This window comes from Pseudomonas sp. 21 (assembly GCF_000955805.1).
Taxonomy (GTDB): domain Bacteria; phylum Pseudomonadota; class Gammaproteobacteria; order Pseudomonadales; family Pseudomonadaceae; genus Pseudomonas.
Genome location: NZ_JYOA01000001.1, coordinates 596,691 through 653,776, shown reverse-complemented (window position 1 = coordinate 653,776; position 57,086 = coordinate 596,691). Strand labels below are relative to the sequence as shown.

The following is a 57,086-nucleotide window of genomic DNA, read 5'->3' as shown; positions in this document are numbered from 1 at the left end:
GATGCATGACGACAAGAACAATAAGCAGCGACCTGCTGCGCGAAGCCCACCTGGCCCGTGAACGCCTGCAACAGGAAGGCGAAGTCCCCAGTGGCGTGCTCCGCGAGGAAATCGACGCCTCCTGGCGGCGCAGCGTCGGCCATGGCCTGGACTGTGCCAGCGGCACCGAGCACGGCCTCGACACGCGGGTCAAACCCGACGTGCTGCTGGCCGGCAACCGCCTGCTGCTCGACGCCGCCATCCCTGAACTCGACTACCTGCAACAGCGCCAGGGCCATGACGGCGTGATCATCCTGGCCAACGCCGACGCCACCATCCTCTCCGTCGAAGGCGCCCGCGAGCGCATGCAGAGCAAGGGCCTGGCCGACATCGTCCAGGGCGCCTGCTGGAGCGAGGCCTCCCGCGGCACCAACGCCCTGGGCACCGCGCTGGTGGAAAAGCGCGCCACGCAGATCGACTGCGGCGAACACTTCCTCGACCGCCTGAGCCGCTTCTCCTGCACCTCGGTGCCCATCGAAGGGCCGCAGGGCACGTTGCTCGGCGTGCTCGACATGACCCGCGAAGGGCCGCTCTCCGGCCCGCGTGAAAGTCTCTCGCTGCTCAGCCTCGCGGTGTTCCAGATCGAGGCGCGGCTGTTCGCCGTCAGCCATCCGGGGCAGGTGGTGATCGCCTTCCATTACCGTCGCCAGTACCTGGATTCCGCCTGGCAGGGCCTGCTCGCGCTGGGGCTGGACGGCAAGGTGCTGGCCGTCAGCGGCCAGGCTTGCCAACTGCTCGGTGCCCACCGCGAAAGCCTGGTGGGCCGGCGCAGCGAAGATTTCCTCGGCCTGCGCGGCGACCAGTTGCTCGGCCGCCTCTACCAGGGCGGCGTCGGCAGCCTGCAGACGCCCAAGGGCGAGCTGTTCTACAAGACCCTGCAGGCGCCGCTGCGCAGCCACGCGGTGCCGGTCAGCGCCCGCGCGCCACGCCCGGCCGCCGGCCCCGAACTCGAGGCACTCGCCGGCAGTCACCCGCGTTACGCCCGCGCCCTGCGCATGGCGCGCCAGGGGCTGGTGAACGAATTGCCGGTACTGCTGCTGGGCGAAACCGGCAGCGGCAAGGAAGTGGTTGCCCGTGCCCTGCACCAGGCCAGTGCGCGCAGCGACAAGCCCTTCGTCGCGGTGAACTGCGCGGCGATTCCCGAAGGTCTGATCGAGTCCGAACTCTTTGGCTACCGCGAAGGCGCCTTCACCGGATCGCGACGTGGCGGCATGGTCGGCCGGCTGCAACAGGCCCACGGCGGCACGCTGTTCCTCGACGAAATCGGCGATATGCCGCTGGCGCTGCAGGCGCGCCTGCTGCGCGTGCTGCAGGAGCGCAAGGTAGCGCCGCTGGGCGCCGGTGAAGAGCAGGACATCGATGTCGCGCTGATCTGCGCCACCCACCGTGACCTCAAGCGCCTGGTGGAAGAAAAGCACTTCCGCGAGGACCTCTACTACCGCGTCAACGGCATCAGCGTGAAGCTGCCGGCGCTGCGCGAGCGCGACGACCTCGCCGAACTGGCAACCGGCGTGCTGGCTCGTCTCGGTGCGCCGAAGGTGAAACTCTCCGCCGAACTGCTCGGCCTGCTGCGCGAGTATCACTGGCCGGGCAACATCCGCCAGCTGGAGATGGTCCTGCGCACCGCGCTGGCCATGCGCGAGGAGGGCGAGGAGGAACTGAGCCTCGATCACCTGCCCGACAGTACCCTCGACGAGCTCGCCGCCGGCGAACGCCCGCAGAGCGGCAGCATCCGCGAGAACGAACTGGAGCTGATCCGCCAGGCGCTGGAGCGCCACCAGGGCAACGTCTCCGCCGCCGCCGATGCGCTGGGCATCAGTCGCGCTACGCTGTACCGCAAGCTCAAGCAACTCAAGGTGGGTTGATGTTCTTCACCCGCCTGATCGACAGCGAAGACCCGCAGCAACTCAAGGCCTCGCTGCGCTGGCTGTACGGCTTCGTCAGGCCGCACAAGGTGGCGATTGCCGGGCTTCTCGGATTGTCGTTCTGCGCCTCCCTGCTGGTGCTCGCGCAGCCCTGGCTGACCAAGACGCTGATCGACGACGGCCTGCTGGCGAAGAACTTCCCGGTGCTGGTAACGGTGGCCGTGGCGATGATCGTCGTCGGTCTGGTGGGTACGGCGCTGTCGGGACTCAACCGCTTCCTGCACACGCGCCTGTCCGGGCGTATCCTGTTCTCCCTGCGCGATGCGCTGTATCGCCATCTGCAGACCCTGTCGCCGAGCTTCTTCGGCCGCCGCCGCATCGGCGACCTGATGTCCCGGCTGGATGGCGACGTCGCGGAAATCCAGCGCTTCGCCGTGGACTCGCTGTTCTCCGCCGTCTCCAGCGTGATCGGGCTGATCGGCGCATTGGCACTCCTGCTGACGCTGTCCTGGCAACTGTCGCTGCTGGTGGCGCTGCTGATTCCCCTGGACGTGCTCTGGCTGCGCTGGATGCGGCGCAAGGTCGAGCGTGAGGCGCGCGGGCTGCGCGAGCGTTCGGCAGACCTGTCGTCGTTCTTCGTCGAGACCTTGCCGGCGATGAAATTCATCCAGTCCGCCGGCCAGCAGAACCGCGAAGCCGGGAGGCTGGAAGGCCTGGGGCAGGGCTATCTGGGCCAGCTGCTGCGCCTGCAACTCACCGAGTTCTTCACCCAGGCCGTGCCGGGCACGCTGATGTCGCTGTCCCGCGCCTGCGCTTTCCTGGTCGGCGGTTACTGGGTGGTGCAGGGCACCTGGCAACTGGGTTCGCTGATCGCCTTTTCCACCTACCTCGGCATGGCCATCGGGCCGGTGCAGAGCCTGCTCGGCCTGTACGTCGCCTTGCAGCGCATGACCGTCAGCCTCAGTCGGGTGATGGAACTGCGCGGCGAGGAAGCGACCATCGTTTCACCCGCCGCACCACGGCCGATGCCGTTGGTGGGCGAGCTGCGCCTGGAGAACCTGCACTACGCCTGGCCGGGCCGTGCGCAGGCCGTTTTGCAGGACGTGCAGGCGGTGATTCCTGCCGGCCTCAAGGTCGCGCTGAGCGGCCCGTCCGGGGTTGGCAAGAGCACCCTGATCGACCTGCTGCAGCGCTTCTACGACCCCGACCAGGGGCGCATCCTGCTCGACGGCATCGACGTGCGCGAACTCGACCTGCAAGCCCTGCGCCGGCGCGTGGCGGTGGTCAGCCAGGACATCGTGCTGTTCCGCGGCAGCCTGGCCGACAACCTGGCCTACAGCGCGCCAGAATCGAGCCGCGAGGCCATCGAGAAAGCCGCTCGCGCCGCGCAGCTGGACAGCCTGATCGCCAGCCTGCCCGAAGGCCTCGACAGCCCGCTGGGCGAGCGTGGCCAGCAGCTTTCCGGCGGGCAGAAACAACGCATCGCCATCGCCCGCGCGCTGTTGCAGGACCCGCTGATCCTTGTCCTGGACGAAGCCACCTCGCAGGTGGATGAAAGTACCGAGCGCGAGGTGATCGCGGCCATCGACCAGCTGTTCGCCGGGCGCACGCGACTGCTGATCAGCCACCGCACCTCGACCCTGGCCGCCGCCGACCTGCACCTGGAGTTGCAGGATGGGCAGATACGTGTGCGCGAGGCCCAGCCGGTGCAGCACCATGAGGCCTGAGCTGCGGGTCGGGGTGGTCGATAGCGGTTTTGCCGACTCCCAGTCCGCGTGCGTCAGTGCTGCGCGGCGGTTCTTCCTCACCGACACCGGCCATGCTGAGGGCGAATCCCAGGTGGATGCCCTTGGCCACGGAAGCGCTGTCTGCGCAGCCATTCTTTCCCATGCGCCGAGTGTCCGCCTGGCTGTCGCCCAGGTCTTCGATGAGCGCGGCGTGACCAGCCCGTTGCAGATCGCCGCTGCGCTGCGCTGGCTCGGCGAGCAGGGCGTGCGGGTGATCAACCTGAGCCTGGGCGTGCGCCAGGATCGGCCGATCCTGCGCGAGGCCGTGGCGGAACTGGTCGAAGCTGGCGTGATCGTCTGCGCGTCCAGCCCGGCGCGGGGTGAACCGGTTTTTCCGGCGGGCTATCCCGGCGTAATTCGAGTGACGGGCGATGCGCGCTGTGGTGAAAAAGAGTGGTCCTGGCTGGATAGTCCGCAGGCGGATTTCGGTGCGGCAGTGAAGGTTGCCGGGCGCTCTGGCGCGAGCCTGGGGTGTGCAGCCTTCAGTGGCCATCTGGCTGCGTTACTGGTGGCGCGGCCGGAGCTTTCCTATGTCCAGCTCATCGAGCTGATGCGGGAGCGGGCGGCGTTTCGCGGGATCGAGCGGAAGGTGGGGCCGTGAGTGACAAGGCCGTCCTGATCCTCGGCGCCGGCCCCGCAGGAGCGGCTGTTGCCCTCGGCCTGCGCCGTCTTGGTCATCCCGTCACAGTGATCAGTGAATGGCGCCGCTTCGCCGCCGTCGAAGGTGTTTCCCAGCGCGTACTCGAAGGCCTGCGCAATGCCGGCTTGCGGCAGGCGCTGGAGTGCGTCGCGCCTCCGTCGCAGCGTCGCGTGCACTGGAACGGCGTGGAGAGCGCGCAGAACATCGAATGCGTCCTCGATCGTCCGCGCTTCGATGCCGGGCTGCGCGAGGACATGGCGCAAGCGGGAGTCGAGCTGATCGAGTCGCAAGCGCTGGCGGTGGAGGAAGACGGCACCGGCTGGCGCGTGAAGCTGGATGACGGCCGGGAAGTGCAGGGCGCCTTCCTCGTCGAAGCCCGCGGGCGCCAGGCGCCATTGAATCAAAAGGGCCAGAAGGCCCGGCGCGGCCCGGAAACCCTCAGCCTGCTCAATCGCTGGCTGGGCGAGCCCGGTCCTCTGGCGACCGCAGTGGAGAGCCTGCCCGACGGCTGGGCGTGGATGGCGCGGCTGGAGGATGGGCGCTGCTACTGGCAGCTCACCCTGGACGTCGCCAGCAGCCGACTGCCGCCCCGCGAGCAGCTGCTCGACTACTGCCGCGAGCGCCGCCGTGCGTCGAGGCTGGTCCGGCAATTCTTCGGTGCTGCCGAGGAGCGCGAGCTGGACCTGCACGCCCGCAGCAGCACGGCGATCCTCTGCCTGGAGGCTTGCGGCGATAATTGGATTCGCGTGGGCGATGCGGCGATGGCGGTGGACCCGTTGTCGGGCAATGGCATCTTCCAGTCGCTGTCCTCGGCGTTGCAGGCGCCACTGGTGATCAACACGCTGCTGCGCGCGCCGGCGCGGGCGGAACTGGCCAGGCGCTTCCATCAGCAGCGGGTCGAGCAGCTGTTCCTGCGCTTCGCCCGCGTTGGCCGCGACTTCTATGCCAGCGAAAATCAATGGGCCGACCAGCCGTTCTGGCAGTCGCGCCGCGCGTGGCCGGACGAGCAGCCGAGCCATCCGCCGGCAGACTTCGCCAGCCTGCGCATCGAGCGTGCTCCGGTGCTGAAGGGCGAGTTCGTCGATGAGGCGGAAGTGGTGGTCAGCGCCGACCAGCCACTCGGCATCTGGCACCTCGATGGCCTGGAGCTGGCGCCCTGGCTGCGCCGGCTGCGCGCAGAACCCGAGGCCCAGGTACTGGCAGACCTGCCGCCGGAACGGCGCCGGGTCTTCCAGGGCTGGCTGCTCGCCCAGGGCTATCGCCCGCGGCTTTAACCACTTCACGGATTTTCGAGGCCGCGCCGGGCGATGATGCACGGCTGCCCGATGGAGAATCCCATGGCCTTCCTGCGATCCGCCTTTGCCCTGTCGCTGATCCTGCTGACGCTCTTCGATACTTCGCTCGCCGCTTCGACGTCGGCGACCGATAGCGCCAGCGCGGAGCGCTTCCTGCGTCAACTGTACGCCAGCTATACGCCGGACGGCCCGGGCGTGCCGAACAAGACGCTGAAGGAAGAGGACGTCTACGACGCCTCGCTGATCGCCCTGATGAAGGCTGACCAGGACGCCGCCGATGGCGGGCTGGGCTATCTCGGTGGCGACCCGTTGTGCGATTGCCAGGACTGGGGCGACATCAAGGTGAAGTCGCTGGCGTTCACCCCGGTGGACGACGAACGCATCAAGGCGCGGGTGGTGCTCAAGGACGCACTGACGGGAGAGGATCGCGATCTTGGCCTGTTGCTGCATCGCACGGCCGGGGGCTGGCTGGTCGAAGACTGCTTCAATGAGCAGGGCAGCCTGGCCGAGAACCTGCGGCACAGCACCCGGGAACTGCTGCAGTTGAAGAAGGACGCTGCCAAGCCTTGATCCCCGTGATTCGCGGGGGGACCGATGGTGGCGGGAACGTAGGAGCGGACTCTGTCCGCGATAGGTCCGCATCGCGCTGGCGGCCATCGCGGACAGAGTCCGCTCCTACGAGAGCAAGGCTTACTTGCGGTCGATCCACACGGTCTGCGGGTTGGTGAACTCGCGCAGGCCGAAGTGCGACAGCTCGCGACCGAAGCCGCTCTTCTTCACGCCGCCGATCGGTACGCGCGGGTCGGAAGCGGAGAAGCCGTTGATGAACACGCCACCGCTGACCAGGCGACGGGCCATGTGCTGGGCCTTGGCCTTGTCGGCCGTCCAGATTGCGCCGGAGAGGCCGAACTCGCTGTCGTTGGCCAGTTCCAGGGCGTGCTCGGCGTCGCGGGCGACGATCAGCGAGGCGACGGGGCCGAAGATTTCCTTCTCGAACGCGGTGTTGCCCGGCTGCACGTTGGCCAGCACGGTCGGCGCGTAGTAGTTGCCTTCGCCTTCGAGCTTGTGGCCGCCCAGCAGCAGGGTGGCGCCGTCGGCGATGGCCTGTTGCACCTGGCCGTCCAGCTCGTCGCGCAGGTCGAAGCGGGCCATCGGGCCGACGAAGGTGTCGTCCGCCAGTGGGTCGCCGATCTTCAGCGCCTTGACCGCAGCCAGCAGTTTTTCGGTGAAGGCCGGGGCGATGGATTCTTCGAGGATCATGCGCTTGGCGGCGATGCACACCTGGCCGCAGTTGCCGAAGCGGCTGGCGACGGCGGCTTTCACGGCGGCGTCGAGGTCGGCGTCGGCGAGCACGATGAAGGCGTCGGAACCGCCCAGCTCCAGCACGCACTTCTTCAGCGCGGCACCGGCCTGGGAGGCGATGGCGGCACCTGCGCCGACACTGCCGGTCACGGCGATGGAGGCGATGCGGTCATCGGCGATGGCCTTGGAGACCAGCGGCGGCTCGACGTTCAGCACTTCGAACACGCCTTCCGGCAGGCCGGCCTGCAGCCAGGCGTCGCGCAGCTGGTAGGCGCAGCCCATGACGTTCGGCGCGTGCTTGAGCACGTAGGTGTTGCCGCCCAGGATGATGCTCACCGCGCCGCGCATGACCTGCCAGGTGGGGAAGTTCCACGGCATCACGGCCAGCACCGGGCCCAGCGGCAGGTAGGAGATGTACGCGCCTTCGATGCTGGTCTTCTCGTCTTCGAGCATGGCCGGGCCGTTGTCGGCGTACCACTCGCAGAGGTTGGCGCACTTGTTGATTTCGCCACGGGCCTGGGTGACCGGCATGCCCATTTCCTGGGCTTCCATGCGGGCCATCGGCTCGACGTTGGCGCGCAGCACTTCGGCCATCTTGCGCAGCACGGCGACACGTTCGGCGATGCTGGTGTCGCGCCATTGGCGGAACGCGGCATCGGTGCGGGCCAGCGAGGTTTCCAGCTGGGCGGCGTCTTCGAAGGTGTAGCGGGCCAGTTCCTGGCCGGTGGCGGGGCTGCGGGAGATGGCAGCGGGGATGGCGGCGATCTGGTTCATGGTGAGTCCTGCTTGTTCTGTGGGGGCGCAAGGCCGGTCGTTCGTCCGGGCGTGGTGGCTCCGGGATGGCGCAGAAATTAAGATGCGCATCCATTCATGTAAAATGAATAATCAAGAAAGACTCTTTCTCTCGGAGAGAATCATGGACCTCACCCAGCTGGAAATCGTCCGCGCCGTCGCCACCGAAGGCAGCATCACCGCCGCCGCGGCCCGTCTGCATCGCGTGCCTTCGAACCTGACCACGCGGATCAAACAGCTGGAAGCGGAGCTGGGCACCGAGTTGTTCATCCGCGAGAAGCTGCGCCTCCGTCTGTCGCCTACCGGCCGCAGCTTCCTCGAATACGCTGAACGCATCCTCGATCTGGTGGAGGAGGCCCGGCAGGTCGCGGTGGGCGCCGAGCCCCATGGCGGTTTCTCCCTGGGCTCGATGGAGAGCACGGCGGCGGTGCGCATCCCGGAGATGCTGGCGCGTTATCACCAGCAGTGTCCGAAGGTGCAGCTGGACCTTTCCACCGGCCCTTCGGGCGAGATGATCGACGGCGTGCTCTCCGGGCGTTTCATCGCCGCCTTCGCCGACGGCCCGGCCAACCATCCGCAGCTGGACGGCAAGCCGGTGTACCGCGAGGAGCTGGTGCTGATGAGCGCCAGGCACCATGCGCCGGTGCATGACGCGCGGGACGTGGCGGGGGAGACGGTGTTCGCCTTCCGCGATACCTGCTCCTACCGCAAGCGCCTGGAGAGCTGGTTCGCCGAGCACCGCGTGGTGCCGGGCAAGATCATGGAGATGGAGTCCTACCACGGCATGCTCGCCTGCATCGCGGCGGGCGGCGGCGTGGCGATCATCCCGCGGGCGATGTTCGACAGCCTGGCCGGCGGGCGCAACGTGGCGATCCACCGCCTGGCGCCGCAGCATGCCGACGCGACGACCTGGCTGTTCTGGCGGCGCGGCACCGATACGCCGGCGCTGCGGGCATTTATCGGACTACTGGACGGGCCCATGCCCGAGGCCGAAGTGGCCTGACCGCGGGCCTTTGCGCAGGCTGTTTCGCCGGCGTTACGTAAGGCCTTCGAGACAGCGGTTAAAAATTCATCAGGGCCTCTTGCAGCGGCTTGGCGCTGCGCTAACGTGAATTTCTCTGTTCGTCGTGCGAAGGCGGAAACACCCTTCGCGGCAGGGCGTTTTCCCCGCTGGCCTTCTGCCCGGAGCGCATGATGGAGACACGCAGCAAGAGACGACGCGCCAATACGCTACAGATCACCCTGATGGGGGCGGGGCTGATGCTCCTCGCCATGGTCCTCGCGGTCGCCCTGGTCGGCCTGTGGCCGCAGTCCTACCCGCAGTTCCCTCGCGCCGGCGCAGTCGGCGACCCCGGCGTGCAATGCCTGATCGGCTGGTGCCCGGGGCCGGATGCGCGGCTGCTGGTGATGGTGATGGTTGCCGGCGCGCTGGGCAGTTTCGTGCATGTCGCGAAGTCCTTCGGCGACTTCGTCGGCAACGACCGCTTCATGGCCAGCTGGATCTGGTGGTACCTGCTCAAGCCCTGCATCGGCATGGCGCTGGCGCTGATGCTCTACCTGATCGTGCGCGCGGTATTCCTCGCCATGAGCGCCGCCAGCGACCCGGCCAGCGTCAATCTCTACGGGTTGATGGCCATGGCCGCCCTGGTGGGGATGGCGTCCAAGCAAGGCACCGACAAGTTCACCGTTGTCCTCGATGCGCTGTTCCGCACGCGCCATCCTGCCGGTGACGCACGGCGCAAGGACCCGCTGGAAAACCCCCTGGCCGTCATCACCGAAGCGCAGCCGCCGGTGCTCGACGCCCAGTCGCTCTACGTCACCCTGCGCGGCAAGGGCTTCAGCCGTGGCGCGCGGGTACAGGTGAATGGCAGGGAGCGCGAGACATCGCTGGCCGACAGCTCGCGCCTGGCTTTCCAGCTGATGCCCGAGGATGTGGCCGTTGGCGGCAGCCTGGCCGTGGTGGTGGTCAACCCGCCGCCGGGTGGCGGGCCTTCCGCGACACTGATGCTGGAGGTGAGCGCACCGCCGCAGGCCGAAGCGGAAGCAGGGCCGCCGCAGGCCGATCCGCTGGCGATGGTGGTGGCTTCGGCCGAAGAGGACTCGGCGGTGGCACTGCACTGAGCCACGGGCGGCTTGGCCCTGGTAGGAGCGAGCTTGCTCGCGAACCGCTTCACGCCGGTGCTGCCGGCAGAGCCGTTCGCGAGCAAGCTCGCTCCTGCCCCAAGCCGGAGATACGGAAATAAAAAAGGCCCCGGAAGGGGCCTTTTTCATGGGGGCTGACTGAGCGTCAGGCGCTGCTGTTCACCGTCTCGCGCTTGAGCGGTCTGGTCGCTGGCGCGTGGTGCTCGTCATGGTCGTGATCGTCGACGATCACCGGTACCTCGTTGCCCTCGGCGTCAAACAGTTTGCCGTTCTGGAAGTAGTCACCCTCGTTCAGCGCGGCGATGTCGCGGTAGCGCAGGGTGCGTTCCTCGGCGGCGACGAACACCGACTGCTGGTCCGAGTTGCCGGTCTTGAAGTGGTTGAACAGCAGGTTGAGGCCGATGGCCATGATCGCCGCCGAGCTGATGCCCGAGTGGAAGATGGTGGCGAACCAGCTGGGGAAGTGCTCGTAGAAGCTGGGCGCGGCGATCGGGATCATGCCGAAGCCGATGGAGGTGGCGACGATGATCAGGTTCATGTTGTTGCGGTAGTCGACCTTGGACAGGGTGCGGATGCCGCTCGCCGCCACGGTGCCGAACAGCACCACGCCAGCGCCGCCGAGCACGGAGGAGGGCACCGCGGCGATCACCCGCCCCATCACCGGCAGCAGGCCGAGGGTCACCAGGATCAGGCCGCCGGTGGCTACCACGTAGCGGCTCTTGACGCCGGTCACGGCCACCAGGCCGACGTTCTGGGCGAACGCGCTCTGGGTGAAGGAGCCGAAGATCGGCGCCAGGATGCTGGAGGCCATGTCGGCGCGCAGGCCGTTGCCCAGGCGCTTGGAATCGACCTTGGTGCCGATGATCTCACCGACGGCGAGGATGTCCGCCGAGGTCTCCACCAGGGTCACCATGATCACGATCAGCATCGAGATGATGGCGGCGATGTGGAAGGTCGGCAGGCCGAAATGGAAGATCGACGGGAAGGCCACCATCGGGCCTTCGGCCACGCGGGAGAAGTCGGTCATGCCCAGGGCGGCGGCGATCAGGGTGCCGATCACCATGGCCAGCAGGATCGACAGGCGCGAGATGGAGGCGCTGCCCAGCTTGCTCAGCAGCAGGACGATCACCAGGGTGAGCGCGGCAAGGCCGATGTTGGCCATGCTGCCGAAGTCCGGTGCCTTGGGGTTGCCGCCCATGGCCCAGCGCGCCGCCACCGGCATCAGCGTCAGGCCGATGGTGGTGATGACGATGCCGGTGACCATCGGCGGGAAGAACTTGGTGATGCGCGAGAAGATCGGCGTGATCAGGAAACCGATGAACGAGGCCGCCATCACCGCACCGAGCACGGCGGGCATGCCGCCACCCTCATAGCCGCCACCGAGGATGGCGATCATGGTGGCGACGCCGGCGAAGGATACGCCTTGCACCAGCGGCATCTGTGAGCCGAAGAAGGGGATGCCGAGGGTCTGCAGCAGGGTGGCGAGGCCACCGGCGAACAGCGAGGCGGCGATCAGCAGGCCGATTTCGCTTGGGCTGAGCCCGGCCGCTTGGCCGAGGATGAGGGGCACGGCGACGATACCGCCGTACATGGTCAGAACGTGTTGCAGGCCGTACGCCAGGTTGGCGCCGATTCCGAGGTTCTCGTCTTCCGGGCGTGCTCCGGCGGACGCTACAGCTGAACGATCATTCATGGCTGAGGACTCGCTTGTTTTTGTTGTGCGGCCACTGTAGACAAAGTCCGTAGGAAATATCCACTGGTTTGTATACATTTTCGCGGCCGATGGTCCGGAATCTGACCGGGCGGTTAGGTGTTTTTTTTAACTGGATAGCTCTGCAATCGGCGTTCTGCATGAAATCCTGACTCGGATGGCTCTGCCCAAAATGTGTGCACGTTTGAATCCAAAAGCACCAGTTGGCTGCATGCAAAGCGCCGAAAGGTTCTTTGCGGCCACCTGGACACAGGACGTCGCAATTTGTGGGCCAGGGGTGCCTCGGGTGCGTTGCGTTCCCCCGTGGGGGCCGCTCCTGCTATAACCGTCCGTCACGATTTGCGCAGGACTGCATCAGAAGATGGCCCTCCCGCCACTGCACAGTTTCAGGGTGTTCGAAAGCGTGGCCCGCCTGGGCAGCCTGGCGGCGGCTGCCGTCGAACTGCACGTCACCACCGGCGCGGTCAGCCAGCAGGTCAAGGCGCTGCAGGCCGGCCTGGGCGTGGAGCTGTTCGAGAAGCGCGGCCGCCAGTTGGTGCTGACCGCCAGTGGGCGGGCGTTGCAGAAGAGCGTGGCCAGCGCGATGGACGAGATCGGCGGGGCGGTCCTGGCGTTGCAGGCAGAAGGGCGCCCGGACGAGGAGCGGGTGGCTATCTGCCTGTCGATCCCTCCGGCCGAAGGCGTGGAGTGGCTGACCCGGCCGCTGCTGCGCTTCATGGAGGAGTCGCGCTCGGTGCGGGTCAGCGTGATCACTGCGCCGGGCATGCCGCAGGTGGACTGGCGCCGCGCCGACGTGGCGGTGATCTACGGCACGCCGCCGTGGCCGGGTGTCTGGTGGCGCCTGCTGCATGGCATCCGCATGACGCCGGTGTGCAGCCCGCAGTACCTGCGCGGGCCGCTGGCCATCGTCGAGGCCGCCGATCTGGCGCGGCACCGGCTGCTCCACGAGGACGATGGCAGCCAGTGGCAGCAATGGCTGGCCGAGGCTGGCCACAGTCGGGGAGGCGCCGAGGACATTCATTTCGAGGATTTCGGCATGGTCCTGCAGGCGGCGCGCGATGGCTTCGGCGTGGCGCTCAGCGACGAGACGGTGTCACAGCGCGACCTCGACGAAGGGCGGCTGGTGCGCCCGCTGCCGATCTCGGTGGCGGCGGTGCACAACTACTACGTGATCTGCCCCGAGGCGAAGCGCGAACGCCCGGAGGTCCGGGCATTCATCGAGTGGTTGCTGTCGGTGGGGGAGTAGCGCCCAACCCACGAGCTCGATGGATCGGTGAGCCTGTAGGCGCGAGCTCGCTCGCGAACAGCGGCCTGCCGTCCTGCACTTTTGTATCAGGCTGACCCCGCTTCGCGAGCAAGGACTGGGCGTCCCCCTCGGTCCCACAAAAGGCGAGTTGGGCGCAGGCCTCAGTAGCCGTAACCGCGCCCATCCGTGAACTGGATATCGGTCAGGATGCTGATGTCCTTCTCCACCTTGTACAGCTCCGAGCTCCTGATCAGTTCCGGGTCGCTGAAGGCTTCGCCCTTGGCGTGGCCGGCCTGGATCTGCTGCATCTTGTCGCGCACCGCGACGACGTCGGCGTAGGTCATGGCCGGCACCTTGCTCGGGTCCTCGTCGGCGTGGGCGCCGTAGAGGGTGGTCTGCGGGTTGATCACCTTCAGGGTGGCGTCCAGCGAGGCGACGTAATCCCTCAGGTTCCCCGCCAGCAGCCAGGATGGATAGAGATGGTCGCCGGAGAGCAGGATGTTGTGCGCCTCATCAAACAGCGCGACTTCGTCCGGCGTGTGGCCGGGCATGCTCAGCAGGCGCAGCTTGAGGCCGCCCAGGTCGATCACTTCATCGGGCTTCACCAGCCGCGACACCTTGAAGGGCGCCAGCGTCATGTGGTCGATGTTGCCCAGGTAGACCGGCTCGGGCACCTGGTAGAGGCCGTCGGCGCGACGGAATCTGGCGGTGAAGGGGGTATCCACCAGGTAGATGCTCTGGAAGTTGTGCAGCCCGCCCAGATGGTCGAAGTGCAGGTGCGAGGGCAGTACCGAGAGCGGCTTGTCGGTGATCCGGCGGGCGACCTGGGTGATGTCTTCCTTCTGGTTTGCGCCCGAGTCGAACATCAGGGCGTGGTCCGAACCTACCAGCAGGTACGAATAGTTCTTCTGGTAGTAGTTCGGCTCGCCGATGGCGTAGAGGAAGTCGGTGAGCTTGTGGACGACGAAGGCCGGTTGCTCGGCCTTCGGCGCTTCCGCCGCCTGGGCGGCAAAGGGAGCGGCGAGGAAGGTGGAGGAAGCCAGGGCCAGGGCTTTGATCAGCGTGCGCATGGGGCGCGAACCTCTTTCTCGTTGTTGTCGGTGGATGTCGGCAGCGTTTGTCTGCCCGGTCATCTCAGCGCCGGCGGGCGGTTGGTTCAATGCACGATTTCTAAAGCCTGTCCGTTGAGTTTGCCTAAAGCGTCGCTCCGTTGCGGCCACATGGCTGGTGAAACAGGGCCCTGGAAAGCGGCGGTGCGGCTCGTCGGGGCGGCGGAGGCAGGGTTGCCATCTCCGAGTGATCAACTATGACTTTCAGGGAGCCCCCTACCAGGATTCCCTTGAACGATGGCATGGCCCCGCTTGCAGTTCGCTTTAGGTGCGCTGGTTCCGCTGAGCCTGATGCTGCCCGGGTCGCCGACCCGCGCCGATTGCACGCTCAGTCCGGGGCCGGGCAATGACAGCCATGTCTGCAGCTCCGGGAGTGCTCCATCGCTGACCGATACCGCAGGCAACAACAGCCTGACCTTCCCGGCCGCCGGCACGGGGGCAATCACCGGCAACGTCACCTTCGGCGCTGGTAACGACCGGGTGCTGATGGAGTCGGGCAGCATCGGTGGCAGCCTGGCCCAGGGCGCAGGCGCCGACAGCCTGGTGATGAGCGCCGGGTCCATCCAGGGAGCGGTCAGCCAGGGCGATGGCATCGATGATTTCCGCATGAGTGGCGGCATCATCGGTTCCCTCGCCCAGGGCGACCAGCGCGACACCTTCAGCATGACCGGCGGCACCATTATCGGCGCCTTCGAAGACGGCGATTCGGCATGGATGAGTGGGGGCACCATCGGCCGCGTGGACATGAAGCTGGACAACAACCTCTTCGACCTGTCCGGTGGTTCGATCATCGGCAATCTGGTCACCGGCTTCGGCCAGGACACCATCATCGTCTCCGGCGGCAGCATTGGCGGTAACGTCAGCCTCAGCGGCGGCAATGACAGCGTGACCCTCACCGGCGGCGGGATACGCGGGCAGATCCTGATGAGCGTGGGTAACGACGTTCTGAACTGGACGGGCGGTGGCACGGTGCGCAGCGCCATCCTGATGGGCGATGGTGACGACGTCGCCACGCTCACCAACCTCAGCGAGATCCAGTTGGGCAGCACTCCCTCTCTCGATGGTGGTGCGGGAACTGACCGGCTGACCTTCGCCAACACCTCGACCAATCGAGGCGGGCGCTACGTGGGCTGGGAGAGCATCGATCTGATCCAGGGCTCGCGCCTGGACCTCAACGACACCCTGGTCCTGGGGGACAGCGCGTCCGGCACGGGGACGCTGTCCCTGGATTCCAGCAGCCTGCTGACCTCCAGCGGTGGGCGAGTGGTGCCGAGCAATGCCGCGCTCAATGCCAGGCTGGTCAACGCCGGGGTGATCGACCTGACCACCTCCGGCGCCAGCGCCTCCGATCGCCTCACCGTCAACGGCGACTACCAGGGCAATGGCGGCATCCTGCGCCTGCAGAGCGTACTGGCTGGCGACCAGGCGGCGTCCGATCGCCTGGTGGTGAACCAGGGCAGCATTGCAGGTCTCACCTCCCTGGAGATCAGCAACCTCAATGGCGCTGGCGCGCTGACCGAGCTCAACGGCATCCAGGTGGTCGAGGCGGGAGCGGGCGCGGTCAGCACCAACGACGCGTTCAGCCTGGCCCAAGGTTTGTCGGCCGGTCCGTACCAGTACTACCTGTTCAAGGGCGGCTATACCGCCGGATCGGAAAACAGCTGGTACCTGCGCTCCAGCGTGTCGGCTCCGGAGGCAGTGGCTCCGGAGGAGCCTGGCACGCCAGAGCAGCCCGGCACGCCGGAACAGCCTGGCACTCCGGAGCAGCCCGGTACGCCAGAACAGCCCGGCGCACCGCAGGACCCCGAGGCTCCCTTCGTGCCCGCCGCCACCGCCCCTGTGGCAGCACCCGGAACGCCTTCGCTGCCCACGCCGAGTGCGGGCGAGACCATCGTCATCTACCGCCCGGAAGTGCCGCTGTATTCTGCCGTGCCGCCGGTGGCTTCGCTGCTCGTGCTCAGCGCCATCGGCACCTTCCACGAGCGCCAGGGCGAGCAGAGCCTGCTCGGCGAAACCGGCGCGCTGCCGGCCGGCTGGGTGCGAGGCCTGGGGCAGGACCTGCGGCAGAGCTGGTCGGGGAACGCCTCGCCCAGCTTCGACGGCAACCTCAACGGTTTTCAGATCGGCCACGACCTGTTCGGCCTGACGACGAGCAACGGCTACACCCAGCGGGCGGGCCTGTTCGCCGGCCACTCCAGCATCGACGGCGACGTGAAGGGGTTCAGCCTCGGCTTCGAGGATCGTCACAGTGGCGACATCGACCTGGATGGCGACAGCCTCGGCGCCTACTGGACCCTGAGTCATCCTGCCGGCAGCTATCTCGATCTGGTCGCCATGGGCACACGCCTGGATGGCCGTAGTCGTTCCGATCGCGGTTACAAGATCGACCTCGATGGGCATGCCTGGGCGGTCTCCGCCGAGGCCGGTCATCCGTTCCCGCTCAGCGCGCGCTGGGTAATCGAACCGCAAGCGCAGCTGATTGCACAGAAGGTCTCGCTGGACAGCGACGACGACGGGATTTCCCATGTGTCCTTTGACAATCAGGAGTTCTACACCGGCCGTCTCGGTGTGCGCCTGAAGGGGCGCTACCTGGTCAACGGAACACCGCTGGAACCCTGGCTGCGCAGCAACCTCTGGCACACTTTCGGCGGGCGCGATGCGGTGGTCTACGACCACGCCGATGCCATCCGCACCGACCATCAGAGCAGTTCGATGGACATCGGTGGCGGCATCGCTGCGCGCCTTTCCCGGGACGTCGCGCTCTACGCGTCAGCCACCTACAGCGGCAATCTCGACAGCGAAAACCAGGAGTCCCTGACGGGCAGCATCGGCGTACGCGTCAGCTGGTAAAGCGGCATTAGAAAACTTGATTCAGCGTGTCATCCATTAGCGCAGCTTATCCTTCATTCGGGGATTTCATGGCAGCGCCGGCGTCCTCCCGTTAGAAATACCCAGGCCGGGCGTGCTGCCTGGCGCCTTCGTGCCCACCGATTCCGGAGACATTCCCATGAAGTCCAGATGGACCGCTTTGCTTTGCCTGCTGAAAACCCTGTCCGTCGCCTGGGGCGACTACAACAAGCGCAACTTCGTCCGCCGCTGAGGCGGGCAATTCGATCATCCGCCTCCGCTGCACACCAAGGATTTCACCATGCCTCCCGTCACGCCTCGCATTGACCCCGCCATCGCTTCCATCGCCCCTGGCTTTCGCGCCCTGAGCATCACGGTCGAGGCCGCGCCGATCCGCCATCCTGCGGTGGCCGAGCAGGCCCGGCAGCGAGCCTGCGCGGCGCTCCTGGCGGGCGAGCCGGCCTGGGCCGAGGCGCACCTGGCGGCGTGGGCCGAAGTGTTTCGCCGCTTTGGCGCCAAACCCCAGCGCACGCCCTGTTCGGCGGAGGCGCTGCGCAAGCGTGTGCTGCGTGACGGCAGCCTGCCGGTCATCGATCCGGTGGTGGACCTGTACAACGCCATCAGCGTGCAGTTCGCGATTCCGGTGGGTGGCGAGAACCTCGCCGCCTACGCCGGAACCCCGCGCCTGGTGATCGCCGCAGGCAACGAACGCTTCGACACCATGAAGGACGGCGCGCCGGCCCACGAGTCGCCCGACGCCGGCGAAGTCGTCTGGCGTGACGACCTCGGCGTCACCTGCCGCCGCTGGAACTGGCGGCAGGGCGTGCGCACCCGCCTGGATGCCGAGGCGCAGCAGATGTGGTTCATCCTCGAAAGCCTGCCGCAGATGCCGCTGGAAGCCCTGCGCGAGGCGGGCGATCAACTGATCGACGGGCTGCAGGAAATGATGCCGGGCGCCAAGGCCGAGGCGCTGCTGGTGGAGTGTCGGGGGTAAGCCTCTATTGCATGAGGCTCTTCAGGTAGGCGCAGAACATATCCGCCATCGCGTCGCTGAATGCATCGATCTGCTCGGCGCTGCGCGGGCTTTCCGAGAACTGCTTGCCCACCGAGCCGAGCGTCGTGGTGATCAACTCGCGGGCCAGCGTGCGTTGTGCTTCGGGAGCGAGCGGGAGGGCTTCGGCGATGAACGCCTGGAAAATGCCCTCGCCGGCGGCCTTGGCTTCGCGGGCCTCCGGCGCATCGCGGTAGAGCGGAGCAGCATCGCTCAGGGCGATACGCATACGCGCCTCCTCGCACTCGGAGCGGATGAAGGCATGGACAAGGTTGCGCAGGCGCTGCAATGGCGCCTGCGTTTCATCCGCCAGCAGGCCGCGCAACATCTCCGTGGTTTGCCGCCACTCGTCGCTCTGCAGGCGGAACAGGATCGCCGCCTTGTTCGGGAAGTACTGGTACAGCGAGCCGACGCTGACGCCGGCGCGCTCGGCCACCCGCGCGGTGGTGAAACGTGAGGCGCCTTCCTTCTCCAGAACCTGAACAGCGGCATCCAGAATGGCCGTCACCAGGTCGTTGGAACGGGCCTGTTTCGGCTCCTTGCGCGTGGAAATACGCGGGCTGCGGCGTTCGCTCATGTGTGGCTCCGGCAATGCGAATAGTAAAACCTGACGAAAAGATCGCATTCTAGTCGGGCGCTTTTTCGCACTCAAATTCCACACGGGAAACCCACCATGACGACCCTCACTTCTGCCCCCGTGGCGCCCCTGCTGCAACGCCTCTTCGAGGAAGCTGATGCGGCCTCTCCCCAGTCCAGCCCGGCCTTCGCCAATCTCGACCAGGCCGCGCTGACGCGCCTGATGCAGAGCAAGACGCAGTACCGCGAACTCTATGGCCAGCTCAGGGACCAGCCGCTGCCCGTCTCGCGGGAAACCGGTGCGCTGCTGTACATGCTGGCGCGCAGCATCGGCGCCAGGCACATCGTCGAGTTCGGCACCTCGTTCGGCATTTCCACCTTGCATCTGGCAGCAGCGCTGCGCGACAACGGCGGCGGCCGGCTGATCACCAGCGAGTTCGAACCTTCGAAAGTGGCACGCGCCCAGGCCAACCTGATTGCCGGTGGCGTGGCCGACCTGGTGGAAATCCGCCAGAGCGATGCGCTGCAGACGCTGGCCCGCGACCTGCCTGAACGCATCGACCTGGTGCTGCTCGACGGCGCCAAGTCGCTCTACCCGGAAATCCTCGCCCTGGTGGAAAGCCGCCTGCGTCCCGGCGCGCTGGTCATCGCGGACAACGCCGACTACTGCCCCGAGTACCTGGCCGAGGTGCGCCTGCCGGGCGGGCGCTACCTGTCGATTCCCTTCGCGGACGATGTGGAGTTGTCCATGCGCCTGGGCTGAGGCTGCGCCGTCTAGAGCGGCGGCCGGGCCACCGGCGCATGCCGCGCCATCAGCTCGACGACCCAGTCGATGAACACCCGCAGCTTGGCGCTGACGTGGCGGTTGGGCGGGAAGGCGACGAACAGCGGCATGGTTTCCATCGTCCAGCCGGCGAACAGCTCCACCAGTTCGCCGCGCGCCACGGCCTCGCCGGCCATGTAGCGCGGCAGCCAGAGCACACCCATGCCGGCGATACCGGCGGCGAGGTAGGCGTTGCCGTCGTCCACGGTCAGCACCGGCCGACCCTGGACCTGCACGGTTTCGCCCTCCTTGTGCAGCGCGTACGACAACGGCTTGCCGGTGCGCGCCCAGAGGTAACCGACGATGCGCTGCTGGCTGTTCTCCAGGTCGCGCGGGTGCTCCGGCACTCCGGCGCGCTGCAGGTAGGAAGGCGCGGCGAAGACTCCCAGCGGCAGGTCGCCGACGCGCCGGGCCATCAGCGATTGATCGGTGAGTTCGCCACCGCGCACCACGCAATCCACCTTCTCATCGATGAGGTCGACCATGCGGTCGCTGACGCCCAGGTCGATCTGGATGTCCGGGTAGCGCGCGTGGAAGCCCGGCAGCGCGGGGATCAGCAGGATGCGCGCCAGCGGGCTGGGCACGTCCACCCTGAGCCGGCCGCGGGGCAGGGCGGCGGCGCTGGAGAGGCTGGTCTCGGCGTCGTCCATGTCCGCCAGCAGGCGCACCACGCGCTCGTAGTAGGCGGCGCCGTCGGCGGTGAGGTTGAGCTTGCGCGTGGTGCGGTTGAGCAGCCGAACGCGCAGCCGCGCCTCCAGTTGCTGGATCAGCTGGGTCACGCTGGTGCGGCTCATGTGCAGGGTGTCGGCGGCCTTGGTGAAGCTGCCGGTTTCCACCACGCGGGCGAAGGCTTGCATCGCATCGAAACGGTCCATGGCGGCTCCGGCTGGCTCAGGAAGGAGGGCGCTGAAAAGGGCTGATTGTTTGGATTCTACAAACAATGCTGACCAGCGTTGCCCGATTATCGCTGCCCCCGCGCGCCGTAACCTGCCTCCATCCTTGAACCGGGGCCATCGCGCCCCTCGCTGGAGCAAGCAGATGAGTACACGTGACGTGGTTTTCCCTTCCGGCCGCCAGGCTCTTTATGAGCGCAACCGCTACTCCCCGGCGATCCGCAGCAACGGCCTGCTGTTCGTCTCGGGCCAGGTGGGCAGCCGCGAGGACGGTTCGCCCGAGGCCGGCCTGGATGCCCAGGTGCGGCGCGCCTTCGCTAACCTCAACGCGATCCTCGACGCCGCCGGTTGCAGCTTCGATGACGTGATGGACGTGACGATCTTCCTGGTCGACCCCCAGGCGAATTTCGAGCGCGCCTGGCAGGTCGCCGCCGACTATTGGGGCGCCGCTCCCTATCCGACGGTGACGGCGGTGGGCGTGACCTGGCTCTACGGCTTCGATTTCGAGATCAAGGTGATCGCGCGCCTGCCACAGGACTGAAGCCGGCCGCAGGGCAGGGCGGCGAGACGGGAGGGCCGGGTTTCTTTACCATGCCGTCCTGTTTTGCCCTGCCAGGATTTCGCCCATGACCGCTCCGACCTTCCGCACTGCCACTCCCGCCGACACCGACCGCTGTTTCGAGATCGAAATATCCGCCTACGAAGGCGACGAGGCGGCCACCCGCGAGAAGATCGCCACGCGCATCGCGCAGTATCCCGAAGGCTTCCTGATCATGGAGCTGGGCGGCGAGATCATCGGCTTCATCAACAGCGGTTGCGCGTTCGAGGTGGTGATGTCCGACGAGGACTTCAAGGAGCTCATCGGCCACGATCCGGCGGCGCCCAACGTGGTGATCATGTCGGTGGTGATCGACCCGGCGCAGCAGGGCAAAGGCTATGCGTCGCTGCTGATGCGGACTTTCGTCGAACGCATGGCGGGCCTGGGCAAGCGCACCATCCACCTGATGTGCAAGGACCGCCACGTGCCGCTCTACGAGCGCTTCGGCTACCGCTACGTGAAGCCGTCGGCGTCCGACCACGGCGGCATGGCGTGGCACGAGATGGTGATGGAGCTGCCAGCCGCCTGAGCCTTCAGCGCTCCGGTCGATCGTTCACCCGGTCGCGGGTGGCGCGTTCGGCCAGCAGGTCGAAGGATTCCGGCAGCAATGCGGTTTCGCCCTGTTCGTCGAGCAACTGGCGGAACACCAGGTGGTCCGGGAAGCTGCGGCTGATCAGGGTGAGCAACTCGGTGCCGCGGTCGGTCAACTCGACGTTGTTGCCGGTGCCGCCATGCTCGCGTGGACGTTCGCGGATGTAGCCGTTCCTGAGCAGATCACCCTCCAGGTCACCGGCAACCCTTTTGAGATGGTCCACGCTGCCGTTCACCGGCTCGCCCTGCAGCCGGTGCTGTTCGGCCACTTCCTCGCCGCATTCGCGGGCCTTGTAGGGTTGGTCGGCGCATTCCTGGGCGCGCAGCAGCAGGCGTTCGATCAGGTCCCAGTCGTAGCTCATGGCGTGTCCTCCGGGGTTAGACAGACAAGGGCTTCCTGATTTGCGACCCGGCCGGGCGGTGAGGGTTCGAACTTCCTGCGCAGCGGCGTGCAACCATCGATGACGTCGAGCTTCACTATCGATGCAATCGAGTGGTGCGCGGGCCGGGCGCGGCTGAGTATCTGTCCCAAGAGCTTGTTGAACCGAGCAAGGGACAGAATCGATGAACACCCAGCGCCCCACACCCAATCGCCTGGCTGCCCGCATCGCCCTCGGCCCGCTGCTGCTGGCCGTGGCCAGCCTCACCGGCTGCGCGGCGACCTCCGAAACCCGGCTGAGCTGGGACAGCCTCGGCGGCACCACCGCCCAGGACAGCAGCGCCTACCTGAGCTGTGTCGACGGCCGGCTCACCCCCGGCACCGCCACCTTCGTCAGCGACAGCGGCACCACCCGCCGGCTGCTCACCGGCAGCGCCGACCCGCTGCAGGCCAGCGGTATCGTGCAGGTGACCCCGATCGCCGGCGGCAACCACTTCAGCGCCTACCAGCGCAGCGCCTGGCAGGACAAGGGCGAGCTGCTGGACGCCGCCTACCAGTGCTCGCAGCACGGTTGATGATCTGTAGAGGTTGATACGTCTTCGAGCGGATCGCTCCCCCCAGCGACCCGCCCAGCGCCGGCAGGCGGCGAAAGGCCTGCGTCAGTGTCTGCCATCGGGCTTTCGCTGATTCACTCTCCAGGGGCGCTCCCCCCAGCGCCCACGTATCGCCCGTCGAGCCCCCCACTCGATGGGCGTTTTTTTTAATTTACGACTGTTGTGTATTCTGATCGGTCATGCCAGTGTGTGCGCCCTGGCGGCTGTATTCGCCTTTCCGTGCCCAGGATGCGCATCCGGTTTGTCCGCCGGGCGCTGAACGACGCCGCCGGCCGACGGTAAACTCACTCCCGTCGCGTAACAGAAGTACAAGAGAATCGAGATGAACACGCATTTTCCGACTTGCGCCGTCTGGGTCCGTCGCGACGCAGACCTGCCCCTTCCCACCACCCTTCAGCCGACGGTGAAAGCATGATCGAGGTAACCGAAGTTTCCATTGCGCAGCTGCGTGAAGCCCTGGAGTCGGGCCGCACCACCGCGGTCGAACTGGTCAAGGCCTACCTCGCGCGCATCGACGCCTACGATGGCCCGACCCAGCTGAACGCCGTGGTCGTGCGCAACACCGAGGCCCTGAAGGAAGCCGAAGCCTCCGACGCCCGCCGCGCCCGTGGCGAGACCCTCGGCCCGCTGGATGGCATCCCCTACACCGCCAAGGACAGCTACCTGGTCAAAGGCCTGACCGCCGCTTCCGGCAGCCCGGCCTTCAAGGACCTGGTCGCCTACCGCGACGCCTTCACCGTCGAGCGCCTGCGCGCCGGCGGCGCCATCTGCCTGGGCAAGACCAACATGCCGCCCATGGCCAACGGTGGCATGCAGCGCGGCGTCTACGGCCGTGCGGAAAGCCCGTACAACCGCAAGTTCCTCACCGCGCCCTTCGCCTCCGGCTCCTCCAACGGCGCCGGCACCGCGACCGCCGCGAGCTTCTCGGCCTTCGGCCTGGCGGAAGAAACCTGGTCCAGCGGTCGTGGCCCGGCCTCGAACAACGGCCTGTGCGCCTACACCCCGTCCCGTGGCGTGATCTCGGTTCGTGGCAACTGGCCGCTGACCCCGACCATGGACGTGGTGGTGCCCTACGCCCGTACCATGGCCGACCTGCTGGAAGTGCTCGACGTGGTCGTCGCCGAAGACACCGACAAGCGTGGCGACCTCTGGCGCCTGCAGCCGTGGGTGCCGATCCCTGCCGTTTCCGAAGTGCGCCCGGCTTCCTACCTGGACCTCGCCGCCGGCCCGGAAGCCCTCAAGGGCAAGCGCCTGGGCGTACCGCGCATGTTCATCAACAAGGACGAACTGGCCGGCACCAGCGAGAAACCCGGCATCGGCGGTCCGACCGGCCAGCGCATCAACACCCGCGCCTCGGTCATCGACCTCTGGGAACAGGCCCGCAAGGCCCTGGAAGCCGCCGGCGCCGAAGTCGTCGAAGTGGACTTCCCGCTGGTTTCCAACTGCGAGGGCGACCGCCCTGGCGCGCCGACCGTGTTCAACCGTGGCTTCGTTACCGAGCAGTTCATGCATGACGAGCTGTGGGAGCTGTCCGGCTGGGGCTTCGACGATTTCCTTCGCGCCAACGGCGACCCCAAGCTCAACAAGCTGGCCGACGTCGACGGGCCGAAGATCTTCCCCCATGACCCGGGCACCCTGCCGAACCGCGAGGACGACCTGGTCGCCGGCATGGACGAGTACGTCAACATGGCCAAGCGTGGCCTGAAGACCTGGGACCAGATCGAGAGCCTGCCCGACGGCCTGCGCGGCCTGGAAAAGACCCGCAAGCTCGACCTGGAAGACTGGATGGACGGCCTGAAGCTCGACGCCGTGCTGTTCCCCACCGTGGCCGATGTCGGCCCGGCGGACGCCGACGTGAACCCGGAATCGGCCGACATCGCCTGGAGCAACGGCATCTGGGTCGCCAACGGCAACCTGGCGATCCGTCACCTGGGCGTGCCGACCGTCACCGTGCCGATGGGCGTGATGGCCGACATCGGCATGCCGGTGGGCCTGACCTTCGCCGGCCGCGCCTATGACGACTCCGCGCTGCTGCGCTTCGCCGCGGCCTTCGAGGCCACTGGCTCCAAGCGCCTGGTGCCGCCGAGCACGCCGCCGCTGGGCTGATCGGCACTACGGCAGTTGAAAAGCCGCGCCTCAGGGCGCGGTTTTTTTATGGCTGGCGCAGGTGTCTCCCTGTAGGAGCGGGCCATGCCCGCGAATCGCGCGCATGGCGCGCTCCTACAAGGTTCGTTGGGCTTTCACGCAGCCGTAGCGCGCTTCCCTGGACGGCGAATAGCCGTAGAAAGACGTGTAGCACTTGCTGAAGTGGCTGGGCGAGACGAAGCCGCAGGCCAGCCCGACCTCGTACATCGGCAGGCTGGAATGCTGCAGCAGGCGGCGGCTTTCGGTGATGCGCAGCTCAAGGTAATAGCGCACCGGCGTGGTGCCCAATTGTTCCTGGAACAGCCGTTCGATCTGCCGCTTGGAGCGCCCGACGTAGCTCGACAGCTGGTCCTGGCTCAGCGGTTCCTCGATGTTCGCGCTCATCAGGTTGATCGCCTCGCGCAGCGGCTCGCTGAGCTTTTCGTGCAGCGCCGGGCGGGTGCGGCGAAAGCGCGATTCCTCGAAGGCGAGGATGTCGACGATGGCGTCCACCAGTTCGCGGCCGTGCCGCGCGTTGATCCACTCCAGCACGAGGTTGAAGGCGCCGGTGGGGCTGGCGGCGGTGAGGCGGTCGCGGTCGGCCTGGTAGCTCTCGCTGGTGACTTCGCTGTGGCGGGCGATCTCCGCCAGCGCCGCGCGGTTCTCCGGGTGTATCGCGCAGCGGTAGCCGTCCAGCAGGCCGGCCTGGCCGAGGAACCAGGCACCGTTCCACAGGCCGGCGAGGGCGATGCCGCGGTCGGCGGCGATCTGCAGCAGGCGCGTCAGCTCGGGGATCGCGCGCAGCGGGGTGCGCAGGCCGCCGCAGACCACCAGCAGGTCGAGCTCGGCGAGTTGCGCCGAGCTCAGCGTCTCGCCGGGGCAGATCACCAGACCCAGGTCGCTGGTGACCGATTCGCCGTCGAGGCTGAAAGTCTCGGTAGCGAACGATTGCACGCGGATCAGGTTGGCGGTGACCAGCGTATCCAGCGCCTGGGTGAAGGCCGGCAGGGAGAAATGTTCGAGCAGCAGGAAGCCCACCCGCGCGAGGCGGCCGGGCTCCCTGGAGTCATCATCCAGGTAGCGCAGGTTGCGGCCCTGCATGGCTCCACTGAACTGGCGGCGTTCGACCAATCGGCACCTCGTCTGCGCGTGGGCGGCTGGCTCAGCCGCGCACGGCGCGGCGGCCGATGGCGGCCTGTTGAGGTGGCGAGGTGCGTCGGCTGGTCTGGCTGAGCAGGATGATGACCACCGTCAGGGCCAGGGTCGAGCTCACCTCCACGCGGTGCGTCGGCATGATGAACATCACCGCCAGGATGAAGCTGATGATCCCGATCACCAGCCAGGTCAGCCAGGGGAACAGCCACATGCGAAACACCAGTTCGTGGTTGCTCCGGCGCAGGATGCCGCGCATGCGCAGCTGTGACACGGCGATGGCGAGGTAGACGAGCAGGGCGATGGAGCCGGAGCTGGCCAGCAGGAACTCGAACAGCCGGCCCGGCGCAAAGAAGTTCAGCAGGGTGGTGAACATGCCGATCAGTGTGCTGGCGATCACCGCCGCGCGCGGCACGCCCGCCGCCGAGGTGCGCTGGATGAAGGCCGGGGCGTCGTGGCGGCGGCTCAGCGAATAGATCATCCGCGAGGCGATGTACACCGAGGAATTCAGGCAGCTGGCCACGGCGACCAGCACCACCAGGTCCATCAGCAGTTGTGCGTTGGGGATGTGCAGCAGTTCCAGGGTGCGCTGGTAGGAGCCGATCTCCACCAGGCGCGGATCGTCCCACGGCACCACCGAGATGATCACCAGGATCGACAGCAGGTAGAACACGCTGATGCGCCAGATCACCGAGCGCGTGGCCTTGGCGATGTTGCGGCTGGGGTCGCTGGATTCGGCGGCGGCGATGGTCACCGCCTCGGTGCCGATGAAGCTGAACAGGGTGGTGATCAGTGCACTGAAGATCGCCGTCCAGCCGTTGGGCATGAAGCCGCCGTGTTCACCCATCAGCCTGTGCAGGCCGCTGACCTCGCGCCCCGGCAGCAGGCCCAGCAGCGCCGCCGCGCCGAGGCCGATGAAGGCGACGATGGCGACCACCTTGAGCATGGCGAACCAGAATTCGAACTCGCCGTACTTGGCCACGCTGAACAGGTTGGTGACGGTCAGCAGCAGGGTCATCGACAGGGCGAATACCCAGGTCTCGACCTGCGGGAACCAGTTGTTGAGGATGACCCCGGCGGCGATGGCCTCGATGGGGATGACCAGCACCCAGAACCACCAGTACAGCCAGCCGATGGTGAACCCGGCCCAGCGGCCGATGGCCTGGTCGGCATAGGCCGAGAAGGAGCCGGTGTCGGGGCTGGCCACGGCCATCTCGCCGAGCATGCGCATCACCAGCACTACCAGCAGCCCGGAGAGGGCGTAGGCGACGATGGCGGAAGGGCCGGCGGCGGCAATCGCGTGGCCGGAGCCGACGAACAACCCTGCGCCGATGATTCCCGCGATGGAAAGCATGGTTACGTGGCGGGGCTTGAAGCCCTGTACCAGATCGCCATTGGCGCCTTTTGCACTGGGAGCACTCATCTGTCGGCCTTTTATTGAAATTGTTATGTAGGGCGCGATGACGCATGGCCGGGCGCAGCTTCCCCGCAGCCGCTGGTTCTCAAGGCGAGGCGGGGGGAATCCGCGTGGCGGCAATGCGCTTCACGCGGGGCTCAAGCTAAGGCAGTGGGTGGGTGGCGAGTTGCTCGAAATCGCCGTGGGCATGACCAAAAACGACATCGGCGGCGGCCGGAATAGTGGCCATGGGCCGCTCTGGGACGATGGTTCCTGTGCGCGAAGCCCTCCGCCGAAGCCGGAGGGCGCTCGTTCAACCGTCGGCGTCGGGCAGGCTGGCGAGGAGTTTTTCCAGCAGGCCGGCGAGCTTCTTCTGCTCGGCTGCACTCAGGCCGGAGAGCACCCGGCGCTGGTTGTCGGCATGGGCGCCGACGGCTTCGTCGATCAGCGCAAGGCCCGCTTCGCTCAGCCCGACCAGCGAGCCGCGGCCATCCTCGGGGTTGGGCATGCGCTGCACCAGGCCCTGTTTCTCCAGGCGGTCGAGACGGTTGGTCATGCTGCCGGAGGAGATCATCGCCGCCTCGTAGAGCACGGTGGGCGTGAGGCGGAAGGGCGGGCCGCTGCGGCGCAGGGTGGCGAGCACGTCGAACTCGCCCGGCTGCAGGCCGTACTCGGCGAACAGCGGATTGAGGTGGTCGCGGGCGATCAGTTGCGCGGCCTCGCCGAGGCGGCCGAGCAGGAGCATGCCGTCGGTATCCAGCTCGGGCAGTTGCTGGCGCCATTGCTCGACGGCGAACGCGGCTCTGTCCATGGGGCTTCCTTTTTATCTTGATGTCGAGATACATTGGATTTGTCTTGATGTAGAGATATTCGCCTGCGCCGTCTTCGCGATCAAGTGCTGGCGCCCCACTGGAAGGATGTTTGCCATGTCTCGAAGCATTTCCCTCGCCGCCTGCCTGCTTGCCGTCGTGCTGGCCGGCCTCAACCTGCGCCCGGCGCTGGCCTCCATCGGCCCGCTGCTGGATGCGTTGCAGGCGTCCGCGAAGCTGTCCGACAGCCTCGCCAGCCTGCTGACCAGCCTGCCGGTGCTGCTGATGGGCCTGGGCGCGCTGGGCGCCGCCCAATTGCTGCGCTATTTCGGCGTGCGCCTCGGCGTGGCGTTCGGGTTGCTGCTGATTGCCCTGGCCTGCGCGCTGCGCCTGCTGCCGGGGCAGGCCGGGCTGCTCGGTGGCGCGGTACTCGCCGGTCTGGGCATCGCCGCCTGCCAGGCGTTGCTGCCGGTGTTCATCCGCCAGCGCTTCGGCGCGCGCGTCGGCGGGGCGATGGGTGCCTATTCCACGGCGATCATGGGCGGCGCCGTGCTGGCCAGCGTGGCTTCACCGTGGCTGGCGAGAGCCTGGGGCGAGCTACCGGCGTTGGCATTCTGGGCGCTGCCCGCGCTGTTGGCGTTGCCGGTCTGGGCCCGAGCGGCACGGGGAGAGGCGCCCATCAGCTCTGCGGCAACGGCGTTCTCCGGTATCGCCCGGCGCGCGGCATGGCTGGCGCTGTTCTTCGGTCTGGGCACGGGCGCCTACGTGCTGGTACTCGCCTGGCTCCCGCCGTACTACACCTCCCTGGGCTGGACGCCGACTGAGGCGGGTGCCTTGCTCGGTGGCCTGACGTTGACCGAAGTGGTCGCCGGCCTGCTGGTCTCGGCCTTCATCGACCGCCTGCCGGACCGTCGCCCGGCGCTCGTGCTCGCCATTGCGTTGCTGCTCGGCGGCCTGATCGTGCTGGTGATGTGGCCGCAGCAGCTGGTACTGCTTGCCATGGTCGGACTCGGGCTGGGCATCGGCGCGCTGTTCCCGCTGTCGCTGATCGTCGCCATGGACAGAGCCCGCAGCCCCGCCGACGCCGGCGCGCTGGTGGGCTTCGTGCAGGGTGTGGGCTACCTGATCGCGGCGCTGTTCCCGCTGCTGGCCGGGCTCGCCCGGCAGTCCATGGCCAGCCTGGCGCCGGCCTGGATCGGCATGGCGCTGGTTTGCCTGGTGATGCTGGCGCTTGCCAGTCGCTTCGCACCGCCGCGCCCGGTCGGGCAGGCACAGGCCTGCTGAGAAATCCATGGCGCGGGCATTCGGGGCTAGGCTGAGTACTTTCGTCTGCCCTGGGTAAACCGCCATGTCCCTCATCCTGTTCGGCCATCCGTTTTCCTCCTACACGCAGAAGGTGCTGATCGCCCTCTACGAGAACGCCACGCCCTTCGAGTTCCGCGGCCTCGGCCCGGATCAGCCGGAGAACGGCGCGCACTGGCTGCGCTTGTGGCCGCTGGCGAAGTTCCCAGTGCTGCTCGATGGCGAGCACAGCGTGGCCGAGACCAGCATCGTCATCGAATACCTGCACCTGAAGCACCCCGGCCCGGTACGCCTGCTGCCGGACGACCCGCTGAAGGCGTTGGACGTGCGCTTCCTCGACCGCTTCTTCGACTGGCATGTGATGACCCCGGTGCAGCATGCCGTTCTCGGTGCCATGAGCGGCGAAGCGGGCAAGCGCGCGGAAGGCCTGGCCCATGCGGTGAGCAAGCTCGAACTGGCCTACGCCTGGCTGGAAGAGGAACTCGCCGGGCGTGCCTGGGCAGCGGGGGACAGCTTCAGCCTTGCCGACTGCGCCGCGGCTCCTTCGCTGTTCTATGCGGACTGGACCCACCCCATCGGCGACCGGTATCCGACGCTGCGTGCCTACCGCTCGCGTTTGCTGGCGCGCCCGTCCTTCGCCCGCGCGGTGGAAGAGGCGCGGCCGCACCGGTCGCTGTTCCCGCTGGGGGCGCCGGATCGGGATTGAGTTTCCCCAACGCCGGCCGCCTGCTCTTGTAGGAGCGAGCTTGCTCGCGAACCGACCAGCACCCAAATCGTCGGTCCATCTGTTCGCGAGCAAGCTCGCTCCTACATAAAGCGCTGCGTTGGGATAGAGGAAAAAAATCCCCCGAGCGCTGCCGCGACCGGGGGATGCAAGACCCGCGCAGGGGGACCGCGCGGGCGAGGTAGACAGGTTGGACCCAGGTTCGATGTCGAAGCCCAATTGTAGGAGCGGGCCGCGCCCGCGATCGCGCGCATGGCGCGCTCCTACAGGTCAGTTGCGACGTTTCCCTTCACGCAGAGGCGCAAATCCCTGCACCGGGTGATGGATCACCTACAGGCGGATCAGCACCGACTTCAGCTCGGTGTAGTGCTCGATGGCGGCGGCGCCCATCTCGCGGCCCACGCCCGACATCTTGAAGCCGCCGAAGGGCAGCGCCGGGTCCAGCGCGCTGTGGCAGTTGACCCACACCGAACCGGACTTGATGCGCGGCACCATGCGGTGCACCGCGGCCAGGTCGTTGGACCAGATGCTCGCGCCCAGGCCGTAGGGGCTGTCGTTGGCCAGGCGCAGGGCGTCCTCGATGTCGTCGAAGGGCATGGCCACCAGCACCGGGCCGAAGATTTCTTCCTGCACCAGCGGATTCTTCTGGTCGACGTCGACGATCACCGTGGGTTTGACGAAGTAGCCGGGGCCGAACTGCTCGCCGCCGCAGGCGATGGTGGCGCCCTTGTCGCGGCCCAGTTGGATGTAGTCGAACACGCGCTTCTGCTGCTTGGCGGAGATCAGCGGGCCCATGTCGATGCTCGGGTCCAGGCCGTTGCCCAGCTTCATGCCGTTGGCGATGCCGGAGATGTCGGCGATCACGTTGTCGAAGTGCTTGCGCTGTACATACAGGCGCGAGCCGGCGCAGCAGACCTGGCCCTGGTTGAAGAAGATCGCCTGGGCGGCGCCGGCGGCGGCGGTGGCGAGGTCGGCGTCGGCCATGACGATGGTCGGCGACTTGCCGCCCAGCTCCAGGGTCACGCGGGTCATGTTGTCCATGGCCGCCTTGCCGATTTCCTTGCCGACCGGGGTCGAGCCGGTGAAGGTCAGCTTGTCCACCAGCGGATGGTGGGAGAGGGCGGCGCCCGCGGTGATGCCGGCGCCGGTGACGACGTTGAACACGCCCGCCGGGTAGCCCGCTTCCAGGACAAGCTCGGCGAGTTTCAGCGCGGACAGCGGGGTTTCGTCGGCGGGCTTGAGCACCACGCTGCAGCCGGTGGCCAGCGCCGGACCGAGTTTCCAGCAGGCCAGCAGCAGGGGGAAGTTCCAGGCAACGATGGCGCCCACCACGCCGACGGCTTCGCGGCGGATGTAGCCGTGGAAGTCGCCATCGGGCATCAGTGGCATCGACACATCGACCGTGCTGCCCTCGATCTTGGTGGCGTAGCCGGCCATGTAGCGCAGGAAGTCGATGGCCAGTTGCACGTCCATCACGCGGGCGACGGCGGCGCTCTTGCCGTTGTTCAGGCATTCCAGTTCGGCCAGCAGGTCGGCGTCGCGCTCCATCAGGTCGGCGAGCTTCCACAGCAGGTTCTGCCGTTCGCGCGGGCGGGTGCGGCTCCAGGCGGAGTCATCGAAGGCCTGGCGCGCGGCGCGCACGGCGCGGTCGACATCGGCGGCGGTGCCGGCGGGCACCTGGCAGAGCACTTCGCCGGTGGCCGGGTTGCGCAGGTCCATCAGGGCGCCGTCGCTGGCGGAGGTCCAGTCGGAGCCGATCAGCATCTTCGGGGCGCGCTGTAGGAAGGCGCGGGATTCGGGCTTGATGGGCAGGGAAGCGAGCATTGCGGTGGCCTCTTGTTGTCTGTTCGTGCTCCCGGTCTGGGAGTCGCTGAGGCTGAGCATCGCAACGGCTGTGCCAAGGCTGGTGATTTTCGTCAATTCATTGAATTTAAAGAGAATTATTGTTTATTCGAGAGAAGGGGCGGAGTTCCGCTGTCGCACATTGCGACAGCAATTGAGACGGTTTGGCCTGCTGGCGGAAGGGGAGATCGGAGCTGGGAGTTCCCTCTCCCCAGCCCTGGCTGCGCGCCCCGCTCCGAAGGGAGAGGGCATATCCGTGCGGCGAAGGCTGCTGAGTCAATCCTGTTGCGATGTGTTCGGCAGAAGATGAAATGCCAGGGCGCGCCGAACCAGGCCCCTCTCCCTTCAGGGAGAGGGGCTCTTCGGTGAGGCACAGCCCGTCAGTCGGTGATGTCCCGGTCCTTGGTTTCGGGCAGGAAGAAGATGCCCAGGATGGCCGTCATCACCGCGATGACGATGGGGTACCAGAGGCCGTAGTAGATGTCCCCGGTGGCGGCCACCATGGCGAAGGCGACGGTGGGCAGGAAGCCGCCGAACCAGCCGTTGCCGATGTGGTAGGGCAGCGACATGGAGGTGTAGCGGATGCGCGTCGGGAACAGCTCCACCAGCCACGCCGCAATCGGCCCGTAGACCATGGTCACGTAGATCACCAGGATGGTCAGCAGCACCAGCATCATCAGGTGGTTGATCTTCGCCGGGTCGGCCTTCTCGGGGTAGCCGGCCTCCTTGAGCGAGGCGGCGAGCTGCGCGGTGAAGACTTCCGACTGCACCTTGAACTCCGCCGCCGGCATGCCGGCTCCTTCGAAGCTGGCGATGACCTTGTCGCCGACGTGCACCTGGGCGAGCGCGCCGGTCTCGGCCTTGAGGTTCTCGTAGGGGATGGCGCGCTTGGCCAGCAGGCTCTTGGCCAAGTCGCAGGAGCTGACGAATTTCGCCTTGCCCACCGGGTCGAACTGGAAGGAGCAGGCGTTAGGGTCGGCCACCACGGTGACCGGGTTCTTCTCCTGGGCGGCGAACACGTCCGGGTTACCGAACTGGGTCAGGCCGTGGAAGATCGGGAAGTAGGTCAGTGCGGCGAGGATGCAGCCGGCCATGATGATCTTCTTGCGGCCGATGCGGTCGGACAGGCTGCCGAAGAACACGAAGAACGGCGTGCCCAGCAACAGGGAACCTGCGATCAGCAGGTTGGCGGTCTGCGCGTCGATCTTCAGCGTCTGCAGCAGGAAGAACAGCGCGTAGAACTGCCCGGTGTACCAGACCACGGCTTGCCCGGCGGTGCCGCCGAGCAGCGACATGATCACCACCTTGAGGTTCTCCCAGCGGCCGAAGGACTCGGTCAGCGGCGCCTTGGAGGCCTTGCCTTCTTCCTTCATCTTCAGGAACACCGGCGACTCGGAGAGTTGCAGGCGGATATACACCGAGATGATCAGCAGCAGGATCGACAGCAGGAACGGAATCCGCCAGCCCCAGGCTTCGAACGCCTCGGTGCCGAGCACGGTGCGGCAGGCCATGATCACCAGCAGCGAGAGGAACAGGCCCAGCGTCGCGGTGGTCTGGATCCACGAGGTGAAGAAGCCGCGCTTGCCCTTGGGCGCGTGCTCCGCGACGTAGGTCGCCGCGCCGCCATACTCGCCGCCCAGCGCCAGGCCCTGCAGCAGGCGCAGGGTGATCAGGATGATCGGCGCGGCCACGCCGATGGTGGCGTAGGCGGGCAGCAGGCCGACCACGGCGGTGGAGATGCCCATGATGATGATGGTGATGAGGAAGGTGTGCTTGCGTCCGATCATGTCGCCCAGGCGGCCGAACACGATGGCGCCGAAGGGCCGCACCGCGAAGCCGGCGGCGAAGGCCAGCAGGGCGAAGATGAAGGCGGTGGTTTCATTGACCCCGGCGAAGAAGTGCTTGGCGATGATCGCCGCCAGGGAGCCGTAGAGGTAGAAGTCGTACCACTCGAACACCGTACCCAGGGAGGAGGCAAAGATGACCTTGCGCTCCTCCTTGGTGATTCCGCTGTGAGGAGCGTTGCCCGCGGCCGGGCTGTATGTCTGCGCCATGTTCGTCTCCGTCTTGTTGTTGTTTTGGGCCGGAGTCCCTCAATTTCCGTTACCGCACTCGAGCCCAGGGCTGATGACAGGTCGTACGGATTGCGCGATGCGTGAATACAGGCGGCCCTGCGGCTGGCCGCAAGGTCATCTGAAAGCATAATCGTTCTCACGCGTCTGGCCACCCGCGACCGCCGGCAAAGCCCCGGCTGGCGCGGATTGGCACCTGTTCTGGACAGCTCGGATGACGCGAGGCGTCTGGCTGGCGCCTCGATGACGGGCACTTCCTTGCTGGAAAGACGTGCAATTAGACCATCGTCTATAACGGTCAGGGCTGTCTCAGACTGCTACAGCTGTCGCGATCTGTCACGCGGACGGGCGTTCGGAACACGCGCAGCTCGCTGTTTCGCAAGGACTTTTCCGGCTGGCACGCAACGTGAAGCGCTGCGGGTTTCGCCCAGCGCCGCGTCGGCGCTGCACAAGGAGGCCTGGCTTGAAGAGGATGCACCTGTCGTTGCCGTGGATCGCGGGGCCGCTGGCGGCCGCGCTGACCTGCCTGTTGTTGTGGTTACTGCCCGACGTGGGCAACGGGTTGCTCTGGGCCCTGGCGGCGCTGATTGCCCTTGGAGCCCTTCGCCAGGAGCGGCGAGGGCTGGCTTGGCCGGTTGCCCTCGGTGCGCTGTGCGGCGCCTGCCTTGCGCTTGGCCTGCACCTGGTGGCCGATCATTTCCAGTTGCGCTACGCCTGGCTCTACAGCAGTGCGGCGCTGCCGGCCTACCTGAAGTTTTCCAACCTCTGGGGTGGCGATGAAGGCACGGTACTGCTGCTGGCAACCTTCTGCATGGCGATCGCCCTGAAGAGCGCCGCGCTGCCCGGCTGGGCCGGGCGCGGCATGGCCCTGATCGCCGCCTGGTACGTCGCCACTGCCGCGTGGCTGGGGCCGTTCGGTGCGACGCCGGCGGGCTGGCTGGCGGCGCAGCCGAGCCAGGGCATGAACGCCCACCTGCAGACCTTCTGGATGTCCCTGCATGCGCCGCTGATCCTCTGCGCCTACGCCTGGGTGTTGGCGCCCTCCGGCGCCGCGCTGGAGGCGCTGGGGCGGGGTGGCCACGCCTATGCCTGGGTGATGCCGCGCTACAGCCGCCGCGCCTGGCTGATCCTCAGTGCGGGCATTGGCGTGGGTATGGCCTGGGCCATGGAGGACTTCACCTATGGCCAACTCTGGCACTGGGACCCGGTGCAGACCTCGGCCTTCATCATCTGGGCGTTGCTCGGCGCGGTGCTGCACGGCGCCCGCCGCTGGCGCGCGGACGGCCCCTACGCACGGCTGCTGCCGGTGCTCAGCCTGCTGGCGGCGGCCATGGCCTGCGGCGCCATGGCGGTGACCCGCAGCACGGTGCTGGCCAGCTCGCACCGCTACATCGGCACCACCTCCTGGCTCAGCCACCTGGCGTTGGCGGCGATCCTGCTGGCCCTCGCGGCCTTCCACCTGCTTGCCGGGTGGCGATCCCGCAAGCGGGCAGGGCGGCGGCGTGGGGCGTCGGACTGGACGCTGGACGTCGCCATCTACCTGTTCGCCGGCACCGGTCTGCTGGCCCTCGGCGCGCTGCTCCAGGCGCACCTCTACGAATGGCTGGGAATGGAGCGGCCGAGCGAGCTGAAGCCCTTCTTCGAGACCCTGACCGCCTGGGCCACCACCACCGAGATGGACAGCCTGCGCCGCGCCTTCGACCAGTGGGACGTCAACGGCTACGGCCTCGCGCACTGGGTCGTGCCGCTGCTGGCGGCCCTTGGCCTGATGGGCGGCTACAGCTTCCTGCGCCGGTGCGGGCGCCCCCGGATGGCGCTGCTGGCGACGCTGCTGATGGCTGCCGTGATGCTCTGGACCGGTTGGCGCGGCGGTTGGCTGAGCGGCGGCTACAACGGCGATGGCATGCTTTCGCAGAATATCGTGCGGGTGCTGCCGTGGCTGGACGCGGCACTGCTGGGCGGTGCCTTCCTGATGCTCAGTTGCCTGCTGTGGGGCGTGCAGAGCCTGTGGCGCAGCCGGCGGGTGGGCAACCTGCGCTACAGCGGCGGGCTGGCGCTGGTGCATGGCGGCGCGGTGATCGCGCTGGTGGGCGGGCTGGCCGCCACGGCATTGAACAGCTACCAGCAGATCAGTATCCCGCCGGGCACGTCCTTCGAGCAGTGGCACGCGGTGATCGGCGGCATGCAGATGCGCGTCTCGCCGGATGCCAGCCGCCCGGATTTCTCCGGTTACCACGCGGTGGCCAAGGTCGAGTTGCGCGACGGCGAGCGCACATTGGCCGGCCACGCGCTGTTCCAGGACAGCCGGGGCAACCCGCCGGCCTACCAGGGGCCGGTGCGCCAGCTCTGCGAAATCCTCGACTACCACTACGCGCGCTTCGCCTCGGATCGCGGCTACGTGTTGCATCCGTTCATCGTCCGCGGCTGGAGTGGTGATCTGCAGATCTGGGTGCCGGCCTCGGCGCGGTTGCTCAAGCAGCCGGGTGACGATATCGAAAGCGTCGTGGTGGTGCGCCGCTTCCCGTTCCTCTCGCTGGTCTGGATCGGCCTGCTGACCATGCTGTTCGGCGCCTTGTTGCTCCCGGCGGGCGGCGCTTTGCGCAAGCCGGACCATACTGCTTCGCAGGGTGTCTCACGGGCCCTGTCTCAGAGTTAGACAGCAATCGCGAAATGTTACGTCGCAAGCCCGGTGTCCTCTGCCGGGCGTGCCTGGGAATTCCGCCGAAAGCCTGATTCGGCGGGGTTTTCGCAGTAGTGGCACACAACCTGCAAAACCGCTTTCAAGAGCACGCTCTTAGCCCATCGGTGGGCGCGAATAACCAACAAGAATACCGAGGAGGCCTGACCTTGAAGATGACACGACTTCGGCACTATCTGGGTGCCGGAACCCTGGCCGCACTGGCCCTTGCGCTGCACCAGACGGCCCAGGCCGCACCCGAGGGCCAGGCGATCATCAACGCCAAGTGCCAGGCGTGCCACACGCCCGAAGGCAACAACTCCCTCAGCCGTATCAGCCACCAGCGCAAGACCCCCGAAGGCTGGCTGATGAGCATCGGCCGCATGCAGGTGATGTACGGCCTGAAGATCACCGACGAGGAGCGTCGTGCGGTGGTCAAGTTCCTCGCCGACAAGCAGGGCCTGGCACCCAGCGAGACCGAAGGCGTGCGTTACGCCCTCGAGCGCCGGCTGAACACGGTCGAGAAATTCGATACCAACTTCGAGCAGATGTGCGCCCGTTGCCACTCGGCCGCGCGCATCGCCCTGCAACGCCGCCCGGCGGCGGAGTGGGAGAAGCTGGTGAACTTCCACCTCGGACGCTGGCCGTCGCTGGAATACCAGGCACTGGCCCGCGACCGCGACTGGTTCGACCTGGCGAAGAAAGAGATGGTCCCCGAGCTCGCCAAGCGCTTCCCGCTGGAAGACAAGGCCTGGAGCGACTGGCAGAAGAATCGGCCCAAGGCCGAGACGCTGACCGGCGAGTGGAGCTTCGCCGGGCACATGCCGGGCAAGGGTGATGTCGCCGGCAGCATGAAGGTGGCGAAGGATGGCGACGACGCCTTCAAGGTCAGCGTGACCGGCAAGTATGCCGATGGCTCGCCATTCGACGGCGAAGGCAGTGCGGTGCTCTACAACGGCTACGAATGGCGCGGCGCGGTGAAGGTCGGTGACGTGACCATGCGTCAGGTATTCGCTGCCCTCAACGGCCAGATGCAGGGCCGCATGTTCGACAAGGCGCACGATGAGCGCGGCCTGGACTTCGTCGCGGCGAAGGATGGCACCAGCCATGTGCTGGGCGTGCAGCCGGCCTACATCAAGGCAGGTGCGGAGACCGAAGTCAGCGTGGTCGGCACTGGCCTGAAGGGCAAGCCATCGTTCGGCAAGGGCGTGGAGGTAGTGTCGGTGGTTTCCGAGACGCCCGAGCGCGTGACCGTCAAGGTCAAGGCCAGCGATTCGGCCGCTGCCGGCGAGCGCGATGTCAGCGTGGGCACCGCCAAGGGCGGCAGCCTCGCGGTGTACAAGGACATCGCCGAAGTCAAGGTGGTGCCGGAGTTCTCCATCTCCCGCATCGGCGGCAACGGCGGCTCGACGCCCAAGGTCCAGGGCAGCTTCGACGCCGAGGCCTGGGGCAAGGGCGCCGACGGCAAGCCGTTCCGCATCGGCGTATTCCCCGCGCAGTGGTCGGTGGAGCCCTTCGACGACCGCGCCAAGGAAGACGAGGACGTGAAGTATGCCGGGGTGATGGACGCCGACAGCGGCATCTTCACGCCGGGTGATGCTGGCCCGAACCCGGCGCGCAAGATGATGACCAACAACGCCGGCAACCTGAAGGTGATTGCCGCGGTGGACGACGCCGGCCAGTCGCACAAGGGCGAAGGGCACATGATCGTCACCGTGCAGCGCTGGAACAACCCGCCGATCCCGTGATGCGGGATCGGATGAACTGAACCCCTGAACCCCGTCTTCGGACGGGGATTGGCAAGCAAGTTCCGGGAGGTCGCCATGGGCGCCATCTTGAATCTGGTCGAACGCAACCTGCACGAAGTGCAGGTCGACGCCGACCGCCTGTTGTTCCATATCCCCAGCTCCTCGCTGTTCGCCAGCGACGAGTTGACCGGCGGGATCATCGACGCGCTGCGCGGGCATGCCTGCTCGCCGGACGAGCTGACCCAACGCCTGGCCGGGCGCTTCGGCGCCGAGGAAATCGACGAGACCCTGCGCGAGCTGATCGCGCTGGAGCTGGTCAGCGATGGCTCGCCGCTGACCCCTGAAATCGGCATCAAGAAGGTTGACCGCACCGCGCTCAACACCGTGGTGCTGAACGTCAACACCGGTTGCAACCTGAGCTGCACCTACTGCTACAAGGAAGACCTGGACAAGCCCTCCGCCGGCAAGAAGATGGGCGCGGAAACCGCCGAGGCCTCGGTGGAAATGCTGATCCAGGAGTCCCCCGAAGAGCAGCGCTACACCGTGGTGTTCTTCGGCGGCGAGCCGCTGTCCAACCGCCCGCTGATCGAGCACATGGTTGCCTACTGCGAGCGCCGTTTCGGCGAGCTGGGCAAGACGGTGGACTTCGTCATGACCACCAACGCCACGCTGCTCACCGAGGAAATCGTCGACTGGCTCAACGCCCATCGCTTCGGGCTGTCCATCAGCATCGACGGGCCGAAGACGGTGCACGACCGCAACCGTATCACCGTGGGCGGGCAGGGCACCTATGACGTGGTGCGGCGCAAGGCCGACATGCTGCTGTCGCGCTACACCGCGCGGCCGGTTGGCGCGCGGGTGACGCTCACCACTGGCGTCACCGATGTCGAGACCATCTGGAACCACCTGTTCAACGAGATGGGCTTCGCCGAAGTCGGTTTCGCCCCCGTCACCTCGGGCGATATCAGCAGCTACAACCTCACCGGGGACGAGCTGAAGGCGGTCTTCGCCGGCATGAAGGCCCTCGGCCGCCGCTACCTGGACGAGGCGCTGGAAGGGCGCAACATCGGCTTCTCCAACCTGCACCAGCTGATCACCGACATCCACGAAGGGCAGAAGAAAGCCCTGCCGTGTGGCGCCGGCCTGAAGATGCTGGCGGTGGACCACAAGGGCGAGCTGAACCTGTGCCACCGCTTCACCGGTTCCTCGCTGCCGACCTTCGGCAACGTCCATGAAGGGGTGAAGCAGGCCGAGCTGAACGACTTCCTGTCGCAGCGCCTGGACCGCACCGACACCGGCTGCGCCAGCTGCCACATCCGCAACCTCTGCTCCGGCGGCTGCTACCACGAGAGCTACGCGCGTTACGGCGACCCGGCGCACCCCACCTACCACTACTGCGAACTGATGAGGGACTGGGTCGACTTCGGCATCGAGGTCTACAGCCGGATCATGGCCTCCAACCCCAGCTTCATCGACCGCCACATCACTCCGCGGAAGGCGCACTGACATGAAACATCTGAAAGCGATCAACACCAAAGCACAGAAGCTCGAACAGGCCGCCGCCGAGGATCGCATCGAGGACGTGGTGGCGATGAACTCCGTGGCCGGCTGCGCGGCCACCACCGACCCGGGCTGGGAAGTCGACGTGTTCGGCGGCGTGTCCTCGCTCTGCCAGCCGATGGAAGCGGACCTCTACGGCTGCTCCGACCCTTGCTGGTGGCCGGCCCAGGTGCCGGACATGATGAGCACCTACCCCGACTGGAACAAGGATGCGCAGGCCTCGGCCGAGAACTGGCGCAACCTCGGCACCGTATTCCCGGACGACAAATGACCGGACTGACGAATATCGGCCCCAAGAGCATGGACCAGAAGAACAAGAGGAAAACCTGCATGTCCAGAAAAGCATTCGCCGCCGCGCTCGGCGGCCTCTCGCTGGCCTGCGCGCTGCAAGCCGTCGCCGCCGATACCGGCGCCGACACCGGCAAGGCGCTGGAGAGTGGCCACGAATACCTGATCAGCACCAACTACCCGAACAACCTGCACGTCATCGACATGCAGACCGACAAGCTGTTCAAGACCTGCACCATCCCCGGCGCCTACGGCCCGGGCATGACCCAGCTGTCGCCGGACCGCAAGACCGTCTACATCCTCAGCAACCACTACGCGGACATCTACGGCATCCAGCTCGATGACTGCAAACCGGTGTTCCACGCCACCATCGCGCAGAGGCCGGGCGAGAATGCGCGGGCGATGTTCTCCATGACCGTCAGCCATGACGGCAAGGAGATCTACGCCATCGCCAACCCGACGCTGATCCTCGCCGAGCACTACGAGGTGCAGCAGCCGCGCCTTCAGGTGTATTCCGTCGCGGACGGCATGGACGCCAAGCCGGTGCGCACCTTCCCGGCGCCGCGCCAGCTGACCATCATGCAGAGCGGCGACGACGGTACCCTCTACGTGGCGGGCCCGGACATCTACAAGGTGGACGTGAAGACCGGCAAGTTCGACGTGATCATCCCCAGCCGCAACTGGAAGCGCCCCAACTACGCGCCGCCAGATGTTCTCTACGTGTGGAACCAGCAGACCTACCCGCGTGACTTCTCGCTGCTCTACACCACGGCGAAGTTCAAGGACGCCAAGCAGGACCTGGCCACGGCCGACTTCCTCTACGGCTTCTTCAACATCGACCTGGCCACCGGCAAGACCGAGACCGTCGACTTCGGCCCGGTCACCGAGGTGTACTTCAGCGGCATCCGCTCGGCCAAGGACCGCAACATCATCTACGGCGTGCTGAACCGCCTGGCCAAGTACGACATCAAGGAGCAGAAGCTGGTCAAGGCGGCGAACCTGGACCACTCCTACTACTGCCTGTCGACCAACAAGGCCGGCAACAAGCTGTACCTGACCGGCACCCTGAACGACGTGGCGATCTTCGATGCCGACAGCCTGGAGCGCATCGGCGACCTCAAGCTGCCCGGCGGCGACATGGCGATCACCACCAGCCAGGCGTTCGTGGCCAACTGAGCCCTGCCAACTGAGCGTTGCCGGACAACACCCAATGCCCGGAGCACGAAAGTGCTCCGGGCATTTTCTTTGGGCCGATTTCAGATTTCCGGCTCGGGACTGAGGTACCGCTGCGCACCACAGCGCGCACAGCGCTGGCACAGCATCGGCACGCGGCCGACTTCGGTCAGATTCCCTTCATCCCAAGCACATCCCAGGAAAAAGCAGCGCAATCGCATGTGTCCTCCTCCGGATCGCTCCGGTGCGTAGACAGGCAGCAGGGTGCAGGTGACGCTCCGGGATTGTTCTTGTGTGGAGACGCAGCGAGCCTCTCGCGAGCGCTCTGGAATGGGCAACCTAAACTGCCCAATGGCTTCCAGGGCCCGTGCGGTGCGCTCTGTCGCCACTCCGGTTACCACTGGTCACCCTCAGGGAATGGACCTTGACAGTTAATATTATGAGCATAATATTAACTGTCAGATGACGGCCATAATCTTAAGCGGGCCGGACATTCCAGACGGCCAACCGGCCCTACCTACCTTGCATGCGGGGCAACCGCCTCCCTGGAGACAGAACCATGAATGCCAAATCCCAACTGGGCCGTGCACTGATCACCGGTGCTTCCTCCGGCATTGGCGCCACCTATGCGCAGCGCCTCGCCGCACAGGGCTACGACCTGCTGCTGGTAGCCCGCGACCAGCAGCGCCTGGAAGCCCTGGCTGCGCGCCTCGGCGAGGAATACGGCGTCTCGGTGGACGTGCTGAAGGCCGACCTGACCCGCCGCGAAGACCGCGCGCGCATCGAGGCCCGACTGGCCGAGGATGCGAGTCTCAGCCTGCTGCTGAACAACGCCGGCGTGGCGATCAACGGCACCCTGCTGGAAACCGACCTGGACCGCCTGGAAAGCATGATCGAACTGAACGTCATCGCCACCGCGCGCCTGGCCGGCGCCGCCGCCAAGGCCTTCGCCGGTCGCGGTCGTGGCACCATCATCAACGTGGCCTCGGTGCTGGCACTGGCGCCGGAACTGTTCAACGGCAGCTACAGCGCCACCAAGGCCTTCGTGCTCAACCTGACCCAGTCCATGCAGCAGGAGCTGGCGCCGCTGGGCCTGCGCATCCAGGCCGTGCTGCCGGGCGCCACCCGCACCGAAATCTGGGACCGCGCCGGCACCGATATCTCCGCACTGCCGGCGGAAATGCTGATGGACGTGAACCACATGGTCGACGCCGCGCTGGCCGGCCTGGCCCAGGGTGAAGTGGTGACCCTGCCGGCGCTGCCGGATGCGGGCGAATTCGAAGCCTTCACCGCCGCGCGCCTGAAGATGGCGCCGAATCTCTCGCGCAGCGCCCCGGCGCAGCGTTACGGCGTGGCGGTGGCTTGATCGAGTAACTGAGTGGCGAAAAGCTTGCCCCGGCCTTGCGCCGGGGCTTTTTTATGCGCGGCTTTTGCAGGACCGCGCCCTGCGCGTGATCGCGGGCATGGCCCGCTCCTACAGGGAGCTTCCGACGCTTGCGCAGGATGGGGGGAGCGCAGCGATACCCATGCTGTCGGATACTCCGGCAATTGCCGGCTCACTCCGTATCCGCGCCGATCTCCCGCTTGAGGTGCCGCCGGGTGCTCTCCAGGATGCGGTCGGCCAACTCCGTGTCCGCCACGCTGCGCGACAGCACCAGCGCGCCGATCAGCGTGGCGAGCAGGGCGACGCTTTCGTCCTCGGCATGCTCGCTGGGCAGCGCCTGCTCGATGGCGTCGATGCGCGCCTGGACGATGGCATCCGTCGTGGCACTGGCATGGCCGCGAGCACCCAGCTCCGCCGAGATGGTCGGCAGCGGGCAGCCCTTGCCCGGCGCGTTGCGGTGGCCGGTGGACAGGTACTGTTCGATGAAGCCGGGCAGCGGGTCGTCCTTGGCGAACTGCTGGTCCACCACCGGGCGCAGTTGCTCGGCGGCCTGCTGCAGGGCGATCTCCACCAGTTCGTCCTTGGACTTGAAGTGCGCGTAGAAACCGCCGTGGGTCAGGCCCAGCGCCTTCATCAGCGTCTGCAGGCCGGTGGCGTCGACGCCTTCGCTGCGGAAGCGCTGCGCCGCTTCGTTGATGATGCGTTCGCGGGTCTGGGCCTTGTGGTCTTCGGAGTAACGCATGACCGGGTGTCTCCTGCGGTGCATGGAATGCTGGGTGACATTCTAACGCAGGGTGGGCGAGGGGAGGTGATTCAGGGCAGATAGGGCAGGCGCTGAAGGCAATCGCGGACGGAGTCCGCTCCCACACAGGTCCTCGAATATGCGTAGGAGCGGACTCGGTCCGCGATGTTTTCGCACCGCTCAATCTCTCCTTGCAGGAGCGGGTTCTCAGCTCAGCGAACAGCTTCCAGCAACGTCGCCACGCCTTGTCCGCCGCCGATGCACTGGGTCGCGATGGCATAACGTCCGCCGGTTTCCTTCAGCAGCGCCGCCGCCTTGCCGGTGATGCGCGCGCCGGTGGCGCCCAGCGGGTGGCCGATGGCCAGGGCGCCGCCGTGCAGGTTGACCCGGTCGATATCCAGTTCCAGCCCGCGCAGGCAGGCCAGAGCCTGGCTGGAGAAGGCTTCGTTGATTTCCACCAGGTCGATGTCGGCCATGCGCAGGCCTGCGCGGTCGAGCAGCTTGCGGGTGGCGTAGAGCGGGCCCATGCCCATGATCTCCGGCGGGCAGCCAACCACGGCGACGGCTTTCACCCGCGCCAGGATGTCCAGCCCGTGGGCACGGGCGAAGTCTTCGCTGCACACCAGCACGGCCGCTGCGCCATCGGTGAGGGGCGAGGCGGTACCGGCGGTGACGCTGCCGCCGAACGCCGGCTTGAGCTGCGCCAGCGCCTCCAGGTTGGTGCCGGGGCGGATGCAGCCATCCTCGTTGACCACTCCGTTTGGCGTGTCGATGGGCACGATTTCCGCCGCCAGCAGCCCTTGTTCACGGGCACGGGCCGCCTTGGCATGGGAGTCCACCGCCATGGCTTCCTGGTCGACGCGGGAAATGCCGAAGCGCTCGGCGACGATTTCCGCTGTCTGCCCCATGGGCATGTAGGCCTGCGGGAACTCCGCCAGCAGGCGTGGATTGGGCGAGAGGTTGAAGCCGCCCATGGGCACGCGGGTCATGGACTCCACGCCAGCGCAGATGAACGCATCGCCGGCGCCGAGCTGGATCTGCCCGGCGGCGAAGTGGATGGAGGTCATGGACGAGCCGCAGAAACGGTTCACCGTGGCGCCGGCCACCGTTTCCGGCAGCCCGGCGAGGAAGCCGGTGATGCGCGCGAGGTTCATGCCCTGTTCGGCCTCGGGATAGGCGCAGCCCATGATCAGGTCCTCGATCAGCCGGGCGTCCAGGCCACTGCGTGCGACCAGACCCTTGACGGTCTGCGCGGCAAGGTCGTCCGGGCGTACGTCGATCAGCGCGCCCTTTTTAGCGAAGTGGAACGGCGAGCGGGCATAACCCGCGATCACTACGGAAGTCATGGTCGGTCTCCTGAACAGCTGTCAGCGCCCGAGGATCAGGCAGGTGGTGGAACCGGTGGCGTAGAGCTTGCCGTCCACGTCGTAGAGACGGCCTTCGGCCAGGGCGGTGGAGCGGCCGACATGCACGATGGTGCCCTCGGCGCGGATCGGTCCGGTGTCGCGGGTCAGTGCGCGGATGTAGCTGATGCGCAGGTCGGTCGTGGTGTAGCCCAGGCCCGGTTCGAGCATGGTGTGCACCGCGCAGCCCATGGCCGAGTCCAGCAGCGTGGCCGCGTAGCCGCCGTGCACAGTGCCCAGCGGGTTGTAGTGGCGCATGTCCGGGGTGCCCTGGAAGACGAAGCGGCCCTGGCTCCATTCCAGCGGGACGAAGCCGATCAGCGCGTTGATCGGCGGGGCGGGCAATTCGCCTGCTCCGATGCCGTCGAAGAATTCCTGGGGCGTCTTGCCGCGCAGTTCCTGCAGGGCGATCACGCCCGGCTCGGCCAGGCGCTGGCGCATTTGCGCGGCCGCCGCTTCCCAGGCGGCAATCTTCTGTTCACGGGTCAGTGTCAGTTCGGTCATCGCGGGCTCCAGCACTTCGATTAAATATTACGGTCATCATACTAGCATTGAATGACGACCAGCATATAAGTGACGGAAGCGCCATCCAGCAGGGCTGAAGCGACAGGGAAAACGGGGGAAGGAGAGGGCGCTGGCGGAGCGGACTCCGCCAGCGCGGGAGCTTACTCGGCGGTGGCGGTCATGCTGGCGGCGCGGGCCTGGCTGCGCTGTGCCTTGTATTGCAAGGCGACGGCAGGCACCGGCGAAGCGACGCCGGTTTCCACCCAGCGGCGGATGCGGCCGGCGTCGGCCACGTGGGTGCGCTTGCCGAAGGCATCGAGCAGGGCCAGGGCGACCGGGCGGCCGTTCATCATGGTGACCATCACCAGGCAGTGGCCGGCGTCGTTGGTGAAGCCGGTCTTGGTCAGGCGGATGTCCCACTTGCCGTTGCGCACCAGCGGGTTGGTATTGAAGAAGCTCAGCGAGTAGCTGGGCTTGCTGAAGCGCGCGTCGCTGGTCGCCGTGGTGCTCAACTGGCGGATCTGCGGGTAGGTGTAGGCGGCCTTGGCCAGGCGGATCAGGTCGTTGGCGTCGGAGACGTTGTGGATCGACAGGCCGGTGGGTTCGACGTAATGGGTGCTGGTCATGCCGAGGGATTTCGCCTTGGCGTTCATCGCCGCGACGAAGGCCTTCGAACCGCCCGGATAATTGTGGGCGAGGCTGGCGGCGGCGCGGTTTTCCGAGGACATCAGCGCCAGCAGCAGCATGTTCTGGCGGCTGATCATGCTGCCCAGGTGGACGCGGGAGAACACGCCTTTCATCTCGGCGGTCTCGGAGATGTCCACGGGGATCAGCTCGTTCATCGGCAGCTTGGCGTCCAGGGTGACCATCGCGGTCATCAGCTTGGTCACCGAGGCGATGGGCACCACCAGGTTGGGATTGCTGGAGTAGAGGGTCTTGCCGTTCTCCAGGTCGACCACCAGCGCGCTGCCGGAGGCGAGCACGAGTTCTTTGGGGGAGGCCGCCTTGGGCGTGGCAGCGAAGGAGTTCGATGTACAGACAACAGCGGCGCAGGCAAACAGCAGGCTCAGTATCGAACGACGAGTAGTCATGGATGTGATTCGCAAGCGTTGAGTGGGAATTTGTCTACATCCATGTAGGCATTTTCGTCGAATTCTACTGCAAGGCCTGCGCTAGCGCACGTGGCGCGGGGCGTCTCAGTTTGCGACAGCCTGAGACGTATCCACGGCGTCCAGGCAAGGCCACGACTGGCGCAGGCAGTCGCGGCGCGGCCGCCTGCCCGAGCTGTTGCGAAATGCAACCGCGGCGGCGGCGTGGCCAACCTCCGAAACACTTCTCAAGGCCGCGCCAGCTATGGCTTTCAGGCCGAATGGCACGCTTTGTGAGTGGCTATCCTGAATGATGCGGAGGCGCCCGCCGATATCGCTCTGCCGATGGTCGGGGTTGCGTTTACCTTTACGTTAACGTAAACATGCTCCGTCGCCCGCGACCGGTCAGTCAGGCCGGCGGGGTAGGTTGGCTCTCGGTGCTTTGGCACTGCTGCCAGAGCCGATCGTTCAGCGTTGATCCCAGAACAAGCACAACAAGGGAAAGCCATGAACCACCTGAGTTACACCCGCGGCCCCCAGGACAAACCCCTGCTGGCCATGACCGTCGGCGCGGCCTTCGACGCCACGGTAGAGCGTTTCGCGGCCCGCGAGGCTCTGGTCGTGCGTCACCAGAACCTGCGCTACACCTGGGCCGAGCTGGCCGAGGTGGTCAATGGCATCGCCCGCGCTTTCCTCGCCCTCGGCCTGCGTCCCGGCGACCGCATGGGCATCTGGGCGCCCAACTGCGCGCAGTGGTGCGTCACCCAGTTCGCCAGCGCCAAGGTCGGCGCCGTGCTGGTCAACATCAACCCGGCCTACCGGGTGAACGAACTCGAGTACGCGCTCAAGCAGTCCGGCTGCCGCTGGCTGGTGTGCGCCGATGCGTTCAAGACTTCCGATTACCACGGCATGCTCGCCGACCTGCTGCCCGAACTGGGGCAGGGGCGGCCGGGCGAGCTGTCCAGCGACCGCCTGCCGGAGCTGCGCGGGGTGATCAGCCTGTCCGATACCGCACCCGCCGGCTTCCTGCGCTGGAGCCAGCTGGAGCCGCTGGGCCGTGGCACGTCCGCCGCCGAACTGGCCGAGCGCCAGGCGCTGCTGCAGTTCGACGAGCCGATCAACATCCAGTACACCTCCGGCACCACCGGCTTCCCCAAGGGCGCCACGCTCAGCCACTACAACATCCTCAACAACGGCCTGATGGTCGGCGACAGCCTCGGCCTCACCGAGCACGACCGCCTGGTGATCCCGGTGCCGCTGTACCACTGCTTCGGCATGGTGATGGGCAACCTCGGCTGCCTGACCCACGGCTCCACCATGATCTATCCCGCGCCCAGCTTCGAGCCCGAGGCAACCCTGGCCGCGGTGGCGGAGGAGAAGGCCACCGCGCTGTACGGCGTGCCGACCATGTTCATTGCCGAACTCGATCACCCGACCCGCCGCGAATTCGACCTCTCCAGCCTGCGCACCGGCATCATGGCCGGCGCCACCTGCCCGATCGAGGTGATGCGTCGGGTCATCGACGAGATGCACATGGCCGAGGTGCAGATCGCCTACGGCATGACCGAGACCAGCCCGGTGTCACTGCAGACCGGCCCGGAAGACGACCTGGAAACCCGCGTCACCACCGTTGGCCGCACCCAGCCGCACCTGGAAAGCAAGATCATCGACGCCGACGGCCGCATCGTCCCGCGCGGCACCATCGGCGAACTCTGCACCCGTGGCTACAGCGTGATGCTCGGCTACTGGAACAACCCGCAGGCGACCTCCGAGGCCATCAGCCCGGCGCGCTGGATGCTCACCGGCGACCTCGCCGAGATGGACGAGGCGGGCAACGTGCGCATCGTCGGGCGCAGCAAGGACATGATCATCCGTGGCGGCGAGAACATCTATCCGCGCGAGATCGAGGAATTCCTCTACACCCACCACGCCGTGGCCGACGCGCAGGTGATCGGCATTCCCGACGAGAAGTACGGCGAGGAGCTGGTGGCCTGGGTCAAGTTCCACCCCGGTCACAGCGTCGAGGAAGACGAGCTGCGCGCCTTCTGCAAGAACGCCATCGCCCACTTCAAGGTGCCGCGCCACTTCCGCTTCTGCGACGAGTTCCCGATGACGGTGACCGGCAAGATCCAGAAGTTCCGCATGCGCGAAATCAGCATCGAAGAGGTGCGCGCCAAGCGTGGCTGACCGTTCGACACCTTCCTGCGTCCGGGCGCACGTTCCTGACATCAGGGCGCCATGGGCGTAGAGAAGGGCACCATCTCCATCCGCCTGGTCAGCGAAGCGCTGGCCGAGTTTCGTCGCGCCGGCCGCGACGACGGGCCGTTGTTGGCTGCCGCCGGTATCGCCCCGGAGCTGTTCGGCAAGCCCTACGCGCGGGTTTCCAGCCAGGCCTACGCGCGGTTGTGGCTGCGCCTGGCCAGGGAGATGGACGACGAGTTCTTCGGCATGAACGCCCGGCGCATGAAGTCCGGCAGCTTCAACTTCATGACCGCCGCCGCGGTTCGTGAGCCGACCCTGGAAGCCGCGCTGAGCGCCGCGCTGCGCTTCATGGGCCTGGTGTTCGACGACTTCACACCGCGGCTGGTACGCCAGGACGGCGTTGCCTCGATCACCCTCGACGAGCCTGAACACACCGCGCCGCGCGCCTTCTGCTACTTCACCCTGTGGCTGATGCTGCACGGCCTGGCCTGCTGGCTGGTGGGGCGAAGGATTCCGATTCTGGCCATCGAACTGCGCTGCCCGCAGCCGGACTTCATCGCCGACTACCGGGTGATGTTCACCGAGAACCTCAACTTCGCCCGCCGCCAGTCGCGCCTGTTGTTCAACGCCGAGGCGCTCGATCTCCCCGTGCGCCGTGACGAGCGCGAGCTGCGGCGTTTCCTCAATGGCGCGCCGGCCAACATCCTGGTGCGTTACCGCGACCCGCAGAGCCTCGCCGCACGCACCAAGGCCTACCTGCGCAGCCTGAAGTTCGAGCGCTGGCCGGACCTCGACGCACTCGCCAGCCACTTCTACATGGCGCCTTCGACCCTGCGCCGCAAGCTCGCCGCCGAAGGGCAGTCCTACCAGGCGCTCAAGGACCAGCTGCGCCGCGACCTCGCCATCGCACGGCTGGACAGCGGCGACGGCAACTTCGCCGATCTCGCCGAGGAACTGGGTTTTGCCGACACCAGCGCCTTCTACAAGGCCTTCCGCAAATGGACCGGATCGACGCCCGGGCAATACCGCGCGCTGATCCGCCAGGAGCCCTGAAATTTAAGGGCCCGGCTCAAGTAGCCGCTTTACAGGCCGATAAAACCTCAAAGAATTGCTTGTTGCTCAAGGACGCCAACCATGCCCCTGTCCCGCCTCTCGATCCAGTGGAAGATCACGCTGCTGACCGGCCTCTGCCTGCTCTGCATCGTCTGCCTGCTGGTCGGCCTCTCGCTGTTCCGGATGAACCATGATGCGCAACTGATCAAGGCGGCCAACGCGGACATGCTCAAGGACGCCGCCAAGTCGCGGATGCAGGCGCGCAGCGAGCAGCAGGCGGAGATCATCCAGCGCTTCTTCACCGACGTGTACCACTTCGGCAACCAGTTCTCCCGCCAGGTCAGCCAGCTGCGCGAGCAGTCGACCAAGCACGGTGCGGACACCGCGGCGGTACGCAAGGACCTGAACCAACTGGTGCGCGATGGCCTGAAGAGCAATCCCAACCTGCTCAGCCTCTACGTGGTCTTCGAGCCCGATGCGCTGGACGGCCAGGACGCCGCCTTCCATGACCAGCCCGACGCCGGCAGCAACGAGAAGGGCCGCTTCGGCGCCTATTGGGCGCAGAAGGCCTCGGGCGAGATGACCGGCCTGGCGGTGACCGAGGACATGATCGCCGACACCACGGCCATGCTCGACGGCAGCCCGTTCAACACCTGGCAGCTGTGCCCGCTGCAGACCCGCAAGGCCTGCGTGCTCAACCCCTATTTCGACAGCGCCTCGGGCACCAAGGTGCTGATGACCACCGTGACCTTCCCGCTGATGGACCAGGGCAAGGTCATCGCCGTGATCGGCATCGATATCAGCCTCAGCCGCCTGCAACAGTTGGCCGCCGATGGCGACCGCGAGCTCTACGACGGCGCCGGCAGCGTCAGCATCGTCAGCCCGGCGGGGCTGCTCGCCGGCTACAGCAGCGACGAAGCGCTGCTCGGCCAGCCGCTGGAGAAGGCCATCCCCGGCCAGGCCGCCGAACTGCTGTCGCTGCAGGCCAACGGTCGCCCGCAGGTGCTGGAGAAGGATGGCCAACTGCGCGTGCTGGAACCGCTGCTGCCGATCCCGGACGCCACCAAGCCCTGGGCCGTGGTGCTCGACGTACCGCAGGACGTGCTGCTGGCTCCCGCATTGGAGCTGCAGAAGCAGCTGGATGAGCGCAACTCCAGCGGCGCGCTGTGGCAGACGATCTTCGGCCTGATCGCCGCCATCGTCGGCCTGCTGCTGGTCTGGCTCACCGCCCGCGGCGTGACCCGGCCGATCCTCGGCGTCGCCGCCATGCTACGCAACATCGCCAGCGGCGAGGGCGACCTGACCAAGCGCCTGGACTACGCCGGCAAGGACGAACTGGGCGAGCTGGCCGGCTGGTTCAACCGCTTCCTCGACAAGCTGCAGCCGATCATCCGCGACGTGAAATCCTCGGTGCACGACGCTCGCGCCACCGCCGACCAGTCCTCGGAAATCGCCAGCCAGACCAGTGCCGGCATGCAGCAGCAGTTCCGCGAAGTCGACCAGGTGGCCACCGCCTCCCAGGAGATGAGCGCCACCGCCCATGACGTCGCCAACAGCGCCGCCATGGCCGCCGATGCCGCCCGTGGTGCCGACGGGGCGACCCGCGACGGCTTGAGCGTCATCGACAACACCACCCGCCTGATCGACGAACTGGCCAGCGATATGAGCAGCGCCATGAGCCAGGTGGAAGGCTTGGCGGCGAGCAGCGAGCAGATCGGTTCGGTGCTGGAAGTGATCCGCGGCATCGCCGAGCAGACCAACCTGCTGGCGCTCAACGCGGCCATCGAAGCGGCCCGCGCCGGTGAAGCCGGGCGCGGCTTCGCGGTGGTTGCCGACGAGGTGCGCAACCTCGCCAAGCGCACCCAGGATTCGGTGGAGGAAATCCGCCAGGTCATCGAAGGCCTGCAGAACGGCACCCGCGACGTGGTCGGCGCGATGAGCAACAGCCATCGCCAGGCGCAGGACAGCGTGAGTCAGGTCGAACAGGCCGTGGCTGCGCTGAAGCGCATCGGCGATGCGGTGGGCGTGATCACCGACATGAATCTGCAGATCGCCAGCGCCGCCGAGGAACAGAGTGCGGTGGCCGAGGAGATCAACCGCAACGTCGCCGGCATCCGTGACGTGACCGAATCGCTGTCGAGCCAGGCGCAGGAGTCGGCGCAGGTCAGCCAGTCGCTGAACAAGCTGGCGAACCATCAGCAGGGGTTGATGGATCAGTTCCGCGTTTGATCCTGACCTCCGGAGCTCGGACTTTCCCCTCACCCCAGCCCTGGCTGCGCGCCCCGCACCTGAGGGAGAGGGTTAGGGTTGATCCGAGTTCGGAAACTTCCCGCCGTAGTGAACGTCCTCCGCGATCAGCCGATGAGTTCGGCGCCGCGGCGGGTTCGCGAGCAAGCTCGCTCCTACAAAAAGCGCACGCTGCAGACCCTGTAGGAGCGAGCTTGCTCGCGAACCGCATGACTCGGTGCCGATCGCGGATGTAGTCCGCTCCTACGCAAACCAATCGTCAGCGCACCGCCCAAGCTGTCCAATCCGCTCATCCAGATTGGCGGCTTTCGACATTGCCCGCGCGCCGGTGCGGCGGGAACATCAGGGGACTCCAACAAGAACAAACCGGGAGTCACCAGTGATGCGTTCCCATACCGCCGCCACGGCCGAATTCGATTACCGCGCCACCGCCGATGCCACCCTGGCCGGCAACCTCGACGCCCTCAACGCCTGTGTCGAATGCTGCGACCGCCACGCCATCCCCGGCCGTATCGCGCTGTTCTGGGAGGGCAAGGACGGCGACAGCGCCTCCTACACCTTCACCCAGCTGAAAGAACTCTCCGGCCGCTTTGCCAGCTTCCTGCACAGCCTTGGTGTGCGCCCTGGCGACGTGGTGTCCGGCATGCTGCCGCGTACCCCGGAACTGCTGATCACCGTACTCGGCACCTGGCGCCTGGGAGCGGTCTACCAGCCGCTGTTCACCGCCTTCGGGCCGAAAGCCATCGAGCATCGCGTGAAGCTGGCCGGCAGCAAGGTGGTCGTCACCGACGGCGCCAATCGCAGCAAGCTGGACGAAGTACCCGACGCGCCCACGCAGGTGACCGTCGGCGGGCCGAAGGGGCAGGGCATCCGCCATGGCGACTACAGCTTCTGGGCCGAACTGGAACGCCACTCGCCGGACTTCGAACCGGTCCTGCGCAGCGGCGAAGACACCTTCCTGCTGATGTTCACTTCCGGCACCACCGGCTTGGCCAAGCCGCTGGCCGTGCCGCTGAAGGCCATCGTCGCCTTCGTCGGCTACATGCGCGATGCGGTGGGCCTGAACGAGGAGGATTCGTTCTGGAACCTCGCCGATCCGGGCTGGGCCTACGGCCTTTACTACGGCGTTACCGGGCCGCTGGCCATGGGGCACCCGATCACCTTCTACGAAGGCGCGTTCACGGTGGAGAGCACCTGCCGCATCGTGCGCAAGTACGGCATCACCAACCTGGCCGGCTCGCCTACCGCCTACCGCCTGCTGATCGCCGCTGGCGAGGCAGTGTCCAGGCCGCTCAGGGGGCGGCTGCGCGCGGTGAGCAGTGCCGGTGAGCCACTGACGCCGGAAGTGATCCGCTGGTTCGCCAGCGAGCTGGGCGTGACCATCCATGACCACTACGGGCAGACCGAACTGGGCATGGTGCTGGCCAACCACCACGAGTTGCAGCACCCGGTGCACCTGGGCGCCGCCGGCTTCTCCATCCCCGGCCATCGCGTGGTGGTGTTGGACGAGCAGGGCAACGAACTGCCCGCCGGCCAGCCCGGTGTGCTGGCCATGGACCGCAAGCGTTCGCCGATGATGTGGTTCGCCGGCTACCAGGGCATGCAGACCAAATCCTTCGTCGGCGACTACTACCTCAGCGGCGACACCGTGGAGTTGAACGCCGACGGCAGCATCAGCTTCGTCGGCCGCGCGGACGACCTGATCACCACCTCCGGCTACCGCGTCGGCCCGTTCGACGTCGAGAGCGCGCTGATCGAGCACCCGGCGGTGATCGAGGCGGCGGTGATCGGCAAGCCGGACCCGGAGCGCACCGAACTGGTGAAGGCATTCGTGGTGCTCTGTTCGTCCTACCGGCCGGGCGCGGAGCTGGCCGAGGAACTACAACAGTACGTGCGCAAGCGACTGTCGGCGCACAGCTACCCGCGGGAAGTGGAGTTCGTCGACGAACTGCCCAAGACCCCCAGCGGCAAGATCCAGCGCTTCCTCCTGCGCAACCAGGAGATCGCCAAGCAACGCGAAGCGGCCGAGAAAGCGGCCGCTCACTAAGTACAGCGGAGAGACTTCATGCAGATCCAGAACAAGGTATTCCTCATCACCGGCGGCGGCTCCGGCCTCGGCGCCGCCACGGCGAAACTGCTGGTGTCCGCAGGCGCCAAGGTAGTGCTGGCCGACATCAACGCCGAAGCCGGCGCGGCCCAGGCCGCCGAACTGGGCGAGGCGAACGCGCGCTTCATCCGCACTGACGTGTGCAGCGAGGCTGACGGCAAGGCCGCCGTGCAACTTGCGCTGGACGCCTTCGGTGCGCTGCACGGCCTGGCCAACTGCGCGGGCGTGGCCCCGGCGGAAAAGGTCATCGGCCGCAATGGCGTGCACGGACTGGAGAGCTTCACCCGCACCATCAGTATCAACCTGATCGGCACCTTCAACATGCTGCGCCTGGCCGCCGACGCCATGGCCCGGAATGAGCCGGACGCCGGCGGCGAGCGCGGCATCATCATCAACACCGCCTCGGTCGCCGCCTTCGACGGGCAGATCGGCCAGGCCGCGTACTCCGCGTCCAAGAGCGCCGTGGTCGGCATGACCCTGCCGATCGCCCGCGAGCTGGCGCGCTCGGGCATCCGCGTGATGACCATCGCCCCCGGCATCTTCGAGACGCCGATGATGGCCGCCATGCCCCAGGAAGTGCGCGACTCCCTCGGCGCCAGCGTGCCGTTCCCGCCGCGCCTCGGTCGCCCGGACGAATACGCCGCGCTGGCCCGCCACATCATCGAGAACACAATGCTCAACGGCGAAGTGATCCGCCTCGACGGCGCCATCCGCATGGCCGCGAAGTAAGAGGAGACAGCTCATGAACGATCCCATCGTTATCGTCAGCGCCACCCGTACGCCCATGGGCGGCTTCCTCGGCGACTTCAAGGACGTCACCGCCGCTACTCTCGGTGCGGCTGCGATCCGCGCCGCTGTCGAACGTGCCCGCCTGGGCGCCGAAGAGGTGGACGAAGCGGTGCTCGGCTGCGTGCTCGCCGCCGGGCAGGGCCAGGCACCGGCGCGCCAGGCAGTGCTGGGCGCGGGCCTGGCGCGCGGCACGCCGTGCTCCACGGTGAACAAGATGTGCGGCTCGGGCATGAAGGCCGCGATGATGGCCCACGACGCCATCCTTGCCGGCAGCGCGCGCGTGGCATTGGCCGGCGGCATGGAGAGCATGTCCAACGCGCCGTACCTGCTGGAGCGCGCCCGCAGCGGCTACCGCATGGGCCATGGCAAGGTCCTGGACCACATGTTCCTCGACGGCCTCGAGGATGCCTACGACAAGGGGCGCCTGATGGGCACCTTCGCCGAGGATTGCGCCGAGAAGTACGGTTTCACCCGCGAGCAGCAGGATGACTACGCGATCACCTCGCTGACCCGGGCGCAGAAGGCCATGAGTGAAGGCCGCTTCAAGGACGAGATCGTCGCGCTCACCGTGAAGGCCGGCAAGGAACTGCGCGCCATCAGCGAGGACGAGCAGCCGCCGAAGGCCAGGCTGGACAAGATTCCCACCCTGAAACCGGCGTTCCGTGACGGCGGCACCGTGACCGCGGCCAACGCCAGCTCCATCTCCGACGGCGCCGCCGCGCTGGTGCTGATGCGCCTGTCCGAAGCTGAAAAGCGCGGCCTGACGCCCCTGGCGGCGATCCGTGGCCATTCGTCCTACGCCGATGCGCCGAACCTGTTCCCGACTGCCCCGGTGGGCGCGGTGAATTGCCTGATGCAGCGCACCGGCTGGGCGCTGGGCGACGTCGACCTGTTCGAGGTCAACGAAGCCTTCGCCGTGGTCGCCATGGCGGCCATGCGCGACCTGGATATCCCCCACGACAAGCTCAACGTCCACGGCGGCGCCTGCGCCCTTGGTCACCCCATCGGCGCCTCTGGCGCGCGGGTGATCGTGACCCTGCTGTCGGCGCTCAAGCAGTACGACCTCAAGCGCGGCGTGGCCTCGGTGTGCATCGGTGGCGGCGAAGCCACGGCCATCGCGGTCGAGCGACTGGTCTAAGGAGCGAGAAATGATTCCCAGCGAAGAAGACATCCAGATCCGCGACGTTGCCCGCCAGTTCGCCCAGGAGCGGCTGAAACCCTTCGCCGCCGACTGGGACCGCGAGCACCGTTTCCCCGCCGAAGCCATCAAGGAAATGGCCGACCTCGGCTTCCTCGGCATGTTGGTGGCGGAGGAGTGGGGTGGCGCGCAGACCGGCCATCTGGCCTACGCCATGGCGCTGGAAGAGATCGCCGCCGGCGACGGCGCCTGCTCGACCATCATGAGCGTGCACAACTCGGTGGGCTGCATGCCCATCGCCAAGTTCGGCAACGACGAGCAGAAGCGCCAGTTCCTGGTGCCCCTTGCCCGTGGCGAAATGATCGGCGCCTTTGCGCTGACCGAGCCGCAGGCCGGCTCCGACGCCAGCTTCCTCAAGACTCGCGCGCGCCGTGATGGCGAGCATTACGTGCTGAACGGCAGCAAGCAGTTCATTACCTCCGGCAGCCATGCCGGCGTGGTGATCGTCTTCGCAGTGACCGATGCGGCGGCGGGCAAGAAAGGCATCAGCGCCTTCATCGTGCCGACCGACACGCCCGGCTACCGCGTGGTGCGAGTCGAGGACAAGCTCGGCCAGCATGCCTCCGATACGTGCCAGATCGCCTTCGACGACGTGCGCATCCCCGCCAGCTACCGGCTGGGCGAGGAGGGGCAGGGCTATGCCATCGCCCTGGCGAACCTGGAGGGCGGGCGCATCGGAATTGCCTCGCAGGCGGTGGGCATGGCCCGCGCCGCGTTCGAATACGCCCGTGACTACGCCCACGAGCGCGAGACCTTCGGCAAGCCGATCATCCAGCACCAGGCGGTGGCTTTCCGCCTGAGCGACATGGCCACCGAGATCGCCGTGGCGCGACAGATGGTTCATCACGCCGCCAGCCTGCGCGAAGCCGGCTTGCCCTGCCTGACAGAAGCTTCCATGGCCAAGCTGTTCGCCTCGGAAATGGCCGAGCGCGTGTGCTCCGCCGCGATCCAGACGCTCGGTGGTTACGGCTATCTGCAGGACTACCCGGTTGAACGCATCTACCGCGACGTGCGCGTGTGCCAGATCTATGAGGGCACCAGCGACGTGCAGCGGCTGGTGATCGCGCGGAGTCTCTGAAGGGTTCGCCGGCAGACCCCGGCCTGCGCGTTGGACAGGCACTTCGGCAGGGCGGGGTCTGCGGGTGGCTTACGCTCTGGACGGAGACGCGCTGGTGGTACCGAGCTCACCCTGTAGGAGCGGG

46 protein-coding genes and 1 pseudogene are annotated in these 57,086 nt (G+C 66.9%); 31 read left to right on the top strand and 16 right to left on the bottom strand.

Translation table 11 applies throughout. The annotated features are described in order from the left end of the window. Nucleotides 1-5: 5 nt before the first annotated feature. The 5 genes from UB43_RS02825 (at nt 6) to UB43_RS02805 (ending at nt 6,196) form a co-directional block, all read left to right on the top strand. Nucleotides 6-1,904, top strand: a complete 1,899-nt coding sequence (locus UB43_RS02825) for a sigma-54-dependent Fis family transcriptional regulator (RefSeq protein ID WP_045208203.1) — start codon at nt 6-8, stop codon at nt 1,902-1,904. Continuing rightward, the gene (locus tag UB43_RS02820; protein WP_045208202.1) at nt 1,904-3,631 is read left to right on the top strand and encodes an ABC transporter ATP-binding protein; all 1,728 of its coding nucleotides are present in this window, start codon (nt 1,904-1,906) and stop codon (nt 3,629-3,631) included. Before UB43_RS02825 ends, UB43_RS02820 begins: the two co-directional genes overlap by 1 nt. Continuing rightward, a complete protein-coding gene (locus UB43_RS02815; RefSeq protein WP_045208894.1) occupies nt 3,621-4,292 on the top strand; it encodes a S8 family serine peptidase in 672 nt (223 codons plus the stop codon). The genes UB43_RS02820 and UB43_RS02815 overlap by 11 nt, the downstream gene beginning before the upstream one ends. Beyond that, a complete protein-coding gene (locus UB43_RS02810) occupies nt 4,289-5,605 on the top strand; it encodes an NAD(P)/FAD-dependent oxidoreductase (protein ID WP_045208200.1) in 1,317 nt (438 codons plus the stop codon). The genes UB43_RS02815 and UB43_RS02810 overlap by 4 nt, the downstream gene beginning before the upstream one ends. Before the next feature lie 63 nt (nt 5,606-5,668). Then, nucleotides 5,669-6,196: a DUF3828 domain-containing protein gene (locus tag UB43_RS02805; RefSeq protein ID WP_045208198.1), complete on the top strand. Its 528-nt coding sequence runs from the start codon at nt 5,669-5,671 to the stop codon at nt 6,194-6,196. A 120-nt stretch (nt 6,197-6,316) separates the two neighbouring features. Here the strand turns inward: UB43_RS02805 and UB43_RS02800 are convergent, their stop codons facing one another. After that, nucleotides 6,317-7,702, bottom strand: a complete 1,386-nt coding sequence (locus UB43_RS02800; protein ID WP_045208197.1) for an NAD-dependent succinate-semialdehyde dehydrogenase — start codon at nt 7,700-7,702, stop codon at nt 6,317-6,319. Nucleotides 7,703-7,844: 142 nt separating this feature from the next. Between UB43_RS02800 and UB43_RS02795 the strand changes: the two genes are divergently transcribed. Together UB43_RS02795 and UB43_RS02790 are read left to right on the top strand one after the other, a co-directional pair. Further along, nucleotides 7,845-8,723, top strand: a complete 879-nt coding sequence (locus UB43_RS02795) for a LysR family transcriptional regulator (protein WP_045208195.1) — start codon at nt 7,845-7,847, stop codon at nt 8,721-8,723. A gap of 191 nt (nt 8,724-8,914) precedes the next feature. Beyond that, nucleotides 8,915-9,841 carry a hypothetical protein gene (locus UB43_RS02790; RefSeq protein WP_045208194.1) on the top strand — a complete coding sequence of 309 codons (927 nt, stop codon included), beginning with the start codon at nt 8,915-8,917 and terminating at the stop codon, nt 9,839-9,841. A 166-nt stretch (nt 9,842-10,007) separates the two neighbouring features. On the opposite strand, the gene UB43_RS02785 is transcribed toward UB43_RS02790, so the two are convergent. Further along, entirely contained in the window at nt 10,008-11,555 is a 1,548-nt protein-coding gene (locus UB43_RS02785; protein ID WP_045208192.1) for a nucleobase:cation symporter-2 family protein, read from the bottom strand. 379 nt (nt 11,556-11,934) lie between these two features. Between UB43_RS02785 and UB43_RS02780 the strand changes: the two genes are divergently transcribed. Beyond that, nucleotides 11,935-12,819 (top strand): LysR substrate-binding domain-containing protein, encoded by an 885-nt coding sequence (locus UB43_RS02780; protein WP_045208189.1) that lies wholly within the window; start codon nt 11,935-11,937, stop codon nt 12,817-12,819. A 161-nt stretch (nt 12,820-12,980) separates the two neighbouring features. On the opposite strand, the gene UB43_RS02775 is transcribed toward UB43_RS02780, so the two are convergent. Then, entirely contained in the window at nt 12,981-13,889 is a 909-nt protein-coding gene (locus UB43_RS02775) for an MBL fold metallo-hydrolase (protein ID WP_045208187.1), read from the bottom strand. Between the two features lie 276 nt (nt 13,890-14,165). Between UB43_RS02775 and UB43_RS02770 the strand changes: the two genes are divergently transcribed. Beyond that, complete coding sequence (locus UB43_RS02770) at nt 14,166-16,778, top strand: autotransporter outer membrane beta-barrel domain-containing protein (RefSeq protein WP_045208186.1); 2,613 nt, start codon at nt 14,166-14,168, stop codon at nt 16,776-16,778. Nucleotides 16,779-17,076: 298 nt separating this feature from the next. Next, nucleotides 17,077-17,769 carry a B3/4 domain-containing protein gene (locus UB43_RS02765; protein WP_045208185.1) on the top strand — a complete coding sequence of 231 codons (693 nt, stop codon included), beginning with the start codon at nt 17,077-17,079 and terminating at the stop codon, nt 17,767-17,769. A gap of 4 nt (nt 17,770-17,773) precedes the next feature. Here UB43_RS02765 and UB43_RS02760 read toward each other — a convergent pair whose 3' ends face one another. Then, nucleotides 17,774-18,403: a TetR family transcriptional regulator gene (locus UB43_RS02760; protein ID WP_045208184.1), complete on the bottom strand. Its 630-nt coding sequence runs from the start codon at nt 18,401-18,403 to the stop codon at nt 17,774-17,776. A 96-nt stretch (nt 18,404-18,499) separates the two neighbouring features. Between UB43_RS02760 and UB43_RS02755 the strand changes: the two genes are divergently transcribed. After that, on the top strand, nt 18,500-19,165 hold the full coding sequence (locus tag UB43_RS02755) for an O-methyltransferase (RefSeq protein ID WP_045208182.1): 666 nt from the start codon (nt 18,500-18,502) through the stop codon (nt 19,163-19,165). Between the two features lie 11 nt (nt 19,166-19,176). Here the strand turns inward: UB43_RS02755 and UB43_RS02750 are convergent, their stop codons facing one another. Continuing rightward, nucleotides 19,177-20,100, bottom strand: a complete 924-nt coding sequence (locus UB43_RS02750) for a LysR family transcriptional regulator (RefSeq protein ID WP_045208180.1) — start codon at nt 20,098-20,100, stop codon at nt 19,177-19,179. A 163-nt stretch (nt 20,101-20,263) separates the two neighbouring features. On the opposite strand from UB43_RS02750, the gene UB43_RS02745 reads away from it, so the two are divergent. After that, nucleotides 20,264-20,659, top strand: coding sequence for a RidA family protein (locus UB43_RS02745; RefSeq protein ID WP_045208179.1), 396 nt, complete (start codon nt 20,264-20,266; stop codon nt 20,657-20,659). Nucleotides 20,660-20,744: 85 nt separating this feature from the next. After that, nucleotides 20,745-21,245 (top strand): GNAT family N-acetyltransferase, encoded by a 501-nt coding sequence (locus UB43_RS02740; protein ID WP_045208178.1) that lies wholly within the window; start codon nt 20,745-20,747, stop codon nt 21,243-21,245. 4 nt (nt 21,246-21,249) lie between these two features. On the opposite strand, the gene UB43_RS02735 is transcribed toward UB43_RS02740, so the two are convergent. Continuing rightward, the gene (locus UB43_RS02735; RefSeq protein WP_045208177.1) at nt 21,250-21,669 is read right to left on the bottom strand and encodes a transcriptional regulator; all 420 of its coding nucleotides are present in this window, start codon (nt 21,667-21,669) and stop codon (nt 21,250-21,252) included. A gap of 202 nt (nt 21,670-21,871) precedes the next feature. Between UB43_RS02735 and UB43_RS02730 the strand changes: the two genes are divergently transcribed. Both UB43_RS02730 and UB43_RS02725 read left to right on the top strand, forming a co-directional pair. Then, nucleotides 21,872-22,261, top strand: a complete 390-nt coding sequence (locus tag UB43_RS02730; RefSeq protein ID WP_256204874.1) for a hypothetical protein — start codon at nt 21,872-21,874, stop codon at nt 22,259-22,261. A 450-nt stretch (nt 22,262-22,711) separates the two neighbouring features. Further along, a complete protein-coding gene (locus UB43_RS02725; protein WP_045208176.1) occupies nt 22,712-24,406 on the top strand; it encodes an amidase in 1,695 nt (564 codons plus the stop codon). A 114-nt stretch (nt 24,407-24,520) separates the two neighbouring features. Here the strand turns inward: UB43_RS02725 and UB43_RS02720 are convergent, their stop codons facing one another. The 3 genes from UB43_RS02720 to UB43_RS02710 form a co-directional block, all read right to left on the bottom strand. Next, on the bottom strand, nt 24,521-25,525 hold the full coding sequence (locus tag UB43_RS02720) for a GlxA family transcriptional regulator (RefSeq protein ID WP_156160340.1): 1,005 nt from the start codon (nt 25,523-25,525) through the stop codon (nt 24,521-24,523). Nucleotides 25,526-25,586: 61 nt separating this feature from the next. Next, entirely contained in the window at nt 25,587-26,999 is a 1,413-nt protein-coding gene (gabP, locus tag UB43_RS02715; RefSeq protein ID WP_045208174.1) for a GABA permease, read from the bottom strand. A 286-nt stretch (nt 27,000-27,285) separates the two neighbouring features. Continuing rightward, nucleotides 27,286-27,783, bottom strand: coding sequence for a MarR family winged helix-turn-helix transcriptional regulator (locus UB43_RS02710; protein ID WP_045208173.1), 498 nt, complete (start codon nt 27,781-27,783; stop codon nt 27,286-27,288). A 115-nt stretch (nt 27,784-27,898) separates the two neighbouring features. On the opposite strand from UB43_RS02710, the gene UB43_RS02705 reads away from it, so the two are divergent. Beyond that, nucleotides 27,899-29,065, top strand: coding sequence for an MFS transporter (locus tag UB43_RS02705; RefSeq protein ID WP_045208172.1), 1,167 nt, complete (start codon nt 27,899-27,901; stop codon nt 29,063-29,065). Nucleotides 29,066-29,129: 64 nt separating this feature from the next. Beyond that, nucleotides 29,130-29,789: a glutathione S-transferase family protein gene (locus UB43_RS02700; RefSeq protein ID WP_045208171.1), complete on the top strand. Its 660-nt coding sequence runs from the start codon at nt 29,130-29,132 to the stop codon at nt 29,787-29,789. Between the two features lie 348 nt (nt 29,790-30,137). On the opposite strand, the gene UB43_RS02695 is transcribed toward UB43_RS02700, so the two are convergent. Both UB43_RS02695 and UB43_RS02690 read right to left on the bottom strand, forming a co-directional pair. Then, a complete protein-coding gene (locus UB43_RS02695; RefSeq protein WP_045208170.1) occupies nt 30,138-31,631 on the bottom strand; it encodes an aldehyde dehydrogenase in 1,494 nt (497 codons plus the stop codon). 398 nt (nt 31,632-32,029) lie between these two features. Next, nucleotides 32,030-33,703, bottom strand: a complete 1,674-nt coding sequence (locus UB43_RS02690) for an MFS transporter (RefSeq protein ID WP_045208169.1) — start codon at nt 33,701-33,703, stop codon at nt 32,030-32,032. Nucleotides 33,704-34,193: 490 nt separating this feature from the next. Between UB43_RS02690 and ccsA the strand changes: the two genes are divergently transcribed. The 5 genes from ccsA to peaD all read left to right on the top strand — a co-directional run bounded on the left by ccsA (nt 34,194) and on the right by peaD (nt 41,170). Next, the gene (ccsA, locus tag UB43_RS02685; protein ID WP_045208168.1) at nt 34,194-36,377 is read left to right on the top strand and encodes a cytochrome c biogenesis protein CcsA; all 2,184 of its coding nucleotides are present in this window, start codon (nt 34,194-34,196) and stop codon (nt 36,375-36,377) included. Between the two features lie 197 nt (nt 36,378-36,574). After that, nucleotides 36,575-38,146 (top strand): quinohemoprotein amine dehydrogenase subunit alpha, encoded by a 1,572-nt coding sequence (gene peaA / locus UB43_RS02680; RefSeq protein WP_045208892.1) that lies wholly within the window; start codon nt 36,575-36,577, stop codon nt 38,144-38,146. Nucleotides 38,147-38,221: 75 nt separating this feature from the next. After that, nucleotides 38,222-39,652 carry a quinohemoprotein amine dehydrogenase maturation protein gene (peaB, locus tag UB43_RS02675; protein WP_045208167.1) on the top strand — a complete coding sequence of 477 codons (1,431 nt, stop codon included), beginning with the start codon at nt 38,222-38,224 and terminating at the stop codon, nt 39,650-39,652. A gap of 1 nt (nt 39,653) precedes the next feature. After that, nucleotides 39,654-39,977, top strand: coding sequence for a quinohemoprotein amine dehydrogenase subunit gamma (gene qhpC, locus UB43_RS02670; RefSeq protein ID WP_015477047.1), 324 nt, complete (start codon nt 39,654-39,656; stop codon nt 39,975-39,977). 59 nt (nt 39,978-40,036) lie between these two features. Further along, nucleotides 40,037-41,170, top strand: a complete 1,134-nt coding sequence (gene peaD / locus UB43_RS02665; RefSeq protein WP_156160326.1) for a quinohemoprotein amine dehydrogenase subunit beta — start codon at nt 40,037-40,039, stop codon at nt 41,168-41,170. Between the two features lie 80 nt (nt 41,171-41,250). On the opposite strand, the gene UB43_RS30180 is transcribed toward peaD, so the two are convergent. Continuing rightward, entirely contained in the window at nt 41,251-41,388 is a 138-nt protein-coding gene (locus UB43_RS30180; protein ID WP_305728772.1) for a PSPA7_2676 family Cys-rich small protein, read from the bottom strand. Nucleotides 41,389-41,726: 338 nt separating this feature from the next. Here UB43_RS30180 and UB43_RS02660 point away from each other — a divergent pair, with 338 nt between their 5' ends. Further along, nucleotides 41,727-42,533: an SDR family oxidoreductase gene (locus tag UB43_RS02660; RefSeq protein WP_045208164.1), complete on the top strand. Its 807-nt coding sequence runs from the start codon at nt 41,727-41,729 to the stop codon at nt 42,531-42,533. Nucleotides 42,534-42,723: 190 nt separating this feature from the next. Here UB43_RS02660 and UB43_RS02655 read toward each other — a convergent pair whose 3' ends face one another. From UB43_RS02655 to pbpG, 4 genes are all read right to left on the bottom strand, one after another. Further along, on the bottom strand, nt 42,724-43,293 hold the full coding sequence (locus tag UB43_RS02655) for a TetR/AcrR family transcriptional regulator (RefSeq protein ID WP_045208162.1): 570 nt from the start codon (nt 43,291-43,293) through the stop codon (nt 42,724-42,726). A 212-nt stretch (nt 43,294-43,505) separates the two neighbouring features. Beyond that, nucleotides 43,506-44,639, bottom strand: a complete 1,134-nt coding sequence (locus tag UB43_RS02650) for a thiolase family protein (RefSeq protein WP_045208161.1) — start codon at nt 44,637-44,639, stop codon at nt 43,506-43,508. 21 nt (nt 44,640-44,660) lie between these two features. Continuing rightward, nucleotides 44,661-45,137, bottom strand: a complete 477-nt coding sequence (locus tag UB43_RS02645; protein WP_156160339.1) for a PaaI family thioesterase — start codon at nt 45,135-45,137, stop codon at nt 44,661-44,663. A gap of 224 nt (nt 45,138-45,361) precedes the next feature. Continuing rightward, nucleotides 45,362-46,291, bottom strand: coding sequence for a D-alanyl-D-alanine endopeptidase (gene pbpG, locus UB43_RS02640; RefSeq protein WP_045208156.1), 930 nt, complete (start codon nt 46,289-46,291; stop codon nt 45,362-45,364). Nucleotides 46,292-46,795: 504 nt separating this feature from the next. Between pbpG and UB43_RS02635 the strand changes: the two genes are divergently transcribed. The 8 genes and pseudogenes from UB43_RS02635 (at nt 46,796) to UB43_RS02605 (ending at nt 56,962) form a co-directional block, all read left to right on the top strand. After that, nucleotides 46,796-48,475, top strand: coding sequence for an AMP-binding protein (locus tag UB43_RS02635; protein ID WP_045208154.1), 1,680 nt, complete (start codon nt 46,796-46,798; stop codon nt 48,473-48,475). 51 nt (nt 48,476-48,526) lie between these two features. Further along, entirely contained in the window at nt 48,527-49,543 is a 1,017-nt protein-coding gene (locus UB43_RS02630) for an AraC family transcriptional regulator (protein ID WP_045208147.1), read from the top strand. An 81-nt stretch (nt 49,544-49,624) separates the two neighbouring features. Further along, nucleotides 49,625-50,914: pseudogene (locus UB43_RS30240) on the top strand (HAMP domain-containing protein); the annotation flags it as partial. Nucleotides 50,915-51,016: 102 nt separating this feature from the next. Continuing rightward, complete coding sequence (locus UB43_RS30235) at nt 51,017-51,772, top strand: methyl-accepting chemotaxis protein (protein WP_371318985.1); 756 nt, start codon at nt 51,017-51,019, stop codon at nt 51,770-51,772. A gap of 400 nt (nt 51,773-52,172) precedes the next feature. Next, nucleotides 52,173-53,837: an acyl-CoA synthetase gene (locus tag UB43_RS02620; RefSeq protein WP_045208142.1), complete on the top strand. Its 1,665-nt coding sequence runs from the start codon at nt 52,173-52,175 to the stop codon at nt 53,835-53,837. A gap of 18 nt (nt 53,838-53,855) precedes the next feature. Next, nucleotides 53,856-54,626: a 3-hydroxyacyl-CoA dehydrogenase gene (locus UB43_RS02615; protein ID WP_045208139.1), complete on the top strand. Its 771-nt coding sequence runs from the start codon at nt 53,856-53,858 to the stop codon at nt 54,624-54,626. 13 nt (nt 54,627-54,639) lie between these two features. Continuing rightward, the gene (locus UB43_RS02610; protein ID WP_045208136.1) at nt 54,640-55,824 is read left to right on the top strand and encodes an acetyl-CoA C-acyltransferase; all 1,185 of its coding nucleotides are present in this window, start codon (nt 54,640-54,642) and stop codon (nt 55,822-55,824) included. Nucleotides 55,825-55,834: 10 nt separating this feature from the next. Beyond that, on the top strand, nt 55,835-56,962 hold the full coding sequence (locus UB43_RS02605; RefSeq protein ID WP_045208133.1) for an acyl-CoA dehydrogenase family protein: 1,128 nt from the start codon (nt 55,835-55,837) through the stop codon (nt 56,960-56,962). The last annotated feature ends 124 nt before the right edge of the window (nt 56,963-57,086 follow it).

Excerpts from the sequence above, each read along its gene's own strand:
- UB43_RS02825 (WP_045208203.1), top strand. The coding sequence starts at position 6 with ATGACGACAAGAACAATAAGCAGCGACCTGCTGCGCGAAGCCCACCTG.
- UB43_RS02820 (WP_045208202.1), top strand. The coding sequence starts at position 1,904 with ATGTTCTTCACCCGCCTGATCGACAGCGAAGACCCGCAGCAACTCAAG.
- UB43_RS02815 (WP_045208894.1), top strand. The coding sequence starts at position 3,621 with ATGAGGCCTGAGCTGCGGGTCGGGGTGGTCGATAGCGGTTTTGCCGAC.
- UB43_RS02805 (WP_045208198.1), top strand. The coding sequence starts at position 5,669 with ATGGCCTTCCTGCGATCCGCCTTTGCCCTGTCGCTGATCCTGCTGACG.
- UB43_RS02800 (WP_045208197.1), bottom strand. The coding sequence starts at position 7,702 with ATGAACCAGATCGCCGCCATCCCCGCTGCCATCTCCCGCAGCCCCGCC.
- UB43_RS02795 (WP_045208195.1), top strand. The coding sequence starts at position 7,845 with ATGGACCTCACCCAGCTGGAAATCGTCCGCGCCGTCGCCACCGAAGGC.
- UB43_RS02790 (WP_045208194.1), top strand. The coding sequence starts at position 8,915 with ATGGAGACACGCAGCAAGAGACGACGCGCCAATACGCTACAGATCACC.
- UB43_RS02785 (WP_045208192.1), bottom strand. The coding sequence starts at position 11,555 with ATGAATGATCGTTCAGCTGTAGCGTCCGCCGGAGCACGCCCGGAAGAC.
- UB43_RS02780 (WP_045208189.1), top strand. The coding sequence starts at position 11,935 with ATGGCCCTCCCGCCACTGCACAGTTTCAGGGTGTTCGAAAGCGTGGCC.
- UB43_RS02775 (WP_045208187.1), bottom strand. The coding sequence starts at position 13,889 with ATGCGCACGCTGATCAAAGCCCTGGCCCTGGCTTCCTCCACCTTCCTC.
- UB43_RS02770 (WP_045208186.1), top strand. The coding sequence starts at position 14,166 with ATGGCATGGCCCCGCTTGCAGTTCGCTTTAGGTGCGCTGGTTCCGCTG.
- UB43_RS02765 (WP_045208185.1), top strand. The coding sequence starts at position 17,077 with ATGCCTCCCGTCACGCCTCGCATTGACCCCGCCATCGCTTCCATCGCC.
- UB43_RS02760 (WP_045208184.1), bottom strand. The coding sequence starts at position 18,403 with ATGAGCGAACGCCGCAGCCCGCGTATTTCCACGCGCAAGGAGCCGAAA.
- UB43_RS02755 (WP_045208182.1), top strand. The coding sequence starts at position 18,500 with ATGACGACCCTCACTTCTGCCCCCGTGGCGCCCCTGCTGCAACGCCTC.
- UB43_RS02750 (WP_045208180.1), bottom strand. The coding sequence starts at position 20,100 with ATGGACCGTTTCGATGCGATGCAAGCCTTCGCCCGCGTGGTGGAAACC.
- UB43_RS02745 (WP_045208179.1), top strand. The coding sequence starts at position 20,264 with ATGAGTACACGTGACGTGGTTTTCCCTTCCGGCCGCCAGGCTCTTTAT.
- UB43_RS02740 (WP_045208178.1), top strand. The coding sequence starts at position 20,745 with ATGACCGCTCCGACCTTCCGCACTGCCACTCCCGCCGACACCGACCGC.
- UB43_RS02735 (WP_045208177.1), bottom strand. The coding sequence starts at position 21,669 with ATGAGCTACGACTGGGACCTGATCGAACGCCTGCTGCTGCGCGCCCAG.
- UB43_RS02730 (WP_256204874.1), top strand. The coding sequence starts at position 21,872 with ATGAACACCCAGCGCCCCACACCCAATCGCCTGGCTGCCCGCATCGCC.
- UB43_RS02725 (WP_045208176.1), top strand. The coding sequence starts at position 22,712 with ATGATCGAGGTAACCGAAGTTTCCATTGCGCAGCTGCGTGAAGCCCTG.
- UB43_RS02720 (WP_156160340.1), bottom strand. The coding sequence starts at position 25,525 with ATGCAGGGCCGCAACCTGCGCTACCTGGATGATGACTCCAGGGAGCCC.
- gabP (WP_045208174.1), bottom strand. The coding sequence starts at position 26,999 with ATGAGTGCTCCCAGTGCAAAAGGCGCCAATGGCGATCTGGTACAGGGC.
- UB43_RS02710 (WP_045208173.1), bottom strand. The coding sequence starts at position 27,783 with ATGGACAGAGCCGCGTTCGCCGTCGAGCAATGGCGCCAGCAACTGCCC.
- UB43_RS02705 (WP_045208172.1), top strand. The coding sequence starts at position 27,899 with ATGTCTCGAAGCATTTCCCTCGCCGCCTGCCTGCTTGCCGTCGTGCTG.
- UB43_RS02700 (WP_045208171.1), top strand. The coding sequence starts at position 29,130 with ATGTCCCTCATCCTGTTCGGCCATCCGTTTTCCTCCTACACGCAGAAG.
- UB43_RS02695 (WP_045208170.1), bottom strand. The coding sequence starts at position 31,631 with ATGCTCGCTTCCCTGCCCATCAAGCCCGAATCCCGCGCCTTCCTACAG.
- UB43_RS02690 (WP_045208169.1), bottom strand. The coding sequence starts at position 33,703 with ATGGCGCAGACATACAGCCCGGCCGCGGGCAACGCTCCTCACAGCGGA.
- ccsA (WP_045208168.1), top strand. The coding sequence starts at position 34,194 with ATGCACCTGTCGTTGCCGTGGATCGCGGGGCCGCTGGCGGCCGCGCTG.
- peaA (WP_045208892.1), top strand. The coding sequence starts at position 36,575 with ATGACACGACTTCGGCACTATCTGGGTGCCGGAACCCTGGCCGCACTG.
- peaB (WP_045208167.1), top strand. The coding sequence starts at position 38,222 with ATGGGCGCCATCTTGAATCTGGTCGAACGCAACCTGCACGAAGTGCAG.
- qhpC (WP_015477047.1), top strand. The coding sequence starts at position 39,654 with ATGAAACATCTGAAAGCGATCAACACCAAAGCACAGAAGCTCGAACAG.
- peaD (WP_156160326.1), top strand. The coding sequence starts at position 40,037 with ATGTCCAGAAAAGCATTCGCCGCCGCGCTCGGCGGCCTCTCGCTGGCC.
- UB43_RS30180 (WP_305728772.1), bottom strand. The coding sequence starts at position 41,388 with ATGCGATTGCGCTGCTTTTTCCTGGGATGTGCTTGGGATGAAGGGAAT.
- UB43_RS02660 (WP_045208164.1), top strand. The coding sequence starts at position 41,727 with ATGAATGCCAAATCCCAACTGGGCCGTGCACTGATCACCGGTGCTTCC.
- UB43_RS02655 (WP_045208162.1), bottom strand. The coding sequence starts at position 43,293 with ATGCGTTACTCCGAAGACCACAAGGCCCAGACCCGCGAACGCATCATC.
- UB43_RS02650 (WP_045208161.1), bottom strand. The coding sequence starts at position 44,639 with ATGACTTCCGTAGTGATCGCGGGTTATGCCCGCTCGCCGTTCCACTTC.
- UB43_RS02645 (WP_156160339.1), bottom strand. The coding sequence starts at position 45,137 with ATGCGCCAGCGCCTGGCCGAGCCGGGCGTGATCGCCCTGCAGGAACTG.
- pbpG (WP_045208156.1), bottom strand. The coding sequence starts at position 46,291 with ATGACTACTCGTCGTTCGATACTGAGCCTGCTGTTTGCCTGCGCCGCT.
- UB43_RS02635 (WP_045208154.1), top strand. The coding sequence starts at position 46,796 with ATGAACCACCTGAGTTACACCCGCGGCCCCCAGGACAAACCCCTGCTG.
- UB43_RS02630 (WP_045208147.1), top strand. The coding sequence starts at position 48,527 with ATGGGCGTAGAGAAGGGCACCATCTCCATCCGCCTGGTCAGCGAAGCG.
- UB43_RS30235 (WP_371318985.1), top strand. The coding sequence starts at position 51,017 with ATGCAGCAGCAGTTCCGCGAAGTCGACCAGGTGGCCACCGCCTCCCAG.
- UB43_RS02620 (WP_045208142.1), top strand. The coding sequence starts at position 52,173 with ATGCGTTCCCATACCGCCGCCACGGCCGAATTCGATTACCGCGCCACC.
- UB43_RS02615 (WP_045208139.1), top strand. The coding sequence starts at position 53,856 with ATGCAGATCCAGAACAAGGTATTCCTCATCACCGGCGGCGGCTCCGGC.
- UB43_RS02610 (WP_045208136.1), top strand. The coding sequence starts at position 54,640 with ATGAACGATCCCATCGTTATCGTCAGCGCCACCCGTACGCCCATGGGC.
- UB43_RS02605 (WP_045208133.1), top strand. The coding sequence starts at position 55,835 with ATGATTCCCAGCGAAGAAGACATCCAGATCCGCGACGTTGCCCGCCAG.